45 protein-coding genes and 1 other RNA gene are annotated in these 45,259 nt (G+C 36.5%); 1 reads left to right on the top strand and 45 read right to left on the bottom strand.

Annotated elements, in window-relative coordinates:
* Positions 1-164 precede the first annotated feature (164 nt).
* The 19 genes from efp to LMF89_RS20235 all read right to left on the bottom strand — a co-directional run bounded on the left by efp (position 165) and on the right by LMF89_RS20235 (position 17,572).
* Positions 165-722, bottom strand: coding sequence for an elongation factor P (gene efp / locus LMF89_RS20325; RefSeq protein WP_007952820.1), 558 nt, complete (start codon positions 720-722; stop codon positions 165-167).
* 41 nt (positions 723-763) lie between these two features.
* A complete protein-coding gene (locus tag LMF89_RS20320) occupies positions 764-1,828 on the bottom strand; it encodes a M24 family metallopeptidase (RefSeq protein WP_369412661.1) in 1,065 nt (354 codons plus the stop codon).
* A gap of 229 nt (positions 1,829-2,057) precedes the next feature.
* The gene (locus LMF89_RS20315) at positions 2,058-3,716 is read right to left on the bottom strand and encodes a peptidoglycan D,D-transpeptidase FtsI family protein (RefSeq protein ID WP_229536669.1); all 1,659 of its coding nucleotides are present in this window, start codon (positions 3,714-3,716) and stop codon (positions 2,058-2,060) included.
* Positions 3,717-3,777: 61 nt separating this feature from the next.
* Positions 3,778-3,978: a DUF4911 domain-containing protein gene (locus tag LMF89_RS20310; RefSeq protein ID WP_007934029.1), complete on the bottom strand. Its 201-nt coding sequence runs from the start codon at positions 3,976-3,978 to the stop codon at positions 3,778-3,780.
* Positions 3,971-5,200 carry a peptidase U32 family protein gene (locus LMF89_RS20305; RefSeq protein WP_229536668.1) on the bottom strand — a complete coding sequence of 410 codons (1,230 nt, stop codon included), beginning with the start codon at positions 5,198-5,200 and terminating at the stop codon, positions 3,971-3,973. The genes LMF89_RS20310 and LMF89_RS20305 overlap by 8 nt, the downstream gene beginning before the upstream one ends.
* The gene (locus tag LMF89_RS20300) at positions 5,197-5,796 is read right to left on the bottom strand and encodes an O-methyltransferase (RefSeq protein WP_229536667.1); all 600 of its coding nucleotides are present in this window, start codon (positions 5,794-5,796) and stop codon (positions 5,197-5,199) included. The genes LMF89_RS20305 and LMF89_RS20300 overlap by 4 nt, the downstream gene beginning before the upstream one ends.
* A gap of 13 nt (positions 5,797-5,809) precedes the next feature.
* Complete coding sequence (gene mltG / locus LMF89_RS20295; RefSeq protein ID WP_229536666.1) at positions 5,810-6,817, bottom strand: endolytic transglycosylase MltG; 1,008 nt, start codon at positions 6,815-6,817, stop codon at positions 5,810-5,812.
* A gap of 197 nt (positions 6,818-7,014) precedes the next feature.
* Positions 7,015-7,356, bottom strand: a complete 342-nt coding sequence (locus tag LMF89_RS20290) for a DUF1292 domain-containing protein (RefSeq protein WP_229536665.1) — start codon at positions 7,354-7,356, stop codon at positions 7,015-7,017.
* Positions 7,357-7,425: 69 nt separating this feature from the next.
* Positions 7,426-7,842: a Holliday junction resolvase RuvX gene (gene ruvX, locus LMF89_RS20285; RefSeq protein ID WP_007952830.1), complete on the bottom strand. Its 417-nt coding sequence runs from the start codon at positions 7,840-7,842 to the stop codon at positions 7,426-7,428.
* A 27-nt stretch (positions 7,843-7,869) separates the two neighbouring features.
* A complete protein-coding gene (locus tag LMF89_RS20280) occupies positions 7,870-8,124 on the bottom strand; it encodes an IreB family regulatory phosphoprotein (protein WP_007934023.1) in 255 nt (84 codons plus the stop codon).
* 186 nt (positions 8,125-8,310) lie between these two features.
* A complete protein-coding gene (gene alaS / locus LMF89_RS20275; protein ID WP_229536664.1) occupies positions 8,311-10,929 on the bottom strand; it encodes an alanine--tRNA ligase in 2,619 nt (872 codons plus the stop codon).
* Positions 10,930-11,011: 82 nt separating this feature from the next.
* Positions 11,012-12,037, bottom strand: coding sequence for an AI-2E family transporter (locus LMF89_RS20270; RefSeq protein ID WP_229536663.1), 1,026 nt, complete (start codon positions 12,035-12,037; stop codon positions 11,012-11,014).
* A 114-nt stretch (positions 12,038-12,151) separates the two neighbouring features.
* Positions 12,152-12,334: a YrzR-like zinc ribbon domain gene (locus tag LMF89_RS20265; protein WP_007934014.1), complete on the bottom strand. Its 183-nt coding sequence runs from the start codon at positions 12,332-12,334 to the stop codon at positions 12,152-12,154.
* Positions 12,335-12,377: 43 nt separating this feature from the next.
* Entirely contained in the window at positions 12,378-12,881 is a 504-nt protein-coding gene (locus LMF89_RS20260; protein ID WP_229536662.1) for a PRC-barrel domain-containing protein, read from the bottom strand.
* Between the two features lie 151 nt (positions 12,882-13,032).
* Positions 13,033-14,124: a tRNA 2-thiouridine(34) synthase MnmA gene (gene mnmA / locus LMF89_RS20255; RefSeq protein ID WP_229536661.1), complete on the bottom strand. Its 1,092-nt coding sequence runs from the start codon at positions 14,122-14,124 to the stop codon at positions 13,033-13,035.
* 8 nt (positions 14,125-14,132) lie between these two features.
* Complete coding sequence (nifU, locus tag LMF89_RS20250; protein WP_007952835.1) at positions 14,133-14,504, bottom strand: Fe-S cluster assembly scaffold protein NifU; 372 nt, start codon at positions 14,502-14,504, stop codon at positions 14,133-14,135.
* Positions 14,505-14,533: 29 nt separating this feature from the next.
* The gene (nifS, locus tag LMF89_RS20245; RefSeq protein WP_229536660.1) at positions 14,534-15,739 is read right to left on the bottom strand and encodes a cysteine desulfurase NifS; all 1,206 of its coding nucleotides are present in this window, start codon (positions 15,737-15,739) and stop codon (positions 14,534-14,536) included.
* A complete protein-coding gene (locus tag LMF89_RS20240) occupies positions 15,720-16,178 on the bottom strand; it encodes an RrF2 family transcriptional regulator (RefSeq protein ID WP_090937238.1) in 459 nt (152 codons plus the stop codon). The genes nifS and LMF89_RS20240 overlap by 20 nt, the downstream gene beginning before the upstream one ends.
* Before the next feature lie 104 nt (positions 16,179-16,282).
* Positions 16,283-17,572, bottom strand: a complete 1,290-nt coding sequence (locus LMF89_RS20235) for a replication-associated recombination protein A (protein WP_229536659.1) — start codon at positions 17,570-17,572, stop codon at positions 16,283-16,285.
* A gap of 187 nt (positions 17,573-17,759) precedes the next feature.
* Between LMF89_RS20235 and LMF89_RS20230 the strand changes: the two genes are divergently transcribed.
* Complete coding sequence (locus tag LMF89_RS20230) at positions 17,760-18,077, top strand: hypothetical protein (protein WP_229536658.1); 318 nt, start codon at positions 17,760-17,762, stop codon at positions 18,075-18,077.
* 120 nt (positions 18,078-18,197) lie between these two features.
* Here LMF89_RS20230 and ssrS read toward each other — a convergent pair.
* The 26 genes from ssrS to LMF89_RS20100 all read right to left on the bottom strand — a co-directional run bounded on the left by ssrS (position 18,198) and on the right by LMF89_RS20100 (position 45,015).
* A non-coding RNA gene (ssrS, locus tag LMF89_RS20225) (6S RNA) lies at positions 18,198-18,369 on the bottom strand.
* 97 nt (positions 18,370-18,466) lie between these two features.
* Positions 18,467-20,260, bottom strand: a complete 1,794-nt coding sequence (gene aspS / locus LMF89_RS20220; RefSeq protein ID WP_229536657.1) for an aspartate--tRNA ligase — start codon at positions 20,258-20,260, stop codon at positions 18,467-18,469.
* Position 20,261: 1 nt separating this feature from the next.
* Complete coding sequence (gene hisS, locus LMF89_RS20215; protein ID WP_229536656.1) at positions 20,262-21,527, bottom strand: histidine--tRNA ligase; 1,266 nt, start codon at positions 21,525-21,527, stop codon at positions 20,262-20,264.
* Positions 21,528-21,665: 138 nt separating this feature from the next.
* Entirely contained in the window at positions 21,666-22,121 is a 456-nt protein-coding gene (locus tag LMF89_RS20210) for a Fur family transcriptional regulator (protein ID WP_229536655.1), read from the bottom strand.
* Between the two features lie 9 nt (positions 22,122-22,130).
* Positions 22,131-23,174: an AI-2E family transporter gene (locus LMF89_RS20205; RefSeq protein ID WP_229536654.1), complete on the bottom strand. Its 1,044-nt coding sequence runs from the start codon at positions 23,172-23,174 to the stop codon at positions 22,131-22,133.
* Positions 23,175-23,197: 23 nt separating this feature from the next.
* Positions 23,198-23,818, bottom strand: a complete 621-nt coding sequence (locus LMF89_RS20200; RefSeq protein ID WP_007952850.1) for an MBL fold metallo-hydrolase — start codon at positions 23,816-23,818, stop codon at positions 23,198-23,200.
* A gap of 13 nt (positions 23,819-23,831) precedes the next feature.
* A complete protein-coding gene (gene dtd, locus LMF89_RS20195) occupies positions 23,832-24,281 on the bottom strand; it encodes a D-aminoacyl-tRNA deacylase (protein WP_007952851.1) in 450 nt (149 codons plus the stop codon).
* Entirely contained in the window at positions 24,278-26,488 is a 2,211-nt protein-coding gene (locus LMF89_RS20190; RefSeq protein ID WP_229536653.1) for a RelA/SpoT family protein, read from the bottom strand. The genes dtd and LMF89_RS20190 overlap by 4 nt, the downstream gene beginning before the upstream one ends.
* A 28-nt stretch (positions 26,489-26,516) precedes the next feature.
* Positions 26,517-27,029: an adenine phosphoribosyltransferase gene (locus LMF89_RS20185; RefSeq protein ID WP_229536652.1), complete on the bottom strand. Its 513-nt coding sequence runs from the start codon at positions 27,027-27,029 to the stop codon at positions 26,517-26,519.
* A gap of 81 nt (positions 27,030-27,110) precedes the next feature.
* A complete protein-coding gene (gene recJ, locus LMF89_RS20180; protein ID WP_229536651.1) occupies positions 27,111-29,738 on the bottom strand; it encodes a single-stranded-DNA-specific exonuclease RecJ in 2,628 nt (875 codons plus the stop codon).
* A 273-nt stretch (positions 29,739-30,011) separates the two neighbouring features.
* Positions 30,012-30,482, bottom strand: coding sequence for a DUF456 family protein (locus LMF89_RS20175; RefSeq protein ID WP_229536650.1), 471 nt, complete (start codon positions 30,480-30,482; stop codon positions 30,012-30,014).
* A gap of 37 nt (positions 30,483-30,519) precedes the next feature.
* Positions 30,520-31,536: a hypothetical protein gene (locus LMF89_RS20170; RefSeq protein ID WP_229536649.1), complete on the bottom strand. Its 1,017-nt coding sequence runs from the start codon at positions 31,534-31,536 to the stop codon at positions 30,520-30,522.
* A gap of 110 nt (positions 31,537-31,646) precedes the next feature.
* Positions 31,647-32,555 (bottom strand): protein translocase subunit SecF, encoded by a 909-nt coding sequence (gene secF, locus LMF89_RS20165; RefSeq protein ID WP_007952862.1) that lies wholly within the window; start codon positions 32,553-32,555, stop codon positions 31,647-31,649.
* A gap of 13 nt (positions 32,556-32,568) precedes the next feature.
* Positions 32,569-33,774, bottom strand: a complete 1,206-nt coding sequence (gene secD / locus LMF89_RS20160) for a protein translocase subunit SecD (RefSeq protein WP_007952863.1) — start codon at positions 33,772-33,774, stop codon at positions 32,569-32,571.
* A gap of 154 nt (positions 33,775-33,928) precedes the next feature.
* Positions 33,929-34,594 (bottom strand): HD domain-containing protein, encoded by a 666-nt coding sequence (locus LMF89_RS20155; RefSeq protein ID WP_007952864.1) that lies wholly within the window; start codon positions 34,592-34,594, stop codon positions 33,929-33,931.
* Positions 34,595-35,019: 425 nt separating this feature from the next.
* Positions 35,020-35,613 carry a 5-formyltetrahydrofolate cyclo-ligase gene (locus LMF89_RS20150; RefSeq protein WP_229536648.1) on the bottom strand — a complete coding sequence of 198 codons (594 nt, stop codon included), beginning with the start codon at positions 35,611-35,613 and terminating at the stop codon, positions 35,020-35,022.
* 50 nt (positions 35,614-35,663) lie between these two features.
* Positions 35,664-35,960, bottom strand: a complete 297-nt coding sequence (gene yajC / locus LMF89_RS20145) for a preprotein translocase subunit YajC (RefSeq protein WP_007933979.1) — start codon at positions 35,958-35,960, stop codon at positions 35,664-35,666.
* A 65-nt stretch (positions 35,961-36,025) separates the two neighbouring features.
* A complete protein-coding gene (tgt, locus tag LMF89_RS20140) occupies positions 36,026-37,135 on the bottom strand; it encodes a tRNA guanosine(34) transglycosylase Tgt (protein ID WP_229536647.1) in 1,110 nt (369 codons plus the stop codon).
* Positions 37,136-37,272: 137 nt separating this feature from the next.
* Positions 37,273-38,292, bottom strand: a complete 1,020-nt coding sequence (gene queA, locus LMF89_RS20135; RefSeq protein WP_229536646.1) for a tRNA preQ1(34) S-adenosylmethionine ribosyltransferase-isomerase QueA — start codon at positions 38,290-38,292, stop codon at positions 37,273-37,275.
* A gap of 4 nt (positions 38,293-38,296) precedes the next feature.
* Positions 38,297-39,646, bottom strand: coding sequence for a SpoIID/LytB domain-containing protein (locus tag LMF89_RS20130; RefSeq protein WP_229536645.1), 1,350 nt, complete (start codon positions 39,644-39,646; stop codon positions 38,297-38,299).
* Positions 39,647-39,664: 18 nt separating this feature from the next.
* Entirely contained in the window at positions 39,665-40,681 is a 1,017-nt protein-coding gene (gene ruvB, locus LMF89_RS20125; RefSeq protein WP_007952876.1) for a Holliday junction branch migration DNA helicase RuvB, read from the bottom strand.
* Between the two features lie 2 nt (positions 40,682-40,683).
* Complete coding sequence (gene ruvA / locus LMF89_RS20120) at positions 40,684-41,292, bottom strand: Holliday junction branch migration protein RuvA (RefSeq protein ID WP_229536644.1); 609 nt, start codon at positions 41,290-41,292, stop codon at positions 40,684-40,686.
* Positions 41,289-41,879, bottom strand: coding sequence for a crossover junction endodeoxyribonuclease RuvC (gene ruvC, locus LMF89_RS20115; protein ID WP_229536643.1), 591 nt, complete (start codon positions 41,877-41,879; stop codon positions 41,289-41,291). The genes ruvA and ruvC overlap by 4 nt, the downstream gene beginning before the upstream one ends.
* Before the next feature lie 99 nt (positions 41,880-41,978).
* Positions 41,979-42,554 (bottom strand): BofC C-terminal domain-containing protein, encoded by a 576-nt coding sequence (locus LMF89_RS20110; RefSeq protein WP_229536642.1) that lies wholly within the window; start codon positions 42,552-42,554, stop codon positions 41,979-41,981.
* Between the two features lie 95 nt (positions 42,555-42,649).
* Entirely contained in the window at positions 42,650-43,387 is a 738-nt protein-coding gene (locus tag LMF89_RS20105; protein WP_229536641.1) for a YebC/PmpR family DNA-binding transcriptional regulator, read from the bottom strand.
* Between the two features lie 128 nt (positions 43,388-43,515).
* Positions 43,516-45,015, bottom strand: a complete 1,500-nt coding sequence (locus tag LMF89_RS20100) for a 4Fe-4S dicluster domain-containing protein (protein ID WP_229536640.1) — start codon at positions 45,013-45,015, stop codon at positions 43,516-43,518.
* Positions 45,016-45,259: the final 244 nt, after the last annotated feature.

Raw genomic sequence — 45,259 nt, 5'->3', positions numbered from 1 at the left:
AAATATTTGCTCTTTTTATACCAATTGGAGTTTACACAAAATCAGGGATACACCCTTTATTATTTTTTATTGTCCTCTTGACGGGTAGCACACCACTTCACTTAAGTAAGAGTACAGTTTCTTTTTTTATTCAATGAATAAACTATCCTAATGGCTCTCTCGCTTTATGCTCTTTCTAGATACTCTCCTGTACGAGTATCGACTCTCAAAACGTCACCAATATTAATAAATAAAGGTACACGTACTACACAGCCAGATTCCATTTTTGCTGGTTTCGTACCACCAGTAGCTGTATCTCCACGAATACCAGGATCCGTTTCAACAACTGTTAGCTCAACTGCAACAGGTAACTCAACACCAATTACCGTTCCTTGAAAAAACATGATGCTAATATTCATATTTTCTTTAAGATACTTTACTGCATCACCTAACTGCTCAGATGTTAATTCACTCTGTTCATAATTTTCATTATCCATAAAATTATAATTTCCATCGCTCTCATACAAATACTGCATTTCACGACGGTCCACATGAGCCTTAGGAAATTTTTCTCCCGGATTAAAGGTACGCTCAACCACTGCACCAGTACGTACATTTTTCATTTTCGTACGTACAAAGGCAGCACCTTTACCTGGTTTTACATGCTGAAAATCCACTATTTGCCAAACATTATTATCAATTTCAATTGTTGCTCCTGTACGAAAATCACTACTTGATATCATTTTACTACCTCCACAATCCCATTTAATAAAAGTAAAGAATTTTAATATAACTCTATTAACTGCTTACTACTAGCGGTCAATATTTGACACCCTTCATCACTAACTAAAACAGTGTCTTCAATGCGCACTCCGCCCCAATCAGGCAGGTAAATTCCTGGTTCAACTGTTACTACCATATTTCTCAATAAAACAGTATGTATATTAGCAGGAGAAAGCCTCGGCTCCTCATGGATATTAAGACCTAGCCCATGTCCTAATCCATGTCCGAAGAATTCACCAAAACCAGCGTCTATAATAATATTTCTGGATACAGTATCAACATCTTTGCCAATTTTTCCAGGGGCAACAGCCTGCACCCCAGCTAATTGAGCAGCCAAAACGATTTCATAAATTTCTTTTTGTTTAGCTGTAGCTTTTCCCATACAAATAGTGCGAGTAATATCAGAATGGTAGCCTTGATATACTGCACCAAAATCCATCGTTACAAAATCACCAAGTTCAATTATTTTTTCAGAAGCTCTCCCATGAGGTAGTGCCCCACGCCTACCAGAGGCCATGATGGTATCAAAGGCTGGCTTTTCTGCTCCGAACTTTCGCATATAATACTCTAATTCTAAAGCTACTTCCTGTTCAGTCATACCCGGCTTGATAAATGATACAATTCTAGAAAAAGCATTATCAGCAATTTCCACGGCTTTTTTTATCGATGCAATTTCATTCTCATCCTTTACCATACGTAAAGCATCCAACTGGACAGGAACTAGATTTACAGAATGCAAGTTGTTAATTAGTTCTTGATGTCCATCATAGGTAACAAAGTCACTTTCAAAACCAATTTGAAAGACTCCTAGCTTGTTAATCATTTCTGCCAAAGTTTTACCGACTGTATGATAACGCACAATTTCATATTGCGTAGCTTGCATAGTAGCTTGCTCAATATAACGAAAATCAGTTAATAAGAGATTAGAGTGATTAGAAATTAACAATATACCTGCCGAACCGCTGAACCCACTGAAATAATGTCTATTCTCTGGCTTCTGAATCAGCATGCATTCTAATTTATGTTCGTTCATAAACTTACGAAGTTTTATTAATCTGTTTTCCATATTAACTCGCGCTGCTAGTTCGATCAGCAGCTGCCTCCAATGCCAAAAGATAACTATGTCTTGGCCATAAGCAAAAACGATTCGGTTCGTGAATAGCCAAAACATAAGGCCTTTTTACTCTCATCATATCACAGCCTTAGCATAAGAATTCATTATCTTTTATATTTTATCATAAAATTAATTTATTGCCTAGTTCTTTGTACGCCAATTAACGTTATGCTACTATATCTCACGACTTGGTGATTTCTTTTATAATTTCATAAAACATGGGAGCAGCGATATCACTACCAGACATACCTTCTTCAACGAAAATAACTACCGCATATTGAGGATTTTGTACTGGAGCATAACCTGCAAACCAAGCATGGTTGATGCTTTGTCCATCTGCATTTTTTCTTCCAGTTTCGGCTGATCCAGTTTTACCCGCCGATCCAATTCCTTCAACATACGCCGCCTGACCTGTACCATAACGAGTGACAGCCATCATCATATCTTGAATTTGTGCGGCAGTTCTTGGAGATATAACTCGAATGCCTGGAGGCGTATCATATGCTTTTATAACTACACCATCAGCATTTGTCAGTTTACTAACGACATACGGTACCACTTTTATACCATCATTAGCAATGGTAGCTACCAAGGAGGCAATCTGTAGAGGCGTTGCCTCTAATTTGCCCTGGCCGATAGCTAAATTGGCAAGTTCACCTGAATAAAGATTATCAGATGGTGGTAAATAGCCTTCTGCCTCATCATTAAAATCTACACTCGTCTTATGACCAAAGCCAAATTTTTGTGCGTAGGAAATTAAGGATTCTGCGCCTATTTTTAAGCCCACTTCAATAAAAACAGGATTACTAGAATAAGCTAATGCTTCTTTAAAAGTTATTTGACCACGCCCCCCCTTATCATAGTCCCATCCATTAAAGCGTAGATGATCAACTTCAATATATCCTGGATCAAAAAATACATCCTCTGGCTGTATACTCTCTTGTTCTAAAGCTGCTGCTGCTGTTACCAACTTAAATACAGATCCAGGCTGATAGGGGGATATAGCTCTATTTAGTAAAGGTGCGCTACTTTGATTTAAATACTCCTCAAGATGATTTGCATTGAAATTGGGTCTTGAAGCCATGGCCAATATTTCGCCTGTAGTAGGACGCAATACTACTACTGCTCCCTTGATACCATGCTTGTCTACTATATTTTCTACTGCTTTTTGGATTTGTTTGTCTAAGGTTAACACTACATTACTTGGGTCGGAATGGCTTGATAATCGCAATCTCTTATAGCCAAGTCCTGGAATAATTTGTTGTCCGGCATCCACTAGCGCAACTGCATATTCTGGCTGATTGCCCCTTAACATATCATCATACATGCCTTCAATGCCGCTAACTCCCTGATTATCTGCAAGATTAATATAACCTTTAATATGTGCAGCCAAAGGAAGATATCCATATCTAACTTTCTCTGCTACTACCACAACTCCTGGAATTAGTGCCTTATTTATTTTTTCTCCCATGGCAGCATCAATTTTACTCTTTATTTTAAATGGTCGATGATTTTCTGTAATTTGCGAAAAAAGATTCGGTTCTGAGATTCCCGTTAATTCGGATAATTGTTCGGCAGCCATTGCTGCATTTAGAATTTGTCCAGGAAAAACAGCGATTTTATAATGCTGCGCCGTATTTGTTAATGGTAATCCATTTCGATCTACAATTTCTCCTCGCGCAACCTCAATAGGTACTTCCTGAATACGCATAATTAAACTCTGCGTTACTAAATTATCATTCTCAATAACCTGCAAATAAAATAAACGTATAATCAATAAACTACCAAATAGTACAAAGAAAATTAACAACTTATAAATGCGTAAAATTTGCAATGCCATACGATCACCTCAATGATAGTATGGCATTGCTTGGCAAAATTATTATTTTTTTATCACTAATCTAAACATAATCAAAATCAATCGGAAGATTTGCTAAAATATCCTGCACCTCTTTACACGTGTCAGGTGTAACACGAATACGCAATACCCCGATCGTATCCTTTACCGTCGTCACTACCCCAAAATATTCATAACCTTCCATAATTCGATTTAGATAATTAATATGTTTTACATCTAGACGAATCAAAATTTCCTCACGCATTCTTTGGTACCTCGCGTCGTAACATAGCGTATTCTACTACCTCTTGGCGCATTCGCATCTTAAAGAGTTGTTGAGGGTGAGGTGCGGTACTAATACTATTATCTTCTATGTCGAACATTTCAGTAATTACCTGGCTAAAATTAGGTTTTCCTGGTTGCATAATTTCTATTTCCTGTCCGACTTTTATATTGTTACGTTGTTCAATAGTAGCCATTTTGGTTGTTGGGTCATAGTTTTTGACTAAACCAATAAAATCAAAAGTTTGTTCATAAGAGGAAGTTCCATAGATCTGATCTTCTTGAGTTGCTTTGTTGAAATAAAATCCACTGGTATAAGCACGATGAGAAATTTTCTGCAACTCTTCCAGCCATTCGGCTTTAACACTGTAATGATCCGGATCGTTTACATAAGCATCAATAGCCTCCCGATATACCTTAATGACAGTAGCTGCATAATGCACACTTTTCATACGTCCTTCTATCTTGAAACTATTTAAACCACTATTAATTAATTCTGGAATATGAGGGAGTAAGCATAAGTCTTTTGAGTTGAAGATATATGTCCCGCGTTCATCTTCCATAACAGGATAATATTCTCCTGGACGTTTTTCTTCCACTAAGCTAAATTTCCAACGACAGGGTTGGGCACATTGACCTCGATTTGCATCACGATCTGTAAAATAATTGCTCATCAAACAACGTCCCGAATAAGAAATACACATAGCTCCATGAACAAAGGCTTCTAGTTCAATAGTAACTTTATCACGAATTACAGTAATATCTGCTAATGACAGCTCCCTAGCTAATACTACTCGATTAGCCCCTAATTCCTGCCAAAACAGTACTGATGACCAATTGGTATTATTAGCTTGGGTGCTGATATGTATGGGCAGATTAGGTGCAACTTCTCGGATAATACGGTATACACCTAAATCTGCGACAATAACCGCATCGACGTGGCAATCAGACAAATATCGAATATAATCTGGCAATGTCGGTAAATCTTCATTATGGGGAAATATATTTACCGTTACATATGCTTTTTTTTGCAAACTATGAGCAAATTCAACTCCTTCTTTAAGTTCATCTTCCGTAAAGTTGTCACTAAAAGCTCGCAATCCAAAAGACTTTCCTGCCAAAAAAACTGCATCTGCACCATACAAAAGAGCCATCTTGAGTTTCTCAAGATTACCTGCTGGTGCTAAAAGTTCGGGTTTTTTCACTTTTTATTCGCTCCTTGATAATAAGAAATAGCTACGCCGTCACCCTCATAATGAATCGTAGTAGAAAATCTCGGATCTGTATTCACAAATTGTAAATATTCTTTTAAACGCTTAACAATTGTTTTATAGCGCCGAAGGGGAGGATCTTCACTCATGACCATCCCCCGAAACAATACATTATCAGCTATCACAACGGCACCACTAGAAAGTTTATCTATGATTTTGCATAAATAATCAAGATACTGTGCTTTAGCGGCATCAATAAATACCATATCAAATGTACCCTCAAGCTGTAATAAAATAGTACTGGCGTCTCCATCTAAAAGTTGAATTTGTTCGCTCTTACCAGCTCTAGCGATATAATCATAGGCAAGATCAATGCGAGCAGCGTCTTGTTCAATTGTAATAATTTTACCATCTTCAGGCATATAATGAGCCATAAGCAAAGCTGAATAACCAATCGCAGTGCCTATTTCTAAAATTGATTTTGGTTTATTCTTTTTTACAACATCAATTAATCGGCTACTGCTTATTTTATTAATAATTGGCACATTATATTCAGCAGCATATTCTTCAATTTCTTTAAACAAGTCCAATATATCACCCCTATTATTTACGAACCTCTTCGATTGCTGCAAGATGCTCCTCATATGTTGTGCTAAAATGATGTGCGCCCTGTTGATCAGCCACAAAATATACAAATTGCGTTTCTTTAGGATATAAAACAGCATTAATTGCTGCTATTCCAGGATTTGCGATAGGTCCGGGAGGCAAACCCATATGCTGATAGGTATTATAAGGTGATGGAAGTTCAGTATCTTGTACTGAGAGCTCTGCTTTAGGATAACCTAAAATATATTGAATCGTAGCACAAGACTGCAAAGGCATTCCTAATTTCAAACGATTGATAAATACTCCAGCAATAACTGAACGATCAGCTTCTATCTGAGCTTCTTTCTCCACTAAAGAGGCTAAAATAATAACATCCTTAATCGAAAAGCCCATTTGATTTGCTCTTGATCGCATACTCTCGTTAAATTCTTTATCAAATTGAGATATCATCATACTCAGTAACTGTTCCTCAGTAGTTCCTTTAGTAATTTGATACGTATCCGGAAAAATATAACCTTCAGCCTTATATATTACATTAGGATTCTGATTTGCCATATAAGGAAATGGAGTAGCCTTTTGAGCTAGCTGCTGAAATTTTTCTGCACTACCTAATTGTTTTTCTTGTATTAGTTTAGCAATTTGTCCGACAGTATATCCCTCTGGTATGGTGATTTGTTGATATAACCTTTGCCCCTTTGCCAACATGGCAACAATTTGCTGTACAGTCATATCCTTAGTTAAAACATATTCACCAGCCTGTAGGGAATTTGCTAAGCCTTGAGTTTTTGCAATAACATGGAATACAAAAACACTTTTTATAGCACCTTGCTCTTGTAAAAGCTCTCCAATCTCATTGGCTGCCATTCCAGGTTTAACGGAAATAACAAATGTTTCTCCTGCAGGCGAAGTAACAGGTTGTGTTAACTTATATATGATACTTCCCAAACAAAGACAAATTAACACCAATACAATATGCCATTTAAACTGCCTCAACCTATACGTCATAGGATACCTCACCTCTGTTTGTATCTGTTTTATAAAGGGAATGGCTTTATCTGATAATGAAGCCGCTCTAAAAGTCTTCTTTATTATACACAAAAAGACAAAAAAAGACTAGGCTTCTGCCAAGTCTTAGACTTAGGCAAAAGCCTTAGCTTAAAAAAACTTCAATTATCATTATATCAACTGAAAAAAGATGAAGCCTATTCGGCTTCATCTTCTACCATTAATTCTTCATAAGCTTTACGAACTTCTTCAAACTCTTCATCGGTAGGATCGACATATATTTCCTCGCCATTTTCATCAGTATCAATGCGCGCAATATATACATCAACTTCATCTTCAGAACAACCGCATCCAGCACTACATCCGCAATCTTCTTCCTCTTCGCCATCTTCAATGGGAATCAAAATAGCATACTGCTTGTCACCAACTGGAACAATCATTTCCTCACGATAATAATATTCATTACCCTCTTCATCAGTCATAACGACTACGAGCTCTTCATCCAATTCTTCGAGGTCATCTTTTTCAATATCAGCCATTCATTTCACCTCTTCCTTTTAATGTACATGTAATTTTATCTTAGAAAAGTTATCCTGTCAAGGAAGTTATTAACAAGATAAACTATCTAGATACCCTTGTAAAATAAATACTGCTGCCATCTTATCAATCACTTTTTTACGTTTCGCACGACTTACGTCGGCAGCAATAAGTGCTTTTTGCGCTCCAACAGTAGATAAACGCTCATCCCATAAAACTACTTTCATTGTAGGGAACGTTTCAGCTACCAGATTAGCAAAGGTTTGCATTAATTCACCTCTAGGACCAATGGAACCATTCATATTTTTAGGTAAACCAATAAGGATTGTCCCAACTTCATACTCAGTAATAATTTCATTTAAACGACTAAGATCTCTTTCCAAAGAGGTACGACGAATCACCTCAATACCTTGTGCTGTTAATAATAACAAGTCACTTGCCGCCACACCAATCGTTTTATCACCAACATCAAGAGCTAGTATGCGCATTTATCCTCCCACTATACCTAAAGCATATTATTTATCTTTGAGATATGCTCTTACCAACTCTTCTAGAAGTTCATCCCTTTCTAATTTGCGTATTAAACCACGGGCATTATTATAGCTGGTAATGTATGTAGGATCTCCAGATAATAGATACCCGACTAATTGATTAATTGGATTATATCCTTTAGTCTTTAACGACTGATATACAGCATTAATTACCATGGCTGCATTATTCTCTTCATTATCCACACGAAACATCATAGTATCTTCCGATATATTAGGCATTGAGCATCCTCCTCTCTTATATTATCTCCGCCTCTAACCATTATATTCTACCTTGACTAGTTATTTCCTCTAGAAAAATAAAAATACTTATATCCTTCAACTTATTAAACGATATACTATGTAATCATTTTTTACAAATAAAAAGTGTACTTAGAGTATAAAAATCCTTCTAAGTACACTTTCCTGTTATTTAACTTGATTTTTAATAACTTCTAGAACAAACTGCAATGCATCAGAAATTTTCTCTGGCTGCTTGCCACCTGCTTGTGCCATATCAGGGCGACCGCCGCCGCCGCCGCCAGTAATTTTAGAAACTTCTTTTACAATATTACCAGCATGAATACCTTTATTAATCGCTTCTTTCGTTGCCATCGCAACAAAATTAACTTTATCAGCATGAATAGATCCAAGGGTTACAACACCGCATTTTAAGCGATCACGCACCATATCAGCAATCGTACGCAAACCCTCTATATCATTAATACTTACCTGACCGACAACAACTTGTACACCATTAACCTCTTGTACCTTGGACAATAAATCCATTACTTCACTATGCGCTAATTTACTAGCAAGAGCAGCTAATTCATTTTCTAATTCTTTAACACGGTTCATAACACTCTCTACTTTTACAACAAGTTCCTCAGGGCGTGATTTTAATTTTAACGCTGTGCTTAATAACACCTGATCTCGCCCATTAATATATTCCATAGCTCCACTACCTGTTACAGCTTCAATCCTTCGAATGCCGGAACCAATACCCGCTTCACTAACAATCTTAAACACGCATATTTCAGAGGTCTTCACAACATGACTGCCACCACATAATTCCTTACTAACGCTGCCAACAGAAACAACTCTAACTGTTTCACCATATTTTTCACCAAATAATGCTACCGCACCCATTTCTTTGGCTTTATCCTGCTTAGTTTCTACGATAGTAACAGAAATATTTTCTAAAATTGCATGATTTACTAATTTTTCTATTTCTAGGAGTTGTTCTGAGGTAACTTGAGAAAAGTGTGAAAAGTCAAAACGTAATCTTTCGGGGCTTACCAGCGACCCAGATTGATTTACATGGGTACCCAATACTTGTTTTAAAGCCGCATGCAACAAATGGGTAGCCGTATGATTACGGGCAATTTCACGACGTCTATTTTCATCAACTTTAAGTTTGACAAGATCTCCAACTCTGAATAAACCTTCAGTAACATTCCCAACATGATAGGTAGTACCATTTACTAGTTTTCTAGTAGCAGTAATTTTCATTTTTCCTAATGAACCTTCAAGGAATCCAGTATCACCAACTTGGCCACCGCCTTCTGCATGAAAAGAAGTCACATCCAGAATAAATGCTACATCTTCACCATCATGAACTTCATCAGCTAGGATACCATTCTTCCAAGCGAGTATAATGTTTCCATTTTCAGCGTGTTCATCAACAATGAGCTTTTCTGTTTCTAGATGAGATAAATCTGGAATAATCTGCTGGTCCTCATGGTCCTGGCGAGCAGCTCGTGCTCGCTCACGTTGTTCTTTCATGGCAGAATCAAAATTTGGTTTATCTAGCTGCATGTCATGTTCTTCTAATATTTCTAAAGTCAGCTCCCAAGGAAAACCAAAAGTATCGTACAATTTAAATGCAGTAGCGCCATCCAGTACAGAAATATTCAATTCTTTTAACTTTTGAATGTGTCCATTCAATAATTCCATACCTTGTACTAATGTTGTTTGAAAGCGTTCTTCTTCTAACTGAATCACTTTTTTAATATAGGATTGCTTTTCTACTAAATCGGGATAAGCTTCAGCAAATATGGTATTGACGATATCAACCATCGGAACCAAGAATATTTTTTCAATTCCCAGCAAACGGGCATGACGAACTGCTCTACGCAAAATACGACGCAGTACATATCCTCTGCCTTCATTTGAAGGCAATATACCATCACCGATCATTACCGTCATACTACGAATATGATCGGCAATTACTTTTAATGAAACATCAGTTTTATTATTAGAGCCATATTCAACATTCGCTACTTTTGCTGCATGCTCTATGAGCGGAAATAATAAATCTGTTTCAAAATTTGATCTTTTTTTCTGTAAGACAGAAGCAATACGTTCAAGTCCTGCTCCTGTATCAATATTTTTCTTAGCTAAAGGAGTATAATTACCAACTTCATCACGATCGTATTGTGTAAATACTAAATTCCAAATTTCTAGAAAACGATCACAGTCACAACCTACTGCACAATCGGATTTATTACAGCCTCGTTCCTCACCCAAATCAAAATAAATTTCTGAACATGGCCCACATGGTCCAGGACCGATCTCCCAAAAATTATCCGCCATTCTAATGATTCGATCGGCTGGTATATGTATATCATTATGCCATATCGCAAATGCTTCATCATCTTCTGTATGAATCGTTATCCACAATTTATCTTTAGGCATTTCTAAATGCTCAGTAATAAATTCCCAAGCCCAAGCGATCGCTTCTTTTTTAAAATAATCGCCAAAAGAAAAGTTGCCTAACATCTCAAAAAAAGTGTGATGACGAGCAGTACGACCCACATTCTCGATATCACCTGTACGCACACATTTCTGACTCGTGCTAATACGCGGATGGGGCGGATTCATTTTACCTGTAAAAAAAGGTTTAAATGGTGCCATACCTGCACCAACTAATAATAATGTAGGATCATTTTCAGGAATCAATGGATAACTTTGCAAAATCAAATGATCTTTACTTTTAAAAAAATCTAAAAATTTCTTACGTAGTTCATTTCCACTTATATAATTCAAGTTTCTCAACCTCCAGATAGTTAGGCATACTCTCGTTCGACATTATACATAAATTATCGCATGATGTCAATTAATGGCTGCCTTAAAGCAACACTTTAACAATATGACGGACCAAGACTTTTCCAATTGCTGCGACTGGAACACCAAGCAACATTCCAATAATTCCCGCCACTTCACCACCAACAAAAACAACAAAAATTACACTTAACGGATGAAGCCCAATATTTACACCAATGATTTTAGGATGAATAATATTTCCTTCTATTTGCTGAATAATAAAAAAGAGTAAAATGACTTTTATCGTCAGCCACGGTGATTCCAAAATGGCCAGCATGACTGCTGGTGAAGCCCCTATAATAGGACCAAAATAAGGAATTATGTCGAATAAGGCTGCTAAGATGCCAATAATTAAAGCAAACTTTACCTGTAGCAAATACAAGCCGATTGTTACAAACACACCAATAATGGAAGCCACTAATAATTGACCTCGAATAATCCCCCCTAAGACTTTGTCGGCATCCCGAAAAAATAAAACTAACTCTGCTCGCCAGCCACTTGGCAATAATGCTAAAATTTCGCTTTTAATTTTATACCAGTCATGAAGAAGATAAAATGCTAATATTGGGCTAATGGCCAAACCAATAGAATGACTAATAATTTTAATAATAAAATTTACCACTTGCCCCATAAACTCCTGCATTTCATTTTCTAATAGCAATAAATTATTATCAATTGCGATGCGCAAATAATAAGGAAGTGCAGAATTTTGATACTGTGACTGCATTTGTGTTAGTAGTTTATTAATATTTTCTATCATAAATGGTAAATCCAGGGCAAAAGACTGTAACTCTTTAATAAATAGAGCAAGCAACTTACTTCCTCCAATAATAACAACACCAAACAAAATAATATATACAGCAATAATTGCCCACAATCTTCCTATATTTTTTCTCTCTAAATAACATACTGCAGGATTTAATAAATAAGCCAAAAACAAGCCAATGATAAAAGGATATAATGCATTATGCACCATCCAAAAGAAATATAAGAAACAAATAAGAATTACAATAATAAGAGTAATTCTTATCGCTGCCTTAGTTACTAACATAAAAATCACTCCATCATGATATCGTCATACACTCTAGCGGGTACAAGCAAAAGGGAGACCCTCAGGTCTCCACTTTATCTAAAGTAATGTATCCCATGCTGTACATTTTCCATTTTATTGTGCAACTGTTTCCAATGGGTCTAAATAAAGTGTTAATGTTCCATCTGGCTGAACACTGAAAATTTTAATGTCATCTCCACGAATAATGAACTCTATGCAGCAATCCCAACAATAATATTGTGCAGCTCCCACTTTTCCAATTGCCCGATTACTATTGCATACAGGGCAAGCTGTCATACATATACACCTCTCATAATAGAATAATAGCTTTTATTATTCTTTACTCTTCTTTATGCAGTAATTTTGCCATTTCTCCTGGAACAATTACTGTATCTTTTCCAACGATTTGTATTTTAGGCAGCGGCATTATCCTACGACCATATAGTAGATCACTTACTAAACTATCCGATATTTGGTACCATTTCATTTCGCCAGTACTAGTGTCAAAAAAAATATCCACTAATATACCCAATCGCAAACCATCTTCTGTAATAATTTCTTTCTTAAATAATTCTTTTACATAGTAATTACTTGTTATTTCAAAGATAGCGGCACATTGCTGCATTACAGAATGATTACGTACCATAACAGCATCACGACCTACACTTAAAAGGTCCACATAAGCAATCCCCATTTCAAAAGCTTTTTGTTTTTCTTCATCAATTGTAACGCCATATACCCTTGCCTCTTCGATATGTAAAACTACATCTTTTATTTGGCCAATTTGCGTGCCTGTTTCAGTTTCCAATAATGGCAGTCCAAGTAGATCTTGCAACCTGTTCATAAAAAATGGCCTCCAAATGTAGATTGTAATCTTAGTATTACCAAAATCCCGTATTTTTATAAATATTCAAAGGTTCTTACCATTCTCAAAAACAACAAAGGACTTGGCATAATGCCAAGCCCTTCCACATAAAGCCTGTCCTCTATTATTCTCAAATCGAATTTCTAATAATACCTCCACCAATGACCATGTCTTTATCATAAAAGACCACTGATTGCCCCGGTGTAATGGCGCGCTGCGGTTCAGAGAATCTCACATGTACACGGCCTTCAGTCAGAGGAGTCACTACAGCAACCCCTTCACGAGAACCATAACGAATTTTAGCCGAAACTGTAATTGGTTTTTCTAAACGATCAATTGTAATAAAATTTAAATCTTCAGCAATGAGTTCAGAAGAAAATACATCTTCATTAGAACCAACAATAACTTGATTATTTGCAAAATCTAATTTTACTACATACAGTGGCTTTCCTGCTGCAATACCTAACCCTTTACGTTGACCAATCGTGTATAACGGCAGACCCTGATGTTGCCCTACTATTGTTCCATGTACATCGATTATATTACCTGGACGTAAGGAATCAGGCGATTTTTCTGCCAAAAATCCCTTATAATCATCATCGGGCACAAAACAGATCTCTTGACTTTCAGGTTTATTAGCAACAGATAATCCAAATTCAGCTGCTAATTCTCTTGTTCTTACTTTCGTATAATCACCTAAAGGCATCAAAAAATGTTTTAGTGTATTTTGATTCAGATGATATAGAGCGTAGGATTGATCTTTAGTATGATCGATTCCTTTACTTAATGTATGCCTACCTAATGTATCATCATATCCGATACGGGCATAATGACCAGTAGCAACATACTCAGCACCTAAAGCTAATGCCTTTTGCAATAAACCTTCAAATTTAACATAACGATTGCAAGCAATACAAGGATTCGGAGTCTTTCCCGCTCCATATTCGGCTACAAAATAGTCAATAACAGTATCTTCGAACATTTCACGAAAATTTAAGACATAATAAGGTATGCCTATTTTATCAGCAACCCTGCGGGCATCATCAACTGCACTTAGCGAACAGCATCCGCGATTTTCATCATCACTTTCTGGCACATCTTTATCCCATATTTGCATAGTTGCACCAATGACATCATATCCTTGCTGCACCAAAAGGGCGGCAGTTAAAGAACTGTCCACCCCTCCGCTCATCGCTACAAGAACTCTTGGTTTTGTACTCATGAATTAAATCACTTTCCTTTTTTGCTGATATAGTCTTTAATCGCTTCATGCAATGCATCGGCTGCTAAATTGGAACAGTGCATTTTAGCGGGGGGAAGACCATCTAGAGCTTCAGCTACTGCATCATTTGAAATTTTTAAAGCTTCATCAAGGGTTTTTCCCATTACTAACTCTGTTACCATACTACTAGTAGCAATGGCGGCACCACAGCCAAAAGTTTTAAATTTCACATCTTTAATAATATCATCTTGAACGTCTAAATAAATTCTCATGATGTCTCCGCATTTGGCATTGCCAACTTCTCCAACACCATTAGCGTTTTCTATTTCACCCACATTGCGAGGATTTGTAAAATGATCCATTACTTTTTCAGTATACATAAAAAGTGTCCCCTTTCAAATAAATTAAATTAATGATGATCGCATTGACTACAAGGATTATTAGCTGCTAATTTGGAATTAGCATTTAATGGTGACATACTCCGCAATCTCTCAAGAATTTGTGGCAATACTTCTAAGCAATAATTTATATCAGCTTCTGTGTTGCCACGTCCTAAAGAGAGTCGAAGTGAGCCGTGTGCGACTTCATGTGTAAGACCCATAGCCAATAAGACATGAGATGGATCGAGAGATCCTGAAGTGCATGCTGAACCGCTTGATGCGGCAATACCTTTTAAATCTAGATTTAAAAGAAGAGACTCCCCTTCCACATATAAGAAACTAATATTTACGTTACCTGGTAAACGAATTTCTTTATGACCGTTTAGCTTAATATCAGGAATCTTTTCTTGGATTCCTTTAATCAGTTTATCCCTTAGATTTGTAAGATGTGAAATTCTTTGATCTAATTCAATCCTGGCAAGTTCGGCAGCTTTTCCTAATCCTACAATACCAGGTACATTTTCAGTTCCCGGTCTTAGCTTGCGTTCTTGAGAGCCACCATGCTGCGTAGATTCAATTTTTACACCCTTACGTATATAAATAGCTCCAATACCTTTTGGACCATATATTTTGTGTCCTGACAAACTAAGTACATCGATATTAAGTTCATTCACATCAATATGACAATTCCCTACAGCTTGTACTGCGTCTGTATGAAAATATATTTTCTTTTCTTTTGCTAATTGTCCAATCTCTTTAATGGGTTGGATCGTACCTACTTCGTTATTAGCAAACATTACACTGATGAGTATTGTCTTATCAGTAATGGCATTTTTTACATCTTCTACGCTAACCATAGCATTTTCATCAACTGGCAAATAAGTAACTGTAAAACCTTGTTTCTCTAAGTATTCACAGGCGTGTAATATCGCATGATGTTCAATAGCTGTAGTAATGATATGATTTCCTTTTTTTCGATTAGCAAAAGCAATGCCTTTTAATGCAAGATTATCTGACTCTGTGCCGCCGCTAGTAAAAAAAATTTCATTTGCAGCAGCACCAAGTAAAGTTGCTACACTGTTTCTTGCCTCTTCTACTGCCTTACGAGTTTCACGGCCAAAAGAGTGAATACTAGAAGGGTTACCAAATTTTTCTGTCATATATTCTAGCATTACCTTTGCTACTTCCCTATCCACTGGTGTAGTAGCCGAATGATCAAAATAAATTCTTTCCATTATCACATACATCTCCTTGTAATTGTTCTTCTTGGCACAAGTCAGCAAGAGAAATTGAATCTAAAACAGAACTTATACTGTCGCAAACTTTAGCCCAAACACCACGGGTTACACAAATTTCAGCTCGCTCACAATAATCATTGTCCTCTGCATCTGTTAACAAACAATCAACTAAGACAATAGGACCTTCCATCGTTCTTATAATATCGCCAACTGAAATTTTTTCAGGTTCTTTGCTTAAAGAATATCCACCTTGCGCGCCACGAATACTTTTAACATATCCAGCATTGCGTAAAGTACTCATGAGTTGTTCTAAGTAATTTTCAGAAATTTTTTGTCGCTGTGCGATACTTTTTAAAGATATTGGTCCCTCTCCATAGTGCATAGCTAAATCATACATGGCCGCCACACCATAACGTCCTTTTGTAGATATTTTCACATTAGCCTCTCCTCTTTGCTATATCCTAGTATTCCTAGTAGCATAGTAGGTTTTCTTATTTATTAATATACCAAAATAATTGCAGAATGTCAAAATGAAATTATTTATTTTTTGATATTTTCTTCTTTACCATTTTTGCTAGGTCTGTAATAGACTGTACCAACCAATGCATCTGGCAAATAGTGTTGTTTGACAATATTACCCTCATAATTATGGGGGTATAAATAATTTGCACCATGACCTAATTTTTTAGCGCCTTGATAATGTGCATCTCGTAAATGAAGAGGAACTGATCCACAATTTTTTTGTTTAAGATCATTGATTGCCTGATCAATAGCCATATAACATGCATTACTTTTTGGCGCTGTTGCAATATAAATCACAGCCTGTGACAAAATAATCCTCGCTTCGGGCATGCCAATGAACTGAACTGCTTGGGCAGCTGCCATTGCGACGACTAAAGCCTGAGGATCTGCATTACCAACGTCTTCAGCTGCACAGATTACGATACGCCTAGCAATAAACTTAACATCTTCCCCTGCAGCAACCATACGTGCCAAGTAATGTACTGCAGCATCAGCATCAGATCCACGCATACTCTTAATAAAAGCCGAAACGATATCATAATGATGATCTCCGGATTTGTCGTAAGGCTGTATTCTTTCGCCCACTACTTCTTTGAGAATGGAAATCGTTATTTTTTTTGTATTCATTGAACTCATCATAGTGGCTGATTGTTCTATAATATTTAATGCTACTCTTGCATCACCACCTGATAGGTCAGCAATGATCGATAATGTTTCTTGATCATATACAAGATTAAACTTACCGAGACCACGTTCATGGTCTGCAAGGGCTTGTTCCATGATTTCTACCAGCTCTGCCACTCCAAGGGATTTTAAACGAATTACTCTCATTCTAGATAGTAAGGCAGCATTTACTTCAAAATAAGGATTTTCAGTTGTTGCACCAATTAGAATGATCCTGCCATCTTCCACATAAGGCAACAATACATCTTGTTGCCCTTTATTAAATCGATGTATTTCATCAATAAAAACAATCGTACGCTGGCGATAAAATCCAAGCCTTTCTTGTGCAGCCTCGACAATCTTACGAATATCTGCAATGCCTGCTGACACTGCATTCAATTTTTCAAAATAACTACCGGTACTATTGGCAATGATTTGCGCTAAGGTCGTTTTCCCCGTACCCGGTGGTCCAAAAAAAATCATCGAAGGAAGATTATCGCCATCAATCATCTTTCGTAAAAATTTATCTTCGCCGATAATATCATTCTGTCCAATAAACTCATCCAAAATTCTTGGACGCATACGTACAGCTAAAGGAGCTGTTTGGTTATTCTCTACTTGATTGGAATATGAAAATAAATCCATTATATCACCTTCTCATCAAAATATATTAAATTTTACTATTTTCCATTTTATTACAATTTTTTCCAATTAATATTTTTCTTTGACTTTATATACAGCTTTTATTATACTTTATATAAGTGCTTGTAGTAACTTGTATTTTTTTAAATTAATATGAAATTTATTAATTAAAGGACGGGTAATAAAAACTATGGAAGACATTCTTCGCCAGCTCCTCGCAGGTCAAAAACAAATTACAGAACGTTTTGATCTTATCGATCAACAACTTGATACGTTAACAGAGGGACAAGCCTCTATCAATGATAGGCTTGATAACTTGCAAGATGATCTCCTAAGTCTAAGCAGCGATGTTTCCAATCTTAAAGGTGATGTTTTAGCTATTCGTAAGGATACTACAACCTTGAAAAAAGATGCTAGCGCCATAAAAAAAGACTTACGTTATGCTTGGGAAGATATTCAAAAATTGGATAAGCGTGTACATATTCATGAAAGTTTAATCGCAAAATAAAACGGTCTACATAAGATGGTCTTATTATTAGCCACAACTTATCAATCAAATTAAGCCGCTCTAAGTCTCACCTATAAAAGATGAGAATTTTAGAGCGGCTTTTTAAACATTAAAATAAAACGATACTCCACCATGCCGTAGTGCTAGTGTTTTGAACCTGCTTAAGCAGGTGGGTGCCCTCCTGCTCACATTAGGTTTCCCTAAAAGGGCATACTGCAGTAAGCAGAGATAAGCTCCCTAGTACAATGTGTTGGATCAAAACATCTAACGTTTACGTACACAGTAGAGTCATTACTTTCTTAAAATTATAGTAACAAATCCATCACTAAATAGCAAGAATGAGAGCAAGGAACATTTTACCATCCCTTGCTCTTTTGGTGTATCTTTTTTTAAACTTTAGCTTTAGATGGAACCGTTGTCTTAATAGATAACTCTCGTAATTGTTTAACATCAACCTCAGATGGTGCCTGCGTCATTACATCAGTAGCGCTTTGATTTTTGGGGAAAGCAATTACATCACGGATGGAAGAACGTTTTGCCATTAACATAATAAGCCGATCTAATCCAAAGGCAATTCCACCATGGGGTGGTGTGCCAAACTCAAATGCTTCTAGCATATAACCGAATTTAGCTACTGCTTCTTCTTGAGAGAATCCAATCGCTGTAAATACTCGTTCTTGTAGCTCGCGATTATAAATTCTCATGCTACCGCCACCGATTTCAGTACCATTAAGTACCATGTCATAGGCTTTTGCTTTAATGCGACCAGGATCGCTTTCTAGATATTGTATATCTTCTTCTCTTGGTGAAGTAAACGGATGATGCATAGCAACCCAACGATTTTCTTCTTCGTCATACTCAAACATTGGGAAATCTACAACCCATAAGAAAGATAGCTTATCCTCATCAATTAAGTTAAGGCGACGAGCCATTTCTAAGCGTAGCTGACCTAATGCATTAGCGACTATAGATGGTTTATCTGCAACAATAAGCAACAAATCACCAGTTTCAATTTCAGCAGCTTTAGTAATATCTGCCATAATATCATCAGACAAAAATTTAGTAATGGCAGACTTAATGCCGTCAGCAGTATAACTAATCCAAGCTAAACCTTTAGCACCATAAATAGAAACATACTCAATTAAACCATCAAGTTCGCGCCTTGGAGCATGGGCATACCCTTTAACATTTATTGCTTTTACTTGGCCCCCATTTGCTAATACAGTTTCAAATACTTTAAAATTCGATCCTTTAACAGCATCGGAAAGATCAATAAGCTCCATAGCAAAACGCACATCAGGCTTGTCAGAACCAAAACGATTCATTGCATCATCATAACTCAACCGTAAGAAAGGAGTCTGCAGTTCAGCACCAATTGCTTCTTTAAACAATTGAACTGTCATCTCCTCCATCATCGGTAAAAGATCTTCACGGTCAACAAAAGACATTTCAATATCAAGCTGTGTAAATTCAGGCTGACGATCGGCTCGTAAATCTTCATCGCGGAAGCAGCGTGCAATTTGGAAATAACGCTCCATCCCTGCAACCATTAGCATTTGTTTGAAAATTTGAGGGGATTGAGGCAACGCATAGAATTTCCCGGAATTTACACGACTTGGTACCAAATAATCGCGAGCGCCTTCCGGAGAACTTTTCATAAGTACAGGTGTTTCAATTTCCATAAAACCATTATTATCAAAAAAGTCCCGCATACTTTTGGTTACGCGATGCCGCAACATTAAATTTCTTTGCATCTCTGGACGACGTAAATCCAAATAACGATATTTTAAGCGTAAATTTTCATCTACGTCAATATTATCCTGAATATAAAATGGTGGAGTTTTTGCAGCATTTAAAACTCTAAGTTCTGCGGCATAAACCTCAATCTCACCTGTTGCAATATTGGCATTTATCGTAGATGCATCTCGCAAATTTACAGTACCACGAACCGCTAATACAAATTCAGAGCGAACTGACTCTGCTTTTTTAAAGGATTCAATATCTACCTCTTGGGAGAAAACAACTTGTACAAAACCAGAACGGTCTCGCAAATCAATAAAAATAAGTCCCCCATGGTCTCGACGACGTGCCACCCATCCACATAATACAACTTCTTGTCCTACATTTTCTTTGTTTAGAAAATCACACGAATGTGTCCGTTTTAAACCTACCATTGTTTCCATATTAAGCCTCCATATCTAATTCTATCTTTTGCTGTACTTCATCCATACTTACTAATTCTTGCACACCAGTTATCATATTTTTTAACATGACTTTGTTTTGCGCAGCTTCCTCTTCACCAATGATAGCAACAAATTTAGCCGAATACTTATTGGCCTGCTTCATCTGCCACTTAATACCTTTTTCCATAAAATCCATTTCTGCAGTTATACCCTTTTCACGCAATTTACATAGCAATTTAAAAGCAATTCCTTGCATATCGCTTCCCATTGGTGCAACAAACACATCGATGGCATTTGAAATAACGGGCAATAAATTCTGCTTTTCCAAAGCCAGCAGGATACGCTCTATACCAATTGCAAAACCAATACCTGGAGTTGATTGTCCTCCACATTCAGCAACCAAACCATCATACCTGCCGCCACCACATACAGCGCTTTGTGCTCCAAGAGGTGAATATTGAATCTCAAATGCAGTTTTCGTATAATAATCCAATCCGCGAACTAAACGAGGATTTAGAATAAAGTCTACTTCCGCTAGAGTTAACAATGATTTTAATTGATTGAAATGTGTACTGCATTCATCACATAAACAATCAGCAATATGAGGAGCACCTTGGGTTTGTTCTGTACACTTCTCTTTTTTACAATCAAGCACTCGCATCGGATTACGTTCAAACCTTGATTGACAATCCGAGCATAAATGCGAGGTTTTCTCTCGTAAAAAATCCTGTAATTTTTCACGATAAATGGGTCGGCATTGCGGACATCCTACGGAATTCAAATATAACGTTAAATCATCTAACCCCAATTTTCTTAGTAACTGTACTGCTAACATAATGATTTCAGCATCAATAGCTGGTCCTTTAGAACCTAATGCTTCCACACCAAATTGATGGAATTGACGATATCTACCAGCTTGAGGGCGGTCATATCTAAACATCGGTCCTATATAAAAAAGCTTGTTTAATAACGTATCAGCATATAATTTATTTTCTAAGTAAGAGCGTACTACTGCAGCTGTATTCTCAGGTCGCAAGGTAAGACTACGCTCACCTCTGTCAGTAAAAGTATACATTTCTTTTTCTACAATATCAGTTGTTTCGCCAATACCACGCAAAAATAATTCTGTATGCTCAAAAACCGGAGTTCGAATTTCTTTATATAAATACAAACGACAAATATCCCGGACAACTTGTTCAATATATTGCCAATTGCCGCTAGCCTCAGGCAATATATCCTTCGTCCCGCGCGGGCCTGTTACCAACATAGTTTTCCTCCTTATTATCACCTTTAACATCATTCTGAAAAGGCAAAAACTGACGTTGCCTCATAGCAACATCAGTTACTAACATAGCCTATTACTGTCAATTACCTAGTGATCAATTTACCTAACAACGCTAATAAATTAATCGCTAATCTCACGTTTTTTCTGACATTCCTCACAATACCCATAGAATTTCACTTGGTGATCAACAATAGTAAAATTACTTTTGCGGGAAATCACAGTTTCGAGAGTCTCTAGTAGATCATCTTCAAATTCTTTTACCTTACTGCAGGATAAGCAAATCAGATGATGATGATGATGTGGTGTAGTTTTCTCATTAATTTCATAACGACTGCGTCCATCACCAAAATCCATCTTTTGTAGAACATCTAATTCGCTAAACAACTCTAAAGTACGATATACAGTAGCTAGTCCTATCTCAGATGAATGTTGACGAACAATGGTATGCACATCTTCTGCGCTTAAATGTTCATCTTGATGATCAACGAAAGCTTCTAGAATAATTCTACGCTGAGGTGTTAACTTATATTGTTTCTCTTGAAATTTTTGTCTAATATCCACCATGTCAATTGCCATTTTATCCACCTATCTTTCATTTGTTATCCATAACTGTTTAATTAATACCCTCAAGAGTGCCGCTGCCGGAACAGCCAACATCATTCCAATAATTCCCCATAACTGACCACCAATTAACAAACTAATAATAATCATAACAGGATGTAAATCAATAGTATGCCCCATAATATTCGGAACAACAATCTGGTTCTCAAAGAATTGCACAAGGATATAAAAGATAATCACCTTAAATGCTAACGTTGGAGAAATCAAATACGCCAGCATAATGGCTGGAACAGAACCAACAATGGGTCCAATAATTGGAATCGATTCTGTACACGCCGCAAGAAGCCCAAGCACCAAAGGATAATCCACCCCTAACAGATACATACCACTAAATACAAAGATACCAATAATGATACTTATGATTACTTGTCCTCGAATATAAGCACTAATAACTAGGGACATTTCCTCAATAATTTTACGGACTCTCTCTCGAGATTCCACCGTAAATAATGATATGATCTTATCTTTTAAAATACTCCAGTCTTTTAAAAAATAATAAGCAAGGACAGGTACAACCACAAGTTCAACAATGCTTGAGGCAAAGCCAAATGCAGCCTGCAATATGCGTTTAGCCAAATCAGCAGAAAAGGAAGCGGCACTAGAAATAGCCTGCTCAATAAAAGTGTTAATATTTGTTGGAAGATCTAATAATTGGGCACGTTGCTGAATTTTAATAACGATATTTTGTATTTTTGATATTAAATTTGGCAAATCAATAATAAATTTATCAAATTCATGTATAAAGGGCAATAATACAAAAGTCCCCACTAGCAAAAGAAATAAAATAAGTATTAAAAATGCACATATTACTGAAATTCCTCGACCAATATGCCTCTTTTTTGCCCCAAATCGTATACTAGTGATATAGTTTACCAGTGGATTTAAAATAAATGCCAATATCATAGCAAGAATGATAGGAAAATAAATAGGCATAACCTTTATTATGATGTAAAATCCTAATAATAAAATGCTGATTTTAAACCATGTATCATATGATTTAAATGACATAGACCTCCCCCATTCATATAAGGTTATTGAATAAATGGATTATTATAACGCTCATTTCCGATGGTTGTTCCTGACCCATGTCCAGGCAATATTTGGGTAGCATCAGATAAAATCAATAACCTTTCCTTAATACTCTTTATTAATTGCTGATGTGATCCCCCAGGAAAATCAGATCTACCTACAGATTGTTCAAATAAGGTATCGCCGCTAAATACAACCTCATTGACTTTTATACATATTCCTCCAGGAGTATGACCAGGGGTATGTATTACTTGAAGTTTCATCCCCCCAACTTGAATGATTTCACCATCCGTTAACAAACGATCTGCTGCCTTACATATAAGATTATTACCAATATACATAGATAAATTACCTTGAGCACTGGTTAACATACTTGCATCATCTTTATGAATCAGTATCGGTGCACCAGTATACTCCTTGATTTTATCATTATCGCCAATATGATCTGCATGTCCATGAGTATTAATGATGGCTACTATTTTAATATTTTCTCGTTGTATGATATTGATAATATCCTGAGCGTTGCCACCAGGATCGATTACGACGCCCTCTAGAGCTTCTTTACTGTAAACAATATAACAATTAGCCCCCAGATTCCCTACTTCTAATCTAATAATCTCCATTATGATTCACCTCCTAAAAAATTCGTTTGCTATCAAGTAAAATAGTGACTGGTCCATGATTATCTAAAGTCACCGTCATTTCTGCTTGAAATTTTCCAGTAGCAACGACTATGCCGAACTGCTTACAACGATCAATAAAAGCTTCATATAGTTTTAGAGCTGATTTTGGCGGAGCAGCTCCATCAAAGCTTGGGCGTCGTCCTTTTCGACAATCGCCAAACAAGGTAAACTGTGAAACAACTAGCAATTCTCCTTTTATGTCTAATAATGATAAGTTCATTTTACCACTATTATCAGAAAAAATTCGTAAATTTACAATTTTTTCTGCCAAATAAGATACATCTTCTTCTGTATCTTCCTGCCCTACACCCAATAACACTGTCAATCCTTGCCCAATGGCAGCTATTACTTCATTATCAACAGACACTCTTGACTGTAATATACGCTGAACGACTGCTCTCATCCTACACCACCTAAATTAGGCATAGCCCGATGTACACTATATACATCTTTAACACGACGCATCTTAGTCATAATATGCTCTAATTGATTTAAATTACTAATATTTAAGGTTAATGTAATAGAACCAATATTACTTTTTAGTACTTTAGCATTTACAGAGCTAACTTTAATTTTGCTTTCAGAAGTAACCAGAAGGATATCCGATAATAATTCAGAACGATCGACACCTGTAACCTCAATAATCACTTTATATAAATTACCAGCAGTTAAATCCCAACTCACTTCAATCATACGTTCATATTCCTCTGGCTGAACTAAAATATTGGTACAATCCGCACGATGTACCGATACTCCACGTCCCCTTGTAATATAACCGATGATGGGATCTCCTGGCAATGGATTACAACATTTGGCTAACCGCACCATTAAACCTGATTCACCTTCTACTAAAATACCATGTCCTGATTTATTAGTATTATTATGCGGTTTAAGTTTAGCTAATAATTTTGAAACATCAGAAGCTTCTTTAGTACTCCCTACTTCTTTTTTATAGGCTTCAATTAACTTTGTCATTATGCCATGAGTTGTTACACCACCATAGCCTAATGCCGCCATTAAATCCTCTTCTGTTTGTATGTTAAATTTCTTCCCAACTTCAGCTAATCTTTCCCCTTTGGCTAGCTCACGCCAATCATACCCTATTTTTTTGCTCTCTTTTTCGAGCATTTCCCGACCCTTAATAATATTTTCTTCCCGTTTTTCCTTCTTGAACCACTGGCGGATTTTATTCTTAGTATCGGAAGAGCCTACTATGTTGAGCCAATCCCAACTAGGCCCATTCCCTGTTTTACTTGTAACAATTTCCACAATATCTCCATTAGTTAATTTGGTTTCAAGTGGAATCATTTTACCATTAATACGGGCACCAACACAACGATTTCCTACACCAGTATGAATACGATAAGCAAAATCAATAGGCGTGGAACCCGCCGGCAAATCAATTACATCTCCTTTAGGGGTAAAGACAAATACTTCATCCGAGAAGATATCCATTTTAACAGTTTCCATAAACTCATGGGGATCTCGCAAATCTTGCTGCCACTCAGAGAGTTGCCGAAGCCATGTCAATTTTTCATCAAAATCTTTATTAGCCCCTTTAGACCCTTCCTTATAGCGCCAATGAGCCGCAATACCATATTCAGATGTACGGTGCATATCCATTGTACGAATTTGAATTTCCAGAGGCTGCCCTTCAGTACTAATTACTGTAGTATGTAATGACTGATACATATTACTCTTTGGCATGGCAATATAGTCTTTAAACCTCAAGGGCAAAGGTTTCCACAGCGTATGTACAACACCTAAGGCTCCATAACAATCCTTGACCGTATCCACTAATATTCGAACAGCGGACAGATCGTAGATCTCACTAAGATCTTTATTCCCCTTCAGCATTTTTTTATATATGCTATAAAAATGTTTAGGTCGCCCCTGGATATCGGCTTTAATCTCAACATCGTCTAAACGTGCTGATAAAATTTTGATTGCCTCATTAATCAATTGTTCCCGCTCACGACGTTTTTGTTTTACCTTTTCAACTAATTCATAATACTTTTCAGGCTCCAAATAGCGAAATGCGAGGTCTTCCAATTCCCATTTTACACTAGATATTCCTAGCCTATGAGCAAGAGGAGCAAAAATTTCGTGGGTCTCTTGAGAAATCCTGCGCTGCTTATGTTCCGGCATATGCTTAAGAGTTCGCATGTTATGTAAGCGATCAGCCAATTTTATCAATACTACACGGATATCCTTCGCCATTGCCAAAAACATTTTACGAAAATTCTCTAACTGTTGTTCCTCTTTTGATTTATATTCAATTCGACTTAGTTTAGTTACCCCATCTACCAACATAGCAACTTCTTTGCCAAATAACTTTTCAAGTTCTTCCAAGGAAAAAGCTGTATCCTCCACAACGTCATGCAATAAGGATGCGCTAATAGTCAGTGCATCAATTTGTAATTCAGCTAATATCTTAGCTACTCCTAGCGGGTGGCAAATATATTCTTCGCCCGAAGCACGTGTTTGCCCTTTATGAGCATCAACAGCAAGCTCATAAGCTTGTTGAACAATTGCGATAGGAGCATCAATCTGGTAGGATTGTATTTTTTTTATAATCTCTTTAATCGTATTCTGCCCTTCACAATCCATATGCACACCTCAATACACTATATTCTTTCTAATATTTCAACAATGACATAATATTATAATTTGTTAGATTTTTGCGTCCTTCAAGATAAGACAACTCAATTAGAAAAACAAGACCCACAACGACTCCTCCTAAAGCTTCAACCATAGCAATCGTAGCTTGTACCGTACCGCCAGTAGCCAGCAGATCATCAACAATTAATACACTTTGACCTGGAATAATCGCATCTTTATGTATTTCCAAAGAGTCTTTACCATACTCTAAATTATATTCATGCTTTAGTGTTTCAGCAGGTAATTTACCTGGCTTACGCACTGGTACAAAACCAGCTTCTAAGGCATAGGCAACGGGAGCGCCAATAACAAATCCTCGCGCTTCAGGCCCCACCACCAACTCGATACCTTGCCCTTTAAATGGCTTAGTTAAAGCATCTATCGCTTGGTGAAAACGCTTTCCATCTTTCAGCAATGTAGTAATATCTTTAAACCGAATACCCGCTTCTGGAAAATCAGCTACCACCCTAATATTTTCTTTAAAATCCATGAAATGAACCTCCTATATATTCTAAATTAACTTATATTATTAACCTTTTAACCGTGAATCATTATATCCTTATTAATCTGCTTAAACATGATTACCTTTCATTTCTTGCAGCAGAGCAGTACTTGATACATTCATTATCTTTTCTGCAAATTTTGCAAACTCATCTTTTAGTAATATGCCTTCTCTAAACGTTTTAGATTGCTCAATCTCTAACTTTTCTTTTGGAGCAGGCAAGACCACTATTTTTCTCTTGTTCCCTGATAATTCATGAGTTACTAATTTTAAGTCTTCAAGTATTTTAATAGCAATCGCAACGGATGATTCACAAATAATAGTTTGATACTTGCTTCGTACTAGCTCGACAACTTGAAGATCTGTTACAAAAGTCTCTGCATGCTTCTTAAGCACCAAATAGATTTGACCTATTACGATACGTTCTGGTCTGAGTTCTTGCAATAAAGAAAGGTTGTCCTTTAAATCTTTTTGATTAAATAACAAATGGATATCATTTGCCTTATTACGCCCTACCAAATTACATTGCTGAATCAAACTTTGCATATTAAGAGGTACATTATAGACCACGATATGTCGAATATCATTTATTGCAATATATTTTTTCCCTAATAGAGTCGTACATAGTACTGTAAATTGATCTTCTTTAAACCATGCTTCAACTTTATTCCTCCAGGTTTCATCCAATCTTGAATGATAAAAACCAATTCGCTCTTTATATTTCGACAAAGACTTTCGTATTCCTTGTGCCAGTTCGAATGCAGCCTGAGGAGTATTGACGAAAATTAAGATTTTCTCTTGTGTTTTTATTAAATTTAATAGATATGTGATTTTATCATCAATATTTCGAGAATCTTTTAATACCCAAGGGATCTGCTCGCCCAAATCATTTCCAAGGCTAATTATACTTTCATCAGCATAACAATCCTCTAAACAACCGAATTGCTGATCCCTTTGTCCATATAATGAATATAACCTTTCCACTTCTGTTATTTCCTTTTTTCGAATATCATAAGCACGCAATTGAATTTTTTGCTGTCCTTGCCACTCGTTGATTTCAGGGAAAAATGCCATCTCTATTTTTTCTTTGATCTGTATTTTTTCCGCCAGTTCACCCATCTGCCAAGCAACGACATCATTTGTAATATTCTTTTGCTTAACTTTAAGTTTTAAATGACGAGCTTCTTGTCCAAGAGTTCGTACCTGCTCTACTTCTATATCCTCACACGCAAAGACTGGGCTGCGATTTCCCATGCCATATGGTTCAAGGCAACCTAATTGTTCTAAAAATCCTTTATTTATTTCATTTAAGGAAAGTAATGAGTCAATTGTAAGTACGGGTATATAATCAGCTGGTGTTAGCTTAGTATCTGCAATATGATTCAACCGAGTTTTTAATTCCTCAATCTTTTCAGGCAAAACACTAAAACCAGCAGCTTGACGATGACCACCAAATTGAAGCAATATATCAGAACATTGGTTCAAAGCATCATATATATCAAAGGCAGGGATACTGCGGCAGGAAGCTTTACCGATCCCGTCCCGTATACTAATCATAAAGACAGGACGAAAATATTTTTCAACTAACCGTGATGCTACAATGCCGATAACCCCAGGGTGCCAGTCTTCACCAACAACAACTAACACACTAGCCATATTCAAATCCAGCTCATTTACAACACCTTCTGCAGCCGCTTGAATATCCTTCTCTACTGTTTGGCGCTGAATATTCTCACATTCTAAATAAGTTGCCAACTCTCTTGCTCTTTCTGTATTATCAGTGATTAACAACTCAACACCATAGTCAGCTCTACTAATGCGACCAGCAGCGTTAAGGCGTGGAGCAATTGCAAAGCCAATTTTACCTGCATCAATCTTATCGGGATCCACTCTGCAGACCTCAATTAATTCTTTTAAGCCTATATTCTCAGTATGGACAATTTCACCTAAGCCTAGCTTTACTAAAATACGATTTTCACTAGTTAAGGAAACAATATCTGCTACTGTACCAATTGCAACGATATCAAGGTATTTCAAAAATTTATCATCATGTCCATAATAGTAGCGTGATAACGCTTGGGATAATTTAAATGCTACGCCAACTCCAGCTAAGTTCTTTTCAGGATAAGGACAGTCTTTTTGCTTGGGATTAATAATGGCGTAAGCTAAGGGCAAAACTTCAGGCGGCTGATGGTGATCTGTAATAATAATATCCATTTGATGTGCAATTGCATTTACTTCTTCAACAGCACTTATACCACAATCAACTGTAATCAGAAGGTTTGTACCTGAATGAATTAAAGTTGCTAGAGCGGTACTATTTAGACCATAGCCTTCACTTTGCCTTTCAGGTATATAATACTCAATAGCTCCACCTAACTCCTTAATTACTTTATATAATAGTGCACTTGATGTTATACCATCAACATCATAGTCGCCATATACAATTATCTTTTGTTTATGTGTGATTGCCTCTGCAATACGGGCAACAGCCTTCTCCATACCTTTTAACAAATAAGGATCAGCTAGCTTTTCGATTCCGCCAGATAAGAAATCGTTAGCAGTATCCGTATCTACTATACCACGATTAATTAGAACTTGAGCAATTATATCTGATATTCCCAATGTGTTACTTAATTCTTGTCTTAGATTCTTATTTTTTGGCATGACCTGCCATAACGGTTTTACTTTTGGCATACAGCCTCCATTTTGTCTAGAACATAATATCCAATATGAGGATATTATGCAAAATAATCCAAGTATTTAGCTTAAAGAAATTTATTCTACCAATGATCTCATGTATTAAATTTCCTTCGACTTTATAATATTCTTGATGTAAGTATGATAATCCTCTTAAAATTCACAAAAAAAAAGTGTAAAAAAGGTTTTTACACTCTTCTAACATGTCCATTTCTTACAAATTTTCAACTACAGGTATTTGGACTTATTGCTTATTCTAAACTTATATCCCTATACGTATAGTAGGTACTTGCATATAATCGTAATCATGATTATCCCGCATATAAAACGTAATACTGCCAATATCATTAACCTTACTAATATTTTGCTGATACATTCTACGTAGGGTACTAAAGCCTTACCCACTACTAATTCCCATATTGTAAGACCTATTAAGGAACCCAATAAGGCATCAGCGACAATAATTCCCGCTAAATTACATACAGGAGTATTCACACTATATGTTTTTGAAACATTATATCCCCGTGTCAGATAGCTTCTGAGCCCCCTCATCCCAATTTCTGCAACGATTGCTAAAGACGCTAATACAATTATGATCCATGAAGGTAATGTGTTAAATCCAATTATCGACGCATAAATGCAAGCGGCAGCTAAAATAATGATTGTCCCATAGAAATTAGGAGCTAATGTACATAACTGTCCTATAAACATGATTAATAATATACTACTTTTTACTATCAATATGAATCCCTTTCTCACCTAACCATAGTTACTATCATTATTGCTGATTTTCCCTATATTTATGTACTAAATAAGCAGTATAAATAATAAATACTATCATTATGAAACCTGAATAACTCATAATCCATAATATCGTTGTAAAACGCATGCAACTTACTAAATATATAATAATTCCTGCCACTGTTAGCGCAGGTAAAAAAGATATTTGTATAATACTACTAACTTGTCTAGCATTAACCAGCATAGCTGGAACCATAGTATTGGTAAAAGTACAAAATAAAATGATGTTAAAAGTAAATACCATAGCAGCGCCGCCTACTTGACTAACAATACCTGCTAATGCCAATGGACCAGAAATATTAGCAACTAATACTAGATAGGCAATCAGTATCGTAAATACGCCCTCAACAGACTTTGCCAATAGAATCAAACAAATGGCTATGTAACCTTTTTGTGATAAATATGCTCCCATTTCAACAACTAAGATAGACCACATTCCGCCAACATTATAGCCTAATAACCCTAAAACAAGCAGCCAATTAACACTACTGAACCTCGGCATAACAATATCGAGTTTAAAATCAAAAAGAAATAATAAAATGAGCAACAAGGGAACTAATAATAAGCCAATATAATTAGATAGTATTAACAAACAACGACCATAGCCAGCCGCTAATACTGAGAATAATAGTAAACAAATGAAACTTGCGACAAGAGGAGAAATACCCGTCAAAATATGTAAGACTTGGGCGGCATAATAACCACCTGTTAAAGCACTTGCAGGAATGCATACAGATAATATCACAAATGCCAATATTCTTTTTCCCTGCAATCCATATAACTCTTTCATAACAACAACTAATTCTTCCCCAGTCTTAACACCGATCCAAACCAGTATAGTAGAAAGTAGCAAGCCAAATATAATAAAGATATATAACGTACTAACATACACTTCTTTATTGCCTAATATACTCGCCAAATCGGGTATAACAGCAACGTGATCCCCTGCAATATGCAATATCGCTAAACAACATATTGGTAATATCATCCACATAGATTCACCACCTCTGTGCTTATATGATATTAGATTGCTTTACCAAGGGTGAATAAAAAAGGTTATTGCCAAGATCTCCTGGCAATAACCTACTTAAATACGACTCTATTCTATTTTGAACCACCAGTTTTTAACACAGCTCTTTTACGTTCATCATACTCTTTCCAAGTAACCCAAATTGGGCTGGCATTGAAAATAGCTGAGTAAGCACCACTGAGAAAACCGATTAACATTGCTAGTGAGAAATTCTTTGTTGACTCGCCACCAAAGAAATGTAATGATCCACAAGCAAATAACACTGTCAGTAAAGTATAAATAGTACGTGTAAATGTTTGTCCTATGCTGCGGTTAACTAGATCTTGGAATGACTCTGTCTTACGATGTGTTTTTAAATTTTCTCTGATCCGATCAAAAACAACAATCGCCTCATTCATTGAATATCCAATAACGGTTAAAATCGCTGCAACAAAAGATGAATCCATCTCGATGTGGAATAAGGAGAAAATACCTAGGACAATCAATACATCATGCAATATAGCTAAAATCGCTGAAACTGCGATTTTATACTCAAAACGATAGGAGATATAAGCAATTAATAAAGCACAAACTACCGCTAAATTGAGTAGTGCTTGCTGCGTTAGCTCAGATCCCATAACAGCACCGACTTTTTCACTACGCAGAACTTCAAATGCTCCTAAACGTTTCTCCATATCTGTAAATAATATTTGGCTTTCATCATTAGACAAAACATGGGTTCTAATAAATAAATTATTTGATGTCTCCGCCTGATCCGTTGAAACTAACTGTATTACACTATTTTCTAGACGATGATCAACCAGCACTTCACGAACTTGAGCGACTGTCACTGGAGAAGCAAATTTCAAATCCAAAATCGTTCCGCCAGTAAAATCAATTCCTAAATTAAATCCCTGTAATGCCATGGAGATTAAACCAGGAATTAGGACAATTAAAGATAATGCAAACCACCAATACCGTTTTCCAATAATATCAAATTTCATTTTTAATCACCCCTTACGCACCAAAGTATTTGCCATTTTTAGTCACATTGGACTGCATTAACATCCTCAGTAAATAACGACTTACTGTAATTGCCGTAAACATACTGAGAATTACTCCAAGTCCAAGCGTTATAGCAAAGCCTTTGATTGGGCCCGTTCCCAGGATAAATAATACTGTAGCAGTAATCATAATGGACACATTTGAATCTAAGATTGTATTGAAAGCTCTTGAAAAACCAGCATCAAGAGCAGCTCTTAATGTTTTACCACTGCGATATTCTTCTTTAAATCTTTCAAATATTAATACATTCGCATCCACAGCAACCCCCATGGACAAAATAATACCAGCAATACCTGGCAATGTCATAGTTGCTTGGAGCATTTTTAAAGAGCCCACCAAAAGTAACACATAAACCAAAAGTGCAATCGTAGCAACAAAACCTGACAAACGATAAAACCCTAGCATAAATATTACGATTAAAGCAATACCAATGCTAAATGCTTTCTCACTCTTTTCCTTAGAATCTTGACCAAGTGTCGGTCCTACTGTTCTCATTTCCATAACATCTACTTTTACTGGAAGTGAGCCTGACCTTAATAAAATAGCTAAATTCTGCGCTTCTTCAATTGATCGGCTGCCTGTAATAACGGCTTTCCCATTAGGGATCGGCTCATTTACGACGGGACTCGTAAGCACTTGCTTATCAAGTAAGATACTAATATGTTTACCAACATTCTTAGTAGTTAGATCAGCAAAAAGCTTACCACCTTGATCAGAAAATTCCAAGGCAACTACACTGTTTTTATTTTGTCCCATTTCAGCCTTAGCATCTTTTAAATCTTTACCTGTCATAACAGTAATGCCACTTTCGTCCTGAAATTCTAGCAATGCTGTTTTACCTAACATCTCAATTGCTTTTTCTGGTTCTTTAATACCAGGTAGCTCTACAATAATTCTTCTATCGCCTTGTCGTTGAATAATCGGCTCAGTCAAACCAATTTCATTTACACGTTTTTCAATAATCTTAACGACCCGTCGAACAGCATCTTCATCTACTTTTGCTTCTGGAGTATCAACAGCTTCTAGTACTACATGTGTACCGCCTTGCAAATCCAGACCTTGCTTGATTGAAGTAGTTAAAGGTGAAATAAAATAACTAAAACCCAGTACAATTACAGCAACTACAACCAAAAACTTGGCCACATTCCCCACTCTCAAAAACGTCTCCCCCATTCTCTTCTTATCTAATTTAAATAAGTACAATTACCAAGCTTTTCATCCTAGCTAAAAGCCTAGTAAAAGTCAAGTTTTTCCACAGGTTTAATTATATCTGCTATGTCATAAAAATGTCAACGTAATGCCAGCATATCAATTATAGCAGCTGGTTGTTGTTAATGACTAAGCTAAATTGACAATTTAAAAAATCTGCCGCCCTCCGACACATGATCATTCGAGCTAAAAAAATCTCAAAATATTCCATGACTGGACAAATATTAGTATCAATAACAATTTCCAAAGCAATTCTGCGTAAATGTTTGTCAACTACCAATTTACTACTATTAGCAGCGTAATTTACTCTATCATGTATTTCAAATGTAGCGAAATCCTTATTCGTCACTCTGCTGCGGTGTACATCTGACTTATCTGCTAAGATTAATGCAGCGGCTACCGGATTAATTGCATTGCCTCTTTCTTCTTCATGATTCCCAATTGCTGAAATAACTAAAGCAATTTCTTCTGGCGGCATTCCTAATCGTGATACTACATTATAAGCCATGACTGCACCTGTACCGCCATGATTGTAGCGATTAATCATATTTCCAATATCATGTATATACCCGGCTACTGCTGCCAATTGACATTCTCGTTCTTCATACCCTAAATCTTCTAACACATGATAAGCCCGATCGGATATGATTGATGCATGACGCTTACCATGTTCTGTAAAGCCTAGACGACCAAGATACTCTGTACTGCAAGCAAGATATACAGATATTTCATGATCTTTCTTTAGATCTTCGACAGTTATTTTTGACATGAGAATTCCCCCCAGTATACTCTAGCATTCATCAAACAGCATTTCATTACTTAAGTCACCTTCGAGGTCTGCCATTCATGCACATCTATTGTTGTAATCATGATACAACATACTTATTCTGTCTTTACCCTAAAGTGCTTTATATTGCTAATGTATTTAAAACTACAGTATATTAGGTCCTCTTTAATTGTTGTTCCATATTAGGGTAGCTTAGTTTTCATTTTTTATATTATGCACTTTTTCACTATCAGATATGCCATTTAATAAATACATGATAATTTCATTTATCGTCCTTTGCAAGTAACATAAATAATCTCTGACTGCACAAATATAACAGTGGCAGAAATACCACTTTGTGGTCCTTCTGCCACTGTTATATTTCTATATCTCACCCGAAATTCCATATTGATATCTATATCGCTACACTATCCATTAATTATATCACACTTTACAATTTCATCTTCATTCAACAAAAAATGTACAGGCTTATCATAATCGTTATGCGGAATACTTTCTATAACGTGTGAAGACCATATAGCACCAATTAATATGGCTTGAGGAGCCTGAGGAATAAAGCGGTCATAGTATCCAGCACCCATTCCTAATCGGTTACCAGAATGATCAAACCCTACTCCTGGAACAATTATTAAATCAATTAACTCTGGATTCATTATCTTAAGAGTTGCAGGATCGGGCACCAATAAATTAAAACGCCCTTTAACTAAATCATTCCAATTCTCAATTACAGCAGCATCCATCACACCGAATTCTTTTCTCATATGTGGTACACAAACCGTTTTTCCCTGTGACCAAGAGTCCTCAATTACTTTTGACATTTGTGGTTCATCAAACATAGACAAAAATAACATTATAACCTTCGCTTGTTGATAATATGGCCACGCAAATAATTGTTTAGCCATATTATCACTTTGAGCAGCAATCATATTTTTATCTAGTTTACGTCTTCTTAATAATAATTCTGTTCGTAAATTAGTCTTGTTATGACTACTAATTTTCATATTACTACCTTACCTTATTATCCAGTACACGTAGAGAAAACCATAACTTCCTATCCGTTTTTAGGATCATTCTGGTATGATTGAATTGCCGAGCGTAAAAAATCGATTTCAACTTTTTCTGAAACTTTTAAAGTCACTTTTTTAGCATCTAAAGCTATAATCGTACCATACATACCACCTGCAGCAATTACACGATCACCTTTTTTTAAGTTATTTAACATTTCTGCACGTTGTTGCTGTTGTTTTTTCTGAGGACGATACAATATAAAGTAAAAAACTAGCGCCATCAAAACAATCGGCCCATAAGCCGCTAATGTCTGCATCATCTCTTGCGATAATTCTGGCATATAATTCACCCCCCTTATTTTTATATTACTAGTATTATATTCCACATCAAGTACTTAAATCCTCTTTATCGATTATATTGTGCCAAGAACCCTTGCCTGAAATCTAGAAAACGATCTTCTAAAATAGCTGTACGCATCTCTCTCATAAAGTTTAATAGAAAGTGTAAATTATGAATGGTTGTAAGTCTTAAGCCAAAGATTTCATCGGTTTTAAATAAATGCCTAATGTAAGCTCTTGAAAAATTCCGGCAAGCGTAACAACTGCATTTGTCATCAAGGGGTCTAAAATCCCTTGCATATTCAGCATTCTTAACAACAAGTCGTCCCCAATTGGTCATAACGGTACCATTACGAGCTACTCGAGTAGGAAAAACACAATCAAACATGTCAATACCATGCATAACCCCTTCTACCAAGCAGTCGGGCGTTCCAACCCCCATTAAATAACGAGGCTTTTTTTCAGGCAATAACGGTACTGTATGCTCTAGCATTTCATACATTAACGGTTTCGGTTCACCAACACTTAAGCCACCCACAGCATAGCCAGGAAAATCTAAGGAAACCAAATCTTTGGCACTCATACTTCTTAAATCCTTATACATGCCGCCTTGTACAATACCAAATAACGCTTGGTCGGCTCTAGTGTGAGTCTGTCTACACCGCTCAGCCCAGCGCGTAGTTCGTTCCGTAGATTCTCGAGCATAATCATGCTCGGCGGGAAATGGCACACATTCATCAAAAGCCATAATAATATCAGATCCTAATGCCATTTGCACCTGAGTGGCTTTCTCTGGAGATAAGAAATGTTTGGATCCATCAATATGAGAACGAAAAGCAACACCTTCTTCAGTAATTTTGCGTAATGCCCCTAAACTAAAGACTTGAAACCCACCACTATCTGTTAAGATTCCTCGATCCCAATTCATAAATTTATGTAAACCGCCGGCTTCTGCCACTAATTCATGCCCAGGTCTTAGATATAAGTGATAGGTATTACTTAGGATGATTCCAGCGCCCATATCCTTTAATTCATCAGGTGACATTGCCTTTACGGTCGCTTGCGTACCAACAGGCATAAAAATAGGTGTATCAAAGGTGCCATGAGGTGTATGCAAGCGTCCTGCTCGCGCTCCTGTTTTTGAACATTTTTTAACTAATTCGTACGTTACTGACATTTTAATCCCCCTAGATTCTGTTAAAAATGATTCCTATTCTAACAAAAAAAATTATTATAGAAAAATTCACAAAAATACAATGCCACTTTCGTGGCATAAAACAAACTTTAAAATAATAAAGGTAAAACAAGTTTATTTTATATAATTAACATGGCATCGCCAAAACTAAAGAATTTATACCCTTGCTCAACGGCTTCCTTATACGCAGCAAAAACCTTTTGCTGTCCAGCTAAGGCACTAACTAACATTAACAAGGTAGACTTTGGTAAATGAAAGTTAGTCACAGCAGCATCAACTATTTTAAATGTATAACCTGGATAAATAAAAATTTCAGTCCAGCCGCTTTTAGCTTCCAATATGCCATTTATCGTAGCTGTCTCCAATGTTCGTATTGCTGTAGTACCGACTGCTATAATTCTACCACCTTCCTGCTTTGTTCTATTTATCAGTTCTGCCGTCTCAGGCAATACTGAATAATATTCCCGATGCATTACATGATCGGTAATATTATCGGTATTAACCGGGCGAAAAGTGCCTAAACCAACATGTAGGGTCACAAATGCCAGATGGATTCCCTTTTCTTCTATGCGTTTCATTAAATCTGTCGTAAAATGCAAACCTGCCGTTGGCGCAGCTGCCGATCCCCGTTCACGAGCATATACAGTTTGATATCGTTCTTTATCCGCTAATTGCTCTGTGATATAAGGAGGTAAGGGTGTTTCTCCCAGCTCGTCCAAGATTTCTTCAAAAATACCTTCATATCTAAAGCGAACAATACGACCGCCAAAATCAGTCGATTCGAGTATTTCACAAGACAACCGATCACTAAAGATAATGATCGCACCAGGCCTAGCCTTCTTGCCTGGTTTCACCAATGCCTCCCAATCACTTTCTGATTTACGATTTAATAAGAAAACTTCTACTTTACCACCGGTCTCGGCCTTAGCACCAATTAACCGAGCTGGAATTACTCTGGTATCATTAAAAACAAGAGTATCACCTGCATTTAGGTATTGTAGCAAATCAAAAAAATAGTTGTGTGAAATGGCACCTGTATTTTTATCTAGCACTAATAAGCGAGAATGATCACGAGGCTCGCAAGGATGTTGAGCAATTAACTCTTCTGGTAAAAAATAATCAAATTCAGATAACAACATGCAACTAGACTCCTTTAGGTAACTTTTTAACCTCAACACCTTGATAATAGTGTTTCAATATCTCTTTAAAATATGTAGGGTCATCTTGAGGACCTTTCTCTGCCATAGCCTTGGCTCCCCATTGAGATAAGCCAATACCGTGCCCCCAGCCAAATCCTGAAATTGATATGATCTCATTTGACCGACCGCTAATACGATGTATATCTTCTTTATCTGTAAAATATCCTTTTTCATTTGTCGACGGTAAATTAATTTCAACTTTTTTATTGCCCACATTACCTATACCATCAGAAATTTCGAATTCAATACTTTTTTGTACTGGCAGCATGATATGAACATCAAACAAAGAACTCTTCAAAGACAATATCGTACGCAGCTTTTCACCAGTCAACTGAATACTTCCATTCGTACCAATAAAACGTATCATCTTCACTCTTCCAGAAACGCCTCGGTCAGGAGTATCTATCGGCTGAGCAGCAAGGGGAGAAATGCCAATTGCTTTTATAGTCCCAACATTGTATCCAGCTTTAGATAATAATTCTCCTAATTCATTAGGAGTTAGCTGTTTTTCCCAATTGTAGTGAGGCGAACCTTGATCATAATCAACTACACCGCGCAAATATGGCAGATAGGTTCCCCATATATTTTCACTATTCTCTGTGTAACCACCAGAGCTGCTATGAAAATAAGCAGGAATAAGCTTGCCTTTATACAAGATCACTTGGCCCGCAGTATCATCTACTGCCTTAATACCCCGAAGGACTTCCCCTTCACGGCCGCCATAAACTTGACAATCCGTTGTAGCACAAACATCATAACCATCACTCTGATGTTTATTTCTGCTATAAAAAGCATACGTACGAGCTGCTACCGCTTGAGCCTTAACTGCTTCCAAAGACCAACTTGGTGATATTTCTTTTGCGATGACACCATATAAATATTTCTCAACCGATAGTATATTAACAACTGTCATTCCACTCTTCCCATTGGTAATATGGATGTTAATATCACCTCTATATTTTTTTTTATTAACCTCAATAGAATATGCATCATCCTTTTTTAATTTCAAGAGACTTAGTCTAACACCATCTATTTTTTTCCCATTCAAGATAAATCCATTCCCATTATAAGCAATTGTCGCTTTTTCATTAGCAGAGAATCGCCCCAATGTTTGATTTTTATCAACATTGACTATTTCATAGTCAACATCTGCTGAAACTAAAATATTACGCTGATTTGACCAAATACCGACTCGAATATTACTCTCTGAAGCTTGTGCTGCGTACACAGTACCTACCAAAAAGAGCATACAAGATAAGAATCCCAATAAAATTGTAATAAATTTACAATTCAAAATAGCACTCCTTTCAGCTTATAATAAATTACCTTGTTCATCTGTCTTATATACTATACCTAAATGCTCATATGCTTTCTGTGTAGCAACTCTCCCTCGAGGAGTTCGCTGCAAAAAACCCATTTGTAGCAAGAAAGGTTCATATACATCTTCAATAGTATCATTTTCCTCACTAATGATAGCAGCTAACGTATCAAGACCTACTGGACCACCTTTAAAATTCTGTATGATTGCTAACAGCATATTACGGTCTGTTTTATCAAGTCCACATTTATCTACTTCTAACATTGCCAATGCTTTATCAGCTGTAACGTCAGTAATGATTCCATTTCCAGCAACTTGAGCATAATCTCTTACCCTTTTTAGTAAACGATTTGCAATTCGTGGCGTTCCTCTAGACCGCTTTGCAATTTCATAAGCTCCACCAGTTTCAATTTCTACATTTAGTACTTCTGCAGTACGATTCACAATACAAGCTAATTCATCAGGTTGATAATATTCAAGCCTTGAAATTACACCAAACCGATCACGCAAAGGAGAAGCTAACGCCCCCGCACGAGTCGTTGCGCCAATCAACGTAAAAGGTGCCAAATCTAATCGAATGGACCTAGCGCTAGGTCCTTTGCCAATAATAATGTCTAAAGCATAGTCTTCCATAGCAGAATATAAGACTTCTTCAACATGTCTTGATAATCGATGGATTTCATCAATAAATAAAACATCTTTCTCCCCTAGGTTTGTAAGCAATGCTGCCAAATCTCCTGCTCTTTCAATCGCTGGACCAGATGTTACACGGAAATTTACACCTAACTCATTAGCTATAATAGCTGCCAACGTAGTTTTTCCTAAGCCAGGTGGCCCATATAGTAAAACATGATCTAATGCTTCCTCTCGGGAAAGGGCAGCCTGTACAAATATTGAAAGATTGTTTTTAACTTTATCTTGACCGATGTATTCATTTAAACGGCGTGGTCTAAGACTATATTCCCACGTATCAGCATCCTGTTCATTACCAGCGATAATTCGTTCTTCCACAATTATCTATTACCTCCCATAAATTCCCTGAGTGCTAGCTTTAAGAGCTCCTCCACCGAATGACCATTCTTTTCTATTTTTTTTAGAACGGGCATTATTTCATTTTGATTATATCCTAACGCCAATAACGCTTGTAATGCTTCCTCAATCACATCGCCAGTTGATACTGATACGCCAGAAATATAATCTTCATTTAAATCGTTCTCAGTAATTAGTCCGATCTTATCTTTCAATTCAAGAATAACTCTTTCAGCAGTTTTTTTGCCAACTCCCGGTAATTTAGTTAAAATTCCTATGTTTTTTTGGCTTATCGCTAGACGAAATTGTTGTGGATCAATTGCCGATAAAATTCCCATGGCTACTTTAGGGCCAATGCCTGAAATCGACGTCAGCTGCAGAAACAAATCATACTCATCTTGAGTATAAAAACCATATAACATCAATGCATCTTCACGCACATACATATAAGTAAATAAAGACACTACTGCAGCAATTGTAATTTTTTGACGAGTAGATTGTGCTATAAAGACTCGATATCCAATACCTTGAACATCAATAAAACAATGATCTACTGCTAAATGTGATACAGTTCCACGTACATAACCAATCATACTTTATTTCCCCACACTTTATTTTCTGAATTACATTTTATACCTAGACGTTTTTTTAAAGAAGCGCGATTAGTCTTATTTGAGTCTACTAGGCTATTACAAACTAACTCCGGTCTCATATTACTACAATGGGTAGTACAAATCGCAATTGCTAAAGCATCTGCTACATCATCAGGATGTGGCTTAGAAGGTAAGTTTAGCAAACGCTGTGTCATATAAATGACTTGCTCTTTAGTAGCCTTGCCATATCCCACGACTGCTTGTTTTACCTGTAAGGGCGTAAATTCTGCTAATTTAGTGGAATTTTGAGCTACTGCTAGTAATAGAACGCCCCTAGCTTGCGATACTGTTATAGCAGTTCGTACATTCTTATTAAAGAATAGCATTTCTACCCCCACTACATCAGGTTTATACTTCTTTATAAGTACATCAATTTCATGATGAATAATTACTAAACGTTCTTCTGTATTCATTTTTGGACTAGTTTGAATAGCACCATAATCTAACGCTCGAAGCGTACTTCCTTCTAAATTTACAATTCCATATCCACAAATTGCTGTACCTGGATCTATCCCTAATGCTAACATAAATATAGCCTCCCTTGCCAACTATAGTAAATTCGACAAGGTCATGCTTGATTCCTTTCTAATGAGAGCAATAAAAAAGATAAGGGGAATCTCCTCCCCTTATCTTGACTGCATTCCTTCTAACGTTCGTAGTAACTCTTCCTTCGATTGTACCACCATCCCTTTTTCCAATTCTTCAATATCATGCGGCATGAGTTTATTAACCTGGATGGCAGTTATCTCCTTCACAATTGGCTTATAACCTGGTCTTCCATAAAAAACAGCAACATGATTGTCTTTTACTCCGATAAAGATATTATTGGCATGCTCACGGCAATAACCATCAACTTTTAATCTCATAACCGCCTCATTCGTATCAAATTTCTCAAATTCCCATCCTTCATAGATTTTCTGCATTTGATAAATACTTAGTCCTACTAAATTTTCTGTAGGTTTCGTTTTTAAAACTTCTTCTTCATTGCACTTCAAATATAGAATTTTTTGTACGATATCTGTGTCTTTTGTTATTTTAATTTTACTATCTTGTTTAGCAACCTCAGTTTCTTGAAGAAGAATTGGGTTCTCTCCACCAGAAAAAGATCGATAAACCATATAATATGCTGATAGACCCATCACCAATAATAAAGCTACACAAAGTAAAGCATACTTTTTATTAATCTTTGCAAATGGTAACAATAGAAGCAACTCCTCATTTCCATATTGCCAACATTATTACCCGATTCTTAGAAAAATATACAAAAAAAGTGTGATAATATCACACTTTTTAGTATTTACATTAAATCTTCTGGAATATCGAAATTTGCATATACTTCCTGTATATCATCATGTTCTTCTAATGCATCCATCAACTTCATCATTCGAGTAGCATCATCAGCAGCTAAAGCTACGGTAGTTTGCGGTATCATAGTAATTTCAGCTACAGAAGTTTTGATACCATTCTTTTCAAGAACTTCTTGAAAAGAATAAAAGTGATCTGGCTCAACAGTAATTTCAAATTCATTATCTTCTACTTTAAAATCATCTGCTCCAGCCTCAAGTGATAACATCATTAACTCTTCCTCATCAATCGTTGCCACTTTTTCAATTATAAATAATCCCTTTTTATCAAACATCCACGACACACAACCTGATTCACCTAAGTTACCACTATATTTTGAGAATAGATGACGTACATCTGCCGCTGTACGATTACGATTATCAGTCATAACCTCTACCATAACAGCAACACCAGCAGGACCATAGCCTTCATAAACTAACTCTTCATAATTGCTGCCATCTGAAGAACCAAGACCTTTTTGAATGGCACGTTGAATATTATCCTTAGGAATATTATTTTCTTTGGCTTTTTGTAATGCTAATTTTAATCGCATATTACCTGTAGGATCAGCTCCACCCATTCGAGCTGCAACAGTAAGCTCTCGACCAATCTTAGTAGTAACTTTACCACGCAATGCGTCCATTTTACCTTTTTTATGTTTAATATTAGCCCATTTTGAGTGTCCTGACATAAATTATTTCTCCCCTCAACCAATATGAATCAGGAATAATTTTAGCATAATTATACTTGTTTCGTAAAGTAGCTATCAACTTCATAGCCTCTATTTTTGAGTAGAATCAAAGCCAGCAAGCTGGTACACTACTTATTATGCCAATGTAAATTCTTTTTACTTTTATCAATCGCCTCTTGATTTTCTAATGCAGTAATCATACTTGATGAATCAGCAAATTTATCAACCATCTTACTACCAATACGTGTATCAATCAAAATACCAGGTCCCCCAACACATCCACCATTACAAGCCATACCTTCAAAGAAATTAGCATCAATCTTTCCAGCCTTCATTTGAAGTAATGCGTCTTTACAATTTTGTAGTCCATCTGCGCGGTGTGGTCTCACTATCACATCTGGAGCAATTTTTCCTGCTGCATCAATAACTGCCTGTACTACACCGCCAGCTCTGGCAAATGCATTGCCATCACGAGAAGCTGTTGAGGTAAATTCTGTTTCAAGAATATCTGCAGGTATGATACCAGCACCTGAAAATATTCCATCCATTTCTTCAAAGGTAAGTACATAATCAATAAGATCAGGATATTTACGCGCTTCAACTTTCTTTGCAAGACATGGACCTATGAAAACAATCACGCCTTCAGGGTCAGCATCTTTAATTACCTTAGCAGTCGCCACCATGGGTGATACAGTAGTGGATACATGTTCCTTCAACTCTGGCAAATGTTTATCCACCATTCCTACAAAAGCTGGACAACAGGATGTTGTCATGAAGGAGTGTTTTTCAGGAACTGTCCCAGTAAATTCTTTTGCTTCTTCTAAGGTTACAATATCTGCACCAAAAGAAACCTCTCGAACATCATAAAAACCAACTTCTTTAATTGCAGCTATTACTTGGCTTGGTTTTACTTTCACCCCAAATTGACTAATAAATGCTGGAGCTAAAATCCCATATACGCGCTTACCAGCTTTTATCTTTTGAATAATGTGTACTATGAAGCTCTGTTCCGTGATTGCACCAAAAGGACATGCTACTTTACATCCACCACATTGCACACACTTTTCATAATTAATAACGGCTCGCCGTTCCTTATCAGCTTTTATCGCACCAATATCACAGGCTCTTTCACAGGGACGTGTGATTTCAACAATAGCCCCATACATACAAGATTTTTTACATAGACCACATTCTACACATCTGGTTTTATCAATATAAGCTTGATTTTGAACAACACTAATAGCCTTTTGGGGACAACTTGCAATACAATTGTGAGCAACACAATTACGGCACGCATTGGTTATAAAAAAGGTATCAATGGGACACTGATCACATGCTTCAGGCATAATATTAATAATAGGCATATCAGCAATTTCTCCATCTAAAGCCTGTTGAGCCGCTTCAGCTATCCCCATATTCAAAGGCTGTGACATAATAAATCTAACTCTGTCTTTCAAAACTGCGCGTTCTTTATGAACGCAACATCGATATCTTGGACCATCTTCAGTAACAATATTATCTAAAATATCAACAATATTATCTTTATCGAGTTCACCATCAAAGGTAAGTTTAGCGATTTTCGATAAAACTTGGCGTCTAATCTTTACTACTTCTGTTAATTGTAACATTTAACCCTCCTATTGGTATTACATTATTGTATAGTATAAAGAAACACTTTAGAAATGTCTATACCTCTTACATAATATATCCGACTTTTTATAGTTAGTTAATTTCATTAAAATAAAATTCATATAATACTTTTGTATCCTGATAAGGTAAAACACCATTCACTTGCGTGAATGGTGTTTTCATTAAATTGGCTCCTTGAGTAGGACTCGAACCTACGACCGATCGGTTAACAGCCGATTGCTC

This window comes from Pelosinus baikalensis, assembly GCF_020819555.1.
In the GTDB taxonomy this organism is placed as follows: Bacteria; Bacillota; Negativicutes; order DSM-13327; family DSM-13327; genus Pelosinus; species Pelosinus baikalensis.
The sequence above is the reverse complement of the archived record's forward strand: the minus strand, read 5'-3'. Positions and strand labels throughout refer to the sequence as shown.

Coding starts and splice junctions, on each gene's coding strand:
- efp (WP_007952820.1), bottom strand. CDS start 722: ATGATATCAAGTAGTGATTTTCGTACAGGAGCAACAATTGAAATTGAT.
- LMF89_RS20320 (WP_369412661.1), bottom strand. CDS start 1,828: ATGGAAAACAGATTAATAAAACTTCGTAAGTTTATGAACGAACATAAA.
- LMF89_RS20315 (WP_229536669.1), bottom strand. CDS start 3,716: ATGGCATTGCAAATTTTACGCATTTATAAGTTGTTAATTTTCTTTGTA.
- LMF89_RS20310 (WP_007934029.1), bottom strand. CDS start 3,978: ATGCGTGAGGAAATTTTGATTCGTCTAGATGTAAAACATATTAATTAT.
- mltG (WP_229536666.1), bottom strand. CDS start 6,817: ATGACGTATAGGTTGAGGCAGTTTAAATGGCATATTGTATTGGTGTTA.
- LMF89_RS20290 (WP_229536665.1), bottom strand. CDS start 7,356: ATGGCTGATATTGAAAAAGATGACCTCGAAGAATTGGATGAAGAGCTC.
- ruvX (WP_007952830.1), bottom strand. CDS start 7,842: ATGCGCATACTAGCTCTTGATGTTGGTGATAAAACGATTGGTGTGGCG.
- LMF89_RS20280 (WP_007934023.1), bottom strand. CDS start 8,124: ATGCCTAATATATCGGAAGATACTATGATGTTTCGTGTGGATAATGAA.
- LMF89_RS20270 (WP_229536663.1), bottom strand. CDS start 12,037: ATGTTAGTAACTAAGGCAGCGATAAGAATTACTCTTATTATTGTAATT.
- LMF89_RS20265 (WP_007934014.1), bottom strand. CDS start 12,334: ATGACAGCTTGCCCTGTATGCAATAGTAATCGGGCAATTGGAAAAGTG.
- LMF89_RS20260 (WP_229536662.1), bottom strand. CDS start 12,881: ATGAACAGGTTGCAAGATCTACTTGGACTGCCATTATTGGAAACTGAA.
- mnmA (WP_229536661.1), bottom strand. CDS start 14,124: ATGAGTACAAAACCAAGAGTTCTTGTAGCGATGAGCGGAGGGGTGGAC.
- nifU (WP_007952835.1), bottom strand. CDS start 14,504: ATGTATACTGAAAAAGTAATGGATCATTTTACAAATCCTCGCAATGTG.
- nifS (WP_229536660.1), bottom strand. CDS start 15,739: ATGGAAAGAATTTATTTTGATCATTCGGCTACTACACCAGTGGATAGG.
- LMF89_RS20235 (WP_229536659.1), bottom strand. CDS start 17,572: ATGGATTTATTTTCATATTCCAATCAAGTAGAGAATAACCAAACAGCT.
- LMF89_RS20230 (WP_229536658.1), top strand. CDS start 17,760: ATGGAAGACATTCTTCGCCAGCTCCTCGCAGGTCAAAAACAAATTACA.
- aspS (WP_229536657.1), bottom strand. CDS start 20,260: ATGGAAACAATGGTAGGTTTAAAACGGACACATTCGTGTGATTTTCTA.
- hisS (WP_229536656.1), bottom strand. CDS start 21,527: ATGTTGGTAACAGGCCCGCGCGGGACGAAGGATATATTGCCTGAGGCT.
- LMF89_RS20210 (WP_229536655.1), bottom strand. CDS start 22,121: ATGGCAATTGACATGGTGGATATTAGACAAAAATTTCAAGAGAAACAA.
- LMF89_RS20205 (WP_229536654.1), bottom strand. CDS start 23,174: ATGTCATTTAAATCATATGATACATGGTTTAAAATCAGCATTTTATTA.
- LMF89_RS20200 (WP_007952850.1), bottom strand. CDS start 23,818: ATGGAGATTATTAGATTAGAAGTAGGGAATCTGGGGGCTAATTGTTAT.
- dtd (WP_007952851.1), bottom strand. CDS start 24,281: ATGAGAGCAGTCGTTCAGCGTATATTACAGTCAAGAGTGTCTGTTGAT.
- LMF89_RS20190 (WP_229536653.1), bottom strand. CDS start 26,488: ATGGATTGTGAAGGGCAGAATACGATTAAAGAGATTATAAAAAAAATA.
- LMF89_RS20185 (WP_229536652.1), bottom strand. CDS start 27,029: ATGGATTTTAAAGAAAATATTAGGGTGGTAGCTGATTTTCCAGAAGCG.
- recJ (WP_229536651.1), bottom strand. CDS start 29,738: ATGCCAAAAGTAAAACCGTTATGGCAGGTCATGCCAAAAAATAAGAAT.
- LMF89_RS20170 (WP_229536649.1), bottom strand. CDS start 31,536: ATGTGGATGATATTACCAATATGTTGTTTAGCGATATTGCATATTGCA.
- secF (WP_007952862.1), bottom strand. CDS start 32,555: ATGAAATTTGATATTATTGGAAAACGGTATTGGTGGTTTGCATTATCT.
- LMF89_RS20155 (WP_007952864.1), bottom strand. CDS start 34,594: ATGTCAAAAATAACTGTCGAAGATCTAAAGAAAGATCATGAAATATCT.
- LMF89_RS20150 (WP_229536648.1), bottom strand. CDS start 35,613: ATGAAAATTAGTAGTCATAACAAGACTAATTTACGAACAGAATTATTA.
- yajC (WP_007933979.1), bottom strand. CDS start 35,960: ATGCCAGAATTATCGCAAGAGATGATGCAGACATTAGCGGCTTATGGG.
- tgt (WP_229536647.1), bottom strand. CDS start 37,135: ATGTCAGTAACGTACGAATTAGTTAAAAAATGTTCAAAAACAGGAGCG.
- queA (WP_229536646.1), bottom strand. CDS start 38,292: ATGTTGTTATCTGAATTTGATTATTTTTTACCAGAAGAGTTAATTGCT.
- ruvA (WP_229536644.1), bottom strand. CDS start 41,292: ATGATTGGTTATGTACGTGGAACTGTATCACATTTAGCAGTAGATCAT.
- ruvC (WP_229536643.1), bottom strand. CDS start 41,879: ATGTTAGCATTAGGGATAGATCCAGGTACAGCAATTTGTGGATATGGA.
- LMF89_RS20105 (WP_229536641.1), bottom strand. CDS start 43,387: ATGTCAGGACACTCAAAATGGGCTAATATTAAACATAAAAAAGGTAAA.
- LMF89_RS20100 (WP_229536640.1), bottom strand. CDS start 45,015: ATGTTACAATTAACAGAAGTAGTAAAGATTAGACGCCAAGTTTTATCG.